The organism is Pseudomonas coleopterorum (genome assembly GCF_900105555.1).
In the GTDB taxonomy this organism is placed as follows: domain Bacteria; phylum Pseudomonadota; class Gammaproteobacteria; order Pseudomonadales; family Pseudomonadaceae; genus Aquipseudomonas; species Aquipseudomonas coleopterorum.
Window position 1 is genome coordinate 1 of the sequence record NZ_FNTZ01000002.1, and the last position, 55,443, is coordinate 55,443.

Annotated in this window: 62 protein-coding genes and 1 pseudogene (1 of these 63 only partly in view); 55 read left to right on the top strand and 8 right to left on the bottom strand. The window is 56.2% G+C overall.

Annotated elements, in window-relative coordinates:
- The first annotated feature begins 170 nt into the window (after nt 1-170).
- From BLV18_RS21810 to umuC, 36 genes are all read left to right on the top strand, one after another.
- Nucleotides 171-650 (top strand): lytic transglycosylase domain-containing protein, encoded by a 480-nt coding sequence (locus BLV18_RS21810; protein WP_090362529.1) that lies wholly within the window; start codon nt 171-173, stop codon nt 648-650.
- The gene (locus BLV18_RS21815) at nt 647-1,138 is read left to right on the top strand and encodes a lytic transglycosylase domain-containing protein (protein ID WP_090362532.1); all 492 of its coding nucleotides are present in this window, start codon (nt 647-649) and stop codon (nt 1,136-1,138) included. Before BLV18_RS21810 ends, BLV18_RS21815 begins: the two co-directional genes overlap by 4 nt.
- 37 nt (nt 1,139-1,175) lie before the next feature.
- Complete coding sequence (locus tag BLV18_RS21820; RefSeq protein WP_090362535.1) at nt 1,176-1,637, top strand: DotD/TraH family lipoprotein; 462 nt, start codon at nt 1,176-1,178, stop codon at nt 1,635-1,637.
- Nucleotides 1,634-2,437, top strand: coding sequence for a type IV secretion system DotC family protein (locus tag BLV18_RS21825; RefSeq protein ID WP_090362541.1), 804 nt, complete (start codon nt 1,634-1,636; stop codon nt 2,435-2,437). Before BLV18_RS21820 ends, BLV18_RS21825 begins: the two co-directional genes overlap by 4 nt.
- The gene (gene traJ / locus BLV18_RS21830) at nt 2,434-3,606 is read left to right on the top strand and encodes a plasmid transfer ATPase TraJ (protein WP_090362544.1); all 1,173 of its coding nucleotides are present in this window, start codon (nt 2,434-2,436) and stop codon (nt 3,604-3,606) included. Before BLV18_RS21825 ends, traJ begins: the two co-directional genes overlap by 4 nt.
- Nucleotides 3,603-4,142, top strand: coding sequence for a phospholipase D family nuclease (locus BLV18_RS21835; RefSeq protein WP_090362547.1), 540 nt, complete (start codon nt 3,603-3,605; stop codon nt 4,140-4,142). The genes traJ and BLV18_RS21835 overlap by 4 nt, the downstream gene beginning before the upstream one ends.
- A gap of 114 nt (nt 4,143-4,256) precedes the next feature.
- Nucleotides 4,257-4,406, top strand: coding sequence for a hypothetical protein (locus BLV18_RS22425; RefSeq protein WP_167375991.1), 150 nt, complete (start codon nt 4,257-4,259; stop codon nt 4,404-4,406).
- A 112-nt stretch (nt 4,407-4,518) separates the two neighbouring features.
- Nucleotides 4,519-4,806 carry an IcmT/TraK family protein gene (gene icmT, locus BLV18_RS21845; RefSeq protein WP_090362553.1) on the top strand — a complete coding sequence of 96 codons (288 nt, stop codon included), beginning with the start codon at nt 4,519-4,521 and terminating at the stop codon, nt 4,804-4,806.
- Between the two features lie 3 nt (nt 4,807-4,809).
- Nucleotides 4,810-9,105 carry an LPD7 domain-containing protein gene (locus tag BLV18_RS21850; protein ID WP_090362556.1) on the top strand — a complete coding sequence of 1,432 codons (4,296 nt, stop codon included), beginning with the start codon at nt 4,810-4,812 and terminating at the stop codon, nt 9,103-9,105.
- 24 nt (nt 9,106-9,129) lie between these two features.
- A complete protein-coding gene (locus BLV18_RS21855; RefSeq protein ID WP_244156985.1) occupies nt 9,130-9,474 on the top strand; it encodes a conjugal transfer protein in 345 nt (114 codons plus the stop codon).
- Nucleotides 9,475-9,481: 7 nt separating this feature from the next.
- A complete protein-coding gene (locus tag BLV18_RS21860; RefSeq protein WP_244156986.1) occupies nt 9,482-10,183 on the top strand; it encodes a DotI/IcmL/TraM family protein in 702 nt (233 codons plus the stop codon).
- 12 nt (nt 10,184-10,195) lie between these two features.
- Entirely contained in the window at nt 10,196-10,408 is a 213-nt protein-coding gene (locus tag BLV18_RS21865) for a hypothetical protein (RefSeq protein ID WP_090362558.1), read from the top strand.
- Nucleotides 10,392-10,958 (top strand): hypothetical protein, encoded by a 567-nt coding sequence (locus tag BLV18_RS21870; RefSeq protein WP_090362561.1) that lies wholly within the window; start codon nt 10,392-10,394, stop codon nt 10,956-10,958. The genes BLV18_RS21865 and BLV18_RS21870 overlap by 17 nt, the downstream gene beginning before the upstream one ends.
- A gap of 101 nt (nt 10,959-11,059) precedes the next feature.
- Nucleotides 11,060-12,013, top strand: a complete 954-nt coding sequence (locus tag BLV18_RS21875; protein ID WP_090362564.1) for a DotH/IcmK family type IV secretion protein — start codon at nt 11,060-11,062, stop codon at nt 12,011-12,013.
- Nucleotides 12,014-12,015: 2 nt separating this feature from the next.
- Complete coding sequence (traO, locus tag BLV18_RS21880; protein ID WP_090362567.1) at nt 12,016-13,386, top strand: conjugal transfer protein TraO; 1,371 nt, start codon at nt 12,016-12,018, stop codon at nt 13,384-13,386.
- Entirely contained in the window at nt 13,386-14,111 is a 726-nt protein-coding gene (traP, locus tag BLV18_RS21885) for a conjugal transfer protein TraP (protein ID WP_090362570.1), read from the top strand. Before traO ends, traP begins: the two co-directional genes overlap by 1 nt.
- Nucleotides 14,112-14,119: 8 nt before the next feature.
- Nucleotides 14,120-14,659 (top strand): conjugal transfer protein TraQ, encoded by a 540-nt coding sequence (traQ, locus tag BLV18_RS21890; RefSeq protein WP_090362574.1) that lies wholly within the window; start codon nt 14,120-14,122, stop codon nt 14,657-14,659.
- A 115-nt stretch (nt 14,660-14,774) separates the two neighbouring features.
- On the top strand, nt 14,775-15,164 hold the full coding sequence (locus BLV18_RS21895) for a DUF6750 family protein (RefSeq protein WP_090362579.1): 390 nt from the start codon (nt 14,775-14,777) through the stop codon (nt 15,162-15,164).
- Between the two features lie 53 nt (nt 15,165-15,217).
- Nucleotides 15,218-15,940, top strand: coding sequence for a conjugal transfer protein TraT (locus BLV18_RS21900; RefSeq protein WP_244156987.1), 723 nt, complete (start codon nt 15,218-15,220; stop codon nt 15,938-15,940).
- A complete protein-coding gene (locus tag BLV18_RS21905; protein ID WP_167375992.1) occupies nt 15,933-18,986 on the top strand; it encodes a putative type IV secretion/conjugal transfer ATPase in 3,054 nt (1,017 codons plus the stop codon). Before BLV18_RS21900 ends, BLV18_RS21905 begins: the two co-directional genes overlap by 8 nt.
- Nucleotides 18,987-19,009: 23 nt before the next feature.
- A complete protein-coding gene (gene traW, locus BLV18_RS21910) occupies nt 19,010-20,221 on the top strand; it encodes a conjugal transfer protein TraW (protein WP_090362581.1) in 1,212 nt (403 codons plus the stop codon).
- Nucleotides 20,211-20,801 (top strand): conjugal transfer protein TraX, encoded by a 591-nt coding sequence (gene traX / locus BLV18_RS21915; RefSeq protein WP_090362584.1) that lies wholly within the window; start codon nt 20,211-20,213, stop codon nt 20,799-20,801. Before traW ends, traX begins: the two co-directional genes overlap by 11 nt.
- Nucleotides 20,802-20,870: 69 nt before the next feature.
- A complete protein-coding gene (locus BLV18_RS21920; protein ID WP_090362586.1) occupies nt 20,871-23,012 on the top strand; it encodes a DotA/TraY family protein in 2,142 nt (713 codons plus the stop codon).
- Between the two features lie 88 nt (nt 23,013-23,100).
- The gene (locus tag BLV18_RS22555) at nt 23,101-23,328 is read left to right on the top strand and encodes a helix-turn-helix domain-containing protein (RefSeq protein WP_090362589.1); all 228 of its coding nucleotides are present in this window, start codon (nt 23,101-23,103) and stop codon (nt 23,326-23,328) included.
- A gap of 5 nt (nt 23,329-23,333) precedes the next feature.
- On the top strand, nt 23,334-23,981 hold the full coding sequence (gene excA, locus BLV18_RS21930) for a plasmid IncI1-type surface exclusion protein ExcA (protein ID WP_090362592.1): 648 nt from the start codon (nt 23,334-23,336) through the stop codon (nt 23,979-23,981).
- Between the two features lie 117 nt (nt 23,982-24,098).
- Nucleotides 24,099-25,283 carry a secretion/conjugation apparatus DotM-related subunit gene (locus BLV18_RS21935; protein WP_090362594.1) on the top strand — a complete coding sequence of 395 codons (1,185 nt, stop codon included), beginning with the start codon at nt 24,099-24,101 and terminating at the stop codon, nt 25,281-25,283.
- A 125-nt stretch (nt 25,284-25,408) separates the two neighbouring features.
- Nucleotides 25,409-26,524 (top strand): DsbC family protein, encoded by a 1,116-nt coding sequence (locus tag BLV18_RS21940; RefSeq protein WP_244156988.1) that lies wholly within the window; start codon nt 25,409-25,411, stop codon nt 26,522-26,524.
- Nucleotides 26,511-28,706, top strand: coding sequence for an F-type conjugative transfer protein TrbC (gene trbC, locus BLV18_RS21945; protein WP_090362597.1), 2,196 nt, complete (start codon nt 26,511-26,513; stop codon nt 28,704-28,706). Before BLV18_RS21940 ends, trbC begins: the two co-directional genes overlap by 14 nt.
- An 18-nt stretch (nt 28,707-28,724) precedes the next feature.
- On the top strand, nt 28,725-29,024 hold the full coding sequence (locus BLV18_RS22290; RefSeq protein ID WP_139211041.1) for a hypothetical protein: 300 nt from the start codon (nt 28,725-28,727) through the stop codon (nt 29,022-29,024).
- An 81-nt stretch (nt 29,025-29,105) separates the two neighbouring features.
- Nucleotides 29,106-29,642 carry a single-stranded DNA-binding protein gene (locus tag BLV18_RS21950; RefSeq protein WP_090362599.1) on the top strand — a complete coding sequence of 179 codons (537 nt, stop codon included), beginning with the start codon at nt 29,106-29,108 and terminating at the stop codon, nt 29,640-29,642.
- Between the two features lie 531 nt (nt 29,643-30,173).
- On the top strand, nt 30,174-30,929 hold the full coding sequence (locus BLV18_RS21955) for a hypothetical protein (protein WP_090362724.1): 756 nt from the start codon (nt 30,174-30,176) through the stop codon (nt 30,927-30,929).
- Between the two features lie 773 nt (nt 30,930-31,702).
- Nucleotides 31,703-33,076, top strand: a complete 1,374-nt coding sequence (locus BLV18_RS21960; protein WP_090362602.1) for an AAA family ATPase — start codon at nt 31,703-31,705, stop codon at nt 33,074-33,076.
- Nucleotides 33,077-33,086: 10 nt separating this feature from the next.
- Nucleotides 33,087-33,695: an HNH endonuclease gene (locus BLV18_RS21965; RefSeq protein WP_244156989.1), complete on the top strand. Its 609-nt coding sequence runs from the start codon at nt 33,087-33,089 to the stop codon at nt 33,693-33,695.
- 224 nt (nt 33,696-33,919) lie between these two features.
- Entirely contained in the window at nt 33,920-34,171 is a 252-nt protein-coding gene (locus BLV18_RS21970) for a DUF1654 domain-containing protein (RefSeq protein WP_090362608.1), read from the top strand.
- 62 nt (nt 34,172-34,233) lie between these two features.
- On the top strand, nt 34,234-34,665 hold the full coding sequence (locus tag BLV18_RS21975; RefSeq protein WP_090362611.1) for a LexA family protein: 432 nt from the start codon (nt 34,234-34,236) through the stop codon (nt 34,663-34,665).
- Nucleotides 34,652-35,932, top strand: coding sequence for a translesion error-prone DNA polymerase V subunit UmuC (gene umuC / locus BLV18_RS21980; RefSeq protein WP_090362614.1), 1,281 nt, complete (start codon nt 34,652-34,654; stop codon nt 35,930-35,932). The genes BLV18_RS21975 and umuC overlap by 14 nt, the downstream gene beginning before the upstream one ends.
- A gap of 16 nt (nt 35,933-35,948) precedes the next feature.
- Here umuC and BLV18_RS22295 read toward each other — a convergent pair whose 3' ends face one another.
- Nucleotides 35,949-36,173 (bottom strand): hypothetical protein, encoded by a 225-nt coding sequence (locus BLV18_RS22295; RefSeq protein WP_139211042.1) that lies wholly within the window; start codon nt 36,171-36,173, stop codon nt 35,949-35,951.
- A 203-nt stretch (nt 36,174-36,376) separates the two neighbouring features.
- On the opposite strand from BLV18_RS22295, the gene BLV18_RS21985 reads away from it, so the two are divergent.
- The 8 genes from BLV18_RS21985 to BLV18_RS22025 all read left to right on the top strand — a co-directional run bounded on the left by BLV18_RS21985 (nt 36,377) and on the right by BLV18_RS22025 (nt 40,841).
- Complete coding sequence (locus BLV18_RS21985; protein WP_090362617.1) at nt 36,377-36,559, top strand: type II toxin-antitoxin system HicA family toxin; 183 nt, start codon at nt 36,377-36,379, stop codon at nt 36,557-36,559.
- Between the two features lie 28 nt (nt 36,560-36,587).
- Complete coding sequence (locus tag BLV18_RS21990) at nt 36,588-37,016, top strand: type II toxin-antitoxin system HicB family antitoxin (protein ID WP_090362620.1); 429 nt, start codon at nt 36,588-36,590, stop codon at nt 37,014-37,016.
- A 45-nt stretch (nt 37,017-37,061) separates the two neighbouring features.
- Nucleotides 37,062-37,283, top strand: a complete 222-nt coding sequence (locus tag BLV18_RS21995; protein WP_090362623.1) for a hypothetical protein — start codon at nt 37,062-37,064, stop codon at nt 37,281-37,283.
- Nucleotides 37,284-37,329: 46 nt separating this feature from the next.
- Nucleotides 37,330-38,163, top strand: coding sequence for a hypothetical protein (locus tag BLV18_RS22000; RefSeq protein WP_090362626.1), 834 nt, complete (start codon nt 37,330-37,332; stop codon nt 38,161-38,163).
- 76 nt (nt 38,164-38,239) lie between these two features.
- The gene (locus BLV18_RS22005; protein WP_090362629.1) at nt 38,240-38,716 is read left to right on the top strand and encodes a GNAT family N-acetyltransferase; all 477 of its coding nucleotides are present in this window, start codon (nt 38,240-38,242) and stop codon (nt 38,714-38,716) included.
- Between the two features lie 688 nt (nt 38,717-39,404).
- Nucleotides 39,405-39,593: a hypothetical protein gene (locus BLV18_RS22015; protein WP_090362635.1), complete on the top strand. Its 189-nt coding sequence runs from the start codon at nt 39,405-39,407 to the stop codon at nt 39,591-39,593.
- A gap of 229 nt (nt 39,594-39,822) precedes the next feature.
- Nucleotides 39,823-40,515, top strand: coding sequence for a nucleotide-binding protein (locus BLV18_RS22020; RefSeq protein WP_090362638.1), 693 nt, complete (start codon nt 39,823-39,825; stop codon nt 40,513-40,515).
- On the top strand, nt 40,515-40,841 hold the full coding sequence (locus BLV18_RS22025; protein WP_090362641.1) for a stability/partitioning determinant: 327 nt from the start codon (nt 40,515-40,517) through the stop codon (nt 40,839-40,841). Before BLV18_RS22020 ends, BLV18_RS22025 begins: the two co-directional genes overlap by 1 nt.
- Nucleotides 40,842-41,244: 403 nt before the next feature.
- On the opposite strand, the gene BLV18_RS22030 is transcribed toward BLV18_RS22025, so the two are convergent.
- From BLV18_RS22030 to BLV18_RS22040, 3 genes are all read right to left on the bottom strand, one after another.
- Entirely contained in the window at nt 41,245-41,763 is a 519-nt protein-coding gene (locus BLV18_RS22030; RefSeq protein ID WP_090362644.1) for a GNAT family N-acetyltransferase, read from the bottom strand.
- A gap of 9 nt (nt 41,764-41,772) precedes the next feature.
- On the bottom strand, nt 41,773-42,174 hold the full coding sequence (locus tag BLV18_RS22035; protein ID WP_139211043.1) for a hypothetical protein: 402 nt from the start codon (nt 42,172-42,174) through the stop codon (nt 41,773-41,775).
- Between the two features lie 121 nt (nt 42,175-42,295).
- Nucleotides 42,296-42,916: a recombinase family protein gene (locus BLV18_RS22040; protein WP_090362727.1), complete on the bottom strand. Its 621-nt coding sequence runs from the start codon at nt 42,914-42,916 to the stop codon at nt 42,296-42,298.
- A 269-nt stretch (nt 42,917-43,185) separates the two neighbouring features.
- Here BLV18_RS22040 and BLV18_RS22045 point away from each other — a divergent pair, with 269 nt between their 5' ends.
- The 4 genes from BLV18_RS22045 to BLV18_RS22065 all read left to right on the top strand — a co-directional run bounded on the left by BLV18_RS22045 (nt 43,186) and on the right by BLV18_RS22065 (nt 45,590).
- Nucleotides 43,186-43,629, top strand: a complete 444-nt coding sequence (locus BLV18_RS22045) for a hypothetical protein (RefSeq protein ID WP_090362650.1) — start codon at nt 43,186-43,188, stop codon at nt 43,627-43,629.
- A 434-nt stretch (nt 43,630-44,063) separates the two neighbouring features.
- A complete protein-coding gene (locus BLV18_RS22055) occupies nt 44,064-44,441 on the top strand; it encodes a hypothetical protein (RefSeq protein ID WP_090362654.1) in 378 nt (125 codons plus the stop codon).
- A gap of 46 nt (nt 44,442-44,487) precedes the next feature.
- Nucleotides 44,488-45,324, top strand: coding sequence for a DUF932 domain-containing protein (locus BLV18_RS22060; RefSeq protein WP_090362656.1), 837 nt, complete (start codon nt 44,488-44,490; stop codon nt 45,322-45,324).
- A 65-nt stretch (nt 45,325-45,389) separates the two neighbouring features.
- Nucleotides 45,390-45,590, top strand: a complete 201-nt coding sequence (locus BLV18_RS22065) for a hypothetical protein (RefSeq protein WP_090362659.1) — start codon at nt 45,390-45,392, stop codon at nt 45,588-45,590.
- Between the two features lie 75 nt (nt 45,591-45,665).
- Here the strand turns inward: BLV18_RS22065 and BLV18_RS22070 are convergent, their stop codons facing one another.
- On the bottom strand, nt 45,666-45,944 hold the full coding sequence (locus BLV18_RS22070; protein WP_090362662.1) for a mobilization protein: 279 nt from the start codon (nt 45,942-45,944) through the stop codon (nt 45,666-45,668).
- A 427-nt stretch (nt 45,945-46,371) separates the two neighbouring features.
- On the opposite strand from BLV18_RS22070, the gene mobA reads away from it, so the two are divergent.
- The 3 genes from mobA (at nt 46,372) to BLV18_RS22085 (ending at nt 50,142) form a co-directional block, all read left to right on the top strand.
- Entirely contained in the window at nt 46,372-46,701 is a 330-nt protein-coding gene (gene mobA / locus BLV18_RS22075; RefSeq protein WP_090362665.1) for a plasmid mobilization protein MobA, read from the top strand.
- A gap of 10 nt (nt 46,702-46,711) precedes the next feature.
- Nucleotides 46,712-48,652: a TraI/MobA(P) family conjugative relaxase gene (gene traI, locus BLV18_RS22080; protein WP_090362667.1), complete on the top strand. Its 1,941-nt coding sequence runs from the start codon at nt 46,712-46,714 to the stop codon at nt 48,650-48,652.
- 350 nt (nt 48,653-49,002) lie between these two features.
- Entirely contained in the window at nt 49,003-50,142 is a 1,140-nt protein-coding gene (locus tag BLV18_RS22085) for a glutathione-independent formaldehyde dehydrogenase (RefSeq protein ID WP_090362670.1), read from the top strand.
- Nucleotides 50,143-50,744: 602 nt separating this feature from the next.
- On the opposite strand, the pseudogene BLV18_RS22090 reads toward BLV18_RS22085, so the two are convergent.
- The 3 genes and pseudogenes from BLV18_RS22090 to BLV18_RS22095 all read right to left on the bottom strand — a co-directional run bounded on the left by BLV18_RS22090 (nt 50,745) and on the right by BLV18_RS22095 (nt 52,512).
- Nucleotides 50,745-51,515: pseudogene (locus BLV18_RS22090) on the bottom strand (IS5 family transposase).
- A gap of 119 nt (nt 51,516-51,634) precedes the next feature.
- On the bottom strand, nt 51,635-52,096 hold the full coding sequence (locus BLV18_RS22300) for a DUF6392 family protein (protein WP_139211044.1): 462 nt from the start codon (nt 52,094-52,096) through the stop codon (nt 51,635-51,637).
- An 80-nt stretch (nt 52,097-52,176) separates the two neighbouring features.
- Nucleotides 52,177-52,512, bottom strand: coding sequence for a helix-turn-helix domain-containing protein (locus BLV18_RS22095; protein WP_090362673.1), 336 nt, complete (start codon nt 52,510-52,512; stop codon nt 52,177-52,179).
- A gap of 236 nt (nt 52,513-52,748) precedes the next feature.
- Here BLV18_RS22095 and BLV18_RS22100 point away from each other — a divergent pair, with 236 nt between their 5' ends.
- From BLV18_RS22100 to BLV18_RS22115, 4 genes are all read left to right on the top strand, one after another.
- Nucleotides 52,749-53,297, top strand: a complete 549-nt coding sequence (locus BLV18_RS22100) for a transcription termination/antitermination NusG family protein (protein WP_167375993.1) — start codon at nt 52,749-52,751, stop codon at nt 53,295-53,297.
- Between the two features lie 50 nt (nt 53,298-53,347).
- Entirely contained in the window at nt 53,348-53,563 is a 216-nt protein-coding gene (locus BLV18_RS22105; protein WP_090362678.1) for a hypothetical protein, read from the top strand.
- Between the two features lie 459 nt (nt 53,564-54,022).
- Nucleotides 54,023-54,637: a toxin co-regulated pilus biosynthesis Q family protein gene (locus BLV18_RS22110; RefSeq protein WP_167375994.1), complete on the top strand. Its 615-nt coding sequence runs from the start codon at nt 54,023-54,025 to the stop codon at nt 54,635-54,637.
- A gap of 233 nt (nt 54,638-54,870) precedes the next feature.
- Nucleotides 54,871-55,443, top strand: the beginning of a protein-coding gene (locus BLV18_RS22115; protein ID WP_167375995.1) for a secretin GspD/PilQ domain-containing protein. It continues 966 nt past the right edge of the window; only the first 573 of its 1,539 coding nucleotides appear in the window; its start codon is at nt 54,871-54,873; its stop codon lies off the right edge, out of view.

Genomic DNA, 55,443 nt, shown 5'->3' on the forward strand with positions numbered 1-55,443 from the left:
GCTGAAGGCGTGGAAACGCATGAGCAGATGAACAGCTTGCACGAGCTGGGCTGCGACGCCTGGCAAGGTTACTTGCTCTCCAAGGCGATATCGGCGGAGGAACTGACCGACTTCTGCAAGCTGACAGACATGGCCAACGACCGCTTTCTGGTCGTGCCGGACTCACAGTAATGGACCTGCTCACGCTGGTCCTGGTGTGTGCTCCCTTTGTTTCCAGCAACACGATGATGGCCGTCATGCAGCACGAGTCGGGCGGCAATGCCTGGGCGATCGGCGTGAATGGCAAGCATCGGTTCAAGAAGGCTGATAGTTACCAGGCAGCGGTCAGTGAGGCCCGCCGCCTGATCGCGGCCGGGGCAAGCATCGACATGGGATTGATGCAGATCAACTCCAAAACGATGGTGGGCCTGGGGCTCACGGTCGAACAGACGTTCGATCCCTGCACCAATGTCTATGCCGGCGGCGTTGTGCTGACACGCAATTACGTCAGGGCATCCGGACAGTTCAGCGACCCGCAAAGCGCATTGCTGGCTGCATTGTCGGCTTACAACACGGGCAACTTTCGTTCGGGCTTCAAGAACGGCTATGTGGGCTTTGTGCTGAATCAAGCGCAGCGCTTGCCGGCCAACCTGCAAGGAGGCGTCAAATGAGGCGATTGTGGCTCTGTCTGCTTCTGGCCCTGCCCGTTCATGGTTTTGCCTACTGCTTCCAAGCCGCCGGGCAGCGTCAAGCGGTGGATCCCTTGCTGCTTGAAGCGATCGCCATTCAGGAAAGCGGCCTCAGGCAGAACGCTATAAACCGCAATTACGATGACAGCGGCAAGCTGCGCAGCACCGACTACGGTGTCATGCAGATCAACACCGCCAATGCCAACAAGCTGGTCCAGATGGGGCTGATTCGGCAACCCGATGATCTGCTCAAGGATGCCTGTTTCAACGTTCAGGCCGGCGCCTGGGTATTGGCCCGCCATCTGCGGGTTTGCGGCAACACCTGGCGATGCCTGGGCTCCTACAACGCAGGGTTTCATCCCTCGGCCAAGCAGGAAGCCAGGCGGCTGCTGTACGCCCAATTGATTCGAAACATCTACGACCGCCTCAAGGCGCGTCGCGCACCGCCTGCTCACCTCGCCATTCGTTAATGACTGCATCCCGCGCAGGGGTGTAGGGAGACTTTCCATGAAGCATCTTCTATTCACTGCTCCTGCGGTGGCCTTGCTGCTGGCCGGCTGTCAGGCGTTTCAGCAAAAGCCCGCGGTAACTGCCGCACCTGATCCCGCTCTTGTGCGCCTGGTTGCCCAGCAACAGGTGCTGTGGCAGGAAGGTGCGCTCAACACCGTATCGCCGCTGCCGGCCGATGCCATTCTGGCCAACACCGACGTGGTGTCAGTCAACTGGTCTGGTGACGCCGTGGAGCTGCTGTCGCACGTTGCCAGGCAGCGCGGGGCACGCTTCAACTGGACCGGCGTACGCCTGCCGCTGCCGGTCAATATCCATGTTCAAGGTGTGACCTATCAGAACCTGCTGCACATGATCCAGATGCAGACCGCCTGGCGGGCCACGCTGCATCAGCTGCCCAGTCAGCTGACCTTGGCGTTCATGCAGGCGCAGCCCCCGGAGCAAACCCGAGGTCGTCCATGAAAAGAATGCTGCTGGCCCTTATCTGCGTGCAGGGCCTGGCAGGATGTGCTCAAACCCAGACAGCCACCCCGTCTGATGCGCCGCCTGCCATGGACCGCTACCTCAATGCGACCAAACCTGATCCTTCACAGGTTTCCGACACACGTCGCCAGTTACTCGAAGAAGCGGGCCGCACCATCGGCTTTCGCGGTGGCAAGGCTCAACGCTCGTGGGAGATTCGCCAAGTCCTGGACGTGCGCTTTGGCCGACTGGAAGTCATCTACGACTTCAAGACACTGATCAGCAAGCAGGGCTGGTTGCCGCCGGTGATCGATGAGGCGCTGGACGTGGCCCACATCACCCCCGGCCAGATCCGCACGTCCAATCATGTCTACGAAATCATCGCGCCGGAGCGGTTTGTCAGCAATCCGCCGTCCTGGCGGACGTGGCTGCTGGCAGGCCTTTCAACCACTGCCACGGATGGACCTGAATCAGCGGTCATGCCGGAGAACAGCGTGCAGAAGGCGTTGTGGCAGACCGCGATCAAAAAAGGCTGGGAGGAAGGGCGCATCAGTGCGGATCACACCCTGGAAGCCAACTTCAACCGATTGACCCGCGATTACCGGGGCATGTTGCTGTACTCCCAACTGCTGCGGCAAGGCTTCATCACCCGGCCTGTGGTGACCGATCAGCAACAGACGGTCACAGGCGATCGGCAGAAGCTGATGACGGGCGATCGGGTACGGACGATCAAGGAAAACGCAGGTTTTGTGCCTGATAAGACTCAATGGCAGCCGGTGATCCGGAAGGAAAAGCCATGATAGATGCAATCCAATTCAGCCCCTTCGACTTCGGCCACGGCGTCAACGACCTGTCGATGCGAGAGTTCTTCGTGTGGTGTGCTCGGCAAAACGTCAGCGACATCCACATCCAGGGTGGCAACAACCTGGTGGTTGATCAGTATGGCCGTAAACGTCGGGCCAGCGCCTTCGTCCTGGCGGACGATACCTTGGGCAAGATGATCGATGACATCTTCAGTCCCGAGGTCCGGTCAATGGTCAAAGGCGGCCGTCCGGTGGACCGGCCCTTGCAGCTGGACGGTGACATGCACAACCGCTACGGACTGGAGCGCGGCGAGCGGTTGCGCTTTCGCTGCAACTTCGTGCAGGCCACGGCAGGCCGACTCGACACCACCATCGCCGTGACCATGCGAATCATCCCCACCGATATCCCTGATATCACGCAGATGGGGATCGAGGCCGATCTGTTCGAAGCGCTCTTGCCTCCCAATGGCTTGGGCATCCTGGGTGGTATCACGGGATCGGGGAAAAGCACCCTGGCCGCAGCAGCCTATCGGTACTGCCAGACAACGGATCCCGACCGCAAGATCACCACGATCGAGGATCCCATCGAGTTTGTGCTGGGTCGCTCCGAGGACATCCTGCAGCCCACGCAGTTGCAGATCAGGCGCGATGTTGAAACGTATGCAGAGGCGATTCGCGCGGACCTTCGACGAGCGCCGTCGATCATTGGCATCGGTGAGATGCGCGACCTGGAAACCTTTCAGGCAGGCGTTCTGGCCGGCCAGCTGGGTCACTTCAATCTGACCACGATGCACATCCACTCACCCGGTGAGGCCATACCGCGTTGCCTGACCATGGTGCCGGCAGAAATGCGCGAGGCCACGGCCCGCGACCTGCTGGGCGTGCTGCAGTACATCGTGGTGCAAAAACTGCTGCGCACCACCGATGGAAAGCGTAAGGCCGTGCGCGAATACATCGTCTTCGACGACCCGCTGCGCACCAAGCTGGCAGAGCTGAGTTACACCCAGTGGGGGCAGCACATCGACAGCATTATTCGCCTGGAGCAGCGGCGCATTGCCGACCAGGCCTGGCGACTGTTTCAGCAAGACATCATCGAGCAGGCAGAGCTGCGCATGGCCATGACCGCTAATCAACAACGCGCGTTTGAACAAGGAGTAGCGGCATGATTCGAGCCACCCGTCGTTTTCTCATTCCGGCGCCCATTGGGGTGCTATTTCTAATTGCCAGCGCTGTGCAGGCTGCGCAGGTTGAAGTTGGTTTCTCCCCTGAAGGCAGTGCAGAGACACTGGTGGTCAATGTGATCCAGAAGGCAGAACACCAGGTGCTGCTGATGGGATACAGCTTCACCTCGCCAAGCGTGGTCAAGGCGCTAATTGCGGCCAAACGGCGCGGTGTGGATGTGCAGGTCGTGCTCGATGCGCGGGGCAACGAAGGCAAGAGCAGCCAGGCGGCGATGAACCTGATAGCCCATGCCGGCATCGCGGTGCGGACCAACGCGGCCTACAAGATCCAGCACGACAAGGTGATCATCACCGATGGCCGAAACGTTGAAACCGGATCGTTCAACTACTCGTCGGCCGCTGCGCATTCGAATAGCGAGAACGCCCTGGTGCTGTGGGATGTTCCGGATGTGGCCAAGGTATACACCCAGCACTGGCAGTCGCGATGGGACAAGGGGCAAGCCTACCAGGCGGGTTACTAGCCAGGCCTCTGGCTAACTAATTTAGACACGGTGATTCATGGAGGAATGTCTATGTGTGAAACGTATAGAGACCTGCCTGAAGAGGACCGAAAGGCCTTCCAGGATATCGTTGAGTTGATCACCACCATCACAATGGAAGAGGTCTTGGCGCTGTATCACTGTGCCTCCGGCCTGGTTCGTTGCGAGATTGAAAATGCTGTCCGGCAACTGATCCGGCAGGGTGATCGCGCGTTGTCAGCGCAATTCCCGGAATGGGCCTCTTAGCCTCTCATTGCCACACCCCTTCCCCTACCTCTTGCACCTTCAGACTCACGGACTCATTGGCGGCGGTATGCGCTGAGAAAGGCCTTGATCTGCGTTGCTATGGGAGCAACAAATGACTGTTGAAAAGTCGGATCGACCGTCGGGTTTCTGGCGCAATGCTTCGCGCCTGCTCAATCTGTATGGCATTCCCGCACCACTGTTCCTGCTCTACCTAGCCTGGTTTCGCTTTCCATCGTTCACGACGATTTATGTGGTGAGCGGACTTATTGCAGGGTTTCGCCTGCTCTCGCATTTCGGGTGGACGTACAAAGTGCTGATTGCGCGACTGGTGTACCTGGTGCGCGGCAACAAGCTGTCCGGCCGGCCCTGGTGGTACCGACGTTTCACCGAGGGGGGCTAGAAAATGGCACTATCCATTGAACAGGCTAAAGCACTCGTAATCGAGTTTTGCGCGACCTACCCGGTCGCCGCCAAAATCGGCTTTAAAATCAGAGAGACGCAGGAGGAATTATATGGACCACAAGCCACCCGAGAAGCCGCAGGAACCATCCTCGGTTCATTTCATCCAGGACGACAACGAGCCCTTTTCGCCACTTCCGGATTTCGCGACGAGGCACACTTTAGACGAGTTGTTAGGCACGAAATACTTGGCCACTTTGGAATTAATACGTTCCATCCAGAAGAAAAACGAGCGCTCCTAGAAGCGATCGTTGAGGCCCGCGATCAACCGGGCCTGCGAGACACATGGGCCATTGTAGATCGTGTCTATCCAGGTATCAGCGAGCTGCGCAAAGCCGAGGAGGTTTACGCCTTCTCCTGCGAAGACATCGAGCCCCACGTTCGCACCCTTGCATCACCTGGCGCTCAAGCGCTGCAGCAAGCCTGCATTGATCGCCGGCGGCCTTTGACCTTCGAAGATCTGATCAACCTCACCACCATGGTGGCCGAGGGGCTGCACGACCGTACCCGATCGCAGCAAATCTTTCCCGAATCCGATTCTGCCCAGTTCAAGCAGGACTCCCCCATGAAAACTTCCGAATACCCGGTGTGGCTCGCCGTGCAGCCTGACGATCGCGAAAAAATGCGCGCTGCAGCCGGACAACTGAGCAATGGTCGTTCGGCTGTTGGCTGGGACAAAGAAGAAAAGCTTTGGTACGCCCGGCCTGGCTGCGACCTCAATCGCATCCAGGAATGGTTGCCCGATCGCAGCATGCGGGCAGGAGGCGGTGATCCTGAAGCTCAGTTCCTGGACGCGTTGACTCAGGCAGGGCTGGTCATCAAAGGAATGCCCGTGATGAATGGTGTTCGTCAGCGGGTGCCCACCATTGACGACAAGGGCAGCAAGACCAGCGGTGTTTACTGCGGCTATCTGGATCGAAAGCCAGCGGGTTGGTTTATCAATTACCACCAGGCTCAATCTTCGAAGGACGTATCCAACTGGGTAGCGACAGGAGGCGAAGCCGACCCGGTAGCCCGCTTGCACATCCGGGCTGCGGCCAAGCAATCTCGGGAGGATGTTCTTCGCGAACGCGCAGCGTTGCATGCAGAAAAGACGCTAGAAGCGAAAACGCTTTACGACCAATTACCCGCTGCCGACCCCTCGCATCCTTACCTGGTGCGAAAGGGGATCCCCCCGACGCCCGAGATTCGTCAAACACGAAACGGCGCCCTGGTGGTGCCGTTTTTTTCTGCCCAAGGAACCTTCAAGACCCTGCAATACATCCCGGAAACGGGAGACAAGCTGTTGTTCAAGGATGCGCCGAAGCAGGGGAATTACCTGGTAGTCGGTGGGACGTTGGAGCCTGGCCAGCCGATCCTCTACGCCGAAGGCTATGCCACAGCGCGCAGCCTGAACTTGGCCACTGACCGCCCGGTTGTCATGACTATCGACGCCGGCAACATGGTGGTGGTCGCCCAGATCCTTCACCAGCAGTTTCCCGACACCTCTCATGTATTCCTGGCCGACTTCGACCACGCCAAAGCCGAGAACAAGGGTTTGATCATGGCCACGGAGGCTGCAGAGCTGGTCGGTGGCAGGGTGCTTTACCCCGCTTTCAACGAAAGCGAAATCGCCCAAGGCTTCACCGACTTCAACGACCTTCACCAATCACGTGGCCTGGATGCTGTGCGCGACCAGACCGCTCCACTATTCATGCACCCCGCCGAGGTGACCGCTGTGCAAGAACAACCCGACCTTGACCTCCAAGCCAATCCAGATGACATGCCATCGGTGGACCTGCAAAGCGAAGCGGCACAGATCGCAGCCTACGACCTGCAGCAGGCAGAACTGGAACGCCGAGGCTACTTGAGCAATGAGCAAAAACAGGCTGAAGATCTGGCCGCTAATGACCCTGCGAAACTGGCAGATCTGCGCATCCAGCATGATGCGCAAGTCGTTGAATGGAGCAACGCTCGGGCCGAAGCCATGGCCAATCCACTGCCGGAGCCTGTTGTTCCAGCGGCAGAGCAGCCAGTGACTGAGACTGCCCCCTTGGATCCTCGAAACGATGCGGGCCCAGCTGATGCCACCAACCTGCACGCTGACTCCGATCGCCGGGGCTACTTGAGCAATGAGCAAAAGCAGGCCGAGGATCTGGCCGTTGACGATCCTGCGAAGCTGGCAGATCTGCGGACCAAGCACGACGCTGAAGTCATCGAGTGGAGCAAGGCTCGTGGCGAAGCCATGGGCAACCAGCGAAAGCGAAAGCCATATGCCGATTTGCCCGATCCGCCTGAGTTCGTGGTAAAGAGTGTCACCTCTATTCCAGTGGATCGCGAGCCTGAAACTCCGATGGAAAGTACGCTGAACCAGCACGACGACCCGATTGAGGCGTCTCCACTGGCACCGTCTGTCAAAGCCGGCGACCCCTCTGCTGCCGAACCTGAGGCTCCTAAGGCAGTAGCTGAGGATCTGGTTGCTCTCATGCCGCGTCGGCCTGTTATCGATAAGCCCCCTGCTACAGAAGCCCTCGTGGATTTTATTGATGTTGGTCCACGGATCGGCAAGGACGAACCACCGCTGCAACCCAGCCAGATCGACAAGGACAGCTTGCTGACCCGCATCACAACCGAAGCGCAAAACGACAACTCGGTGATGTACAAGCTGGATAACGAGCCGGCGTTTGTTGATCGAGGCTCGCGTCTGGAGATGGTACCCGGCGCCGGGCAGAGTGATGAAAAGATCGTGGCAGCGCTGCTGACAGCGGCGCGATTCTACCGAGGCCAGATTGAGCTGACCGGCAGTGATGCCTTCAAGGCCAAAGCGATCGAGCTGATTGCCCAAAACCAGGTCAATGTCTCGATGAAGAATCCGGCCCAGCAGCTGATGCTCGATCAGGCTCGAAAGACCTTGAACCTACCCGTGGTCAAGGCCGATGCCATCCACGGCGATACGCCGGCACCGTTTGATCCTGCTCCACCTGCTCCACCTGCTCCACCTGCTCCACCTGCAGCGCCTGTAATGAATGTTGCGGCAACAGGGGCGACAGCCCCGCTGAGCCCGAGCGCACCAGAGCAACAGGCGACACCGCAGCCTGTCAGTACGGCCTACGCTGCGCTGGATGCTCATGTCCCAGTTCAGTCTGCGCCCATACCGGCGCAGTCCGGGCCGTTGGATGACGCACCGCTGTTAGGTGCTGAACAGCCATCGCAAGAGCCTAAACCTGTTGCCCAGGAGCATCAGCGCACCGTTAGCGCCGGGATTGATCCAGCCATCCACCAGCTCTCTGCGTCTGCAGCCGAAGGTGTTACTGGCAAAGTCCTCAGCTGCGGCAACGCACCGTTTCGCTTCGATCCGAACAATAGCGAAAGCGTGCACGTCAAGCTGCGGACCAAAACGGGCATACAGACGTTCTGGGGCATGGAGTTGGCTGGATTGCTGCGTGAGACGCGCATCGAGCCAGGTCGCATGGCGACCCTGCAGTATCTGGGCGAAATGCCTGTCACAGTGAGGGCTCCGGTCAAGGAAAATGGCGTGGTGGTGCGCTTCGAAGAACGCAAGACTCACCGCAATCAGTGGTCAATGACACTGCTCAATGGTCCAACGGTGCGCACTGGCGATGATCAGGGCGTGAAGATGGTCGCTTATGACGCTGCCCGCTTTGCCATGATCCAGAACTCAATCGTCGCGCAGCTGAACGTGCCTATCGACGCACCGCCTCGGCCGGCAGAAGGCTTGTTCTGGATGACGCCCAATGGGCAAGGCAGTGCAAAAGCAGGTGACCCGTTATCGGCGCCGCGTCCTCCGGTAGACAGCGAGAACGTGGGGAAACCGTTGATGAGCAGCTGGTCGCCCAACGGCCAGCTGGACATGGCGCTGTTTCGTGGCGATGGGCCGTACCTGCAGGGCGTGGTGCGACAAGGTGATAAGTACCAGCATGTGCTGGTGAGCCTGCCCGGTCATCCCGAAGCCCCGCCGATGGTCATCAACCAGATCACTGACCAGGGCCTGGTGCCGATCGGTGTCGGTAACGGCATCAACCGTTCCGGTGGCGAGCCGGTAGCGCGTGAGCATATCGCCTTCAAGCTTGAAGGCGATCCGGCGGTGCGTGTGGGCAAGCTGGATTTTCCGGCCGAGGTACCGCCGGCATTGCACGACAGGCTTGGCTTCGACCAACGCTGGAAGGACACCAACACCCTCCCAAAGTCGTCACCGGCAGCGGCACCCACGGCGCAGCCCAGCGCGCCGCGCCAGTCTTGAACCGTTAATCACAAGAGATAAACCATGATCAAGAAAAGCATGTGCTCGGCACTGCTGATGGTCTTGTGCTGCCTGCCGGTTATCAGCGACGCGGCCGTGTGTCGCTCGGGCGAAGCTGCCCAGGCAGGCAGCAAGGCGGGGTATGACCAGGCCCGCCAGGCCGACGAAGCTTGGGCCGAGCGCGAACGCATCATCTCCGAACGGCTGCAAAGCTGCCTGTCACGCATCCGAAAAACCCGCGTCATGCTGCCGTCATTTCCCAGCCTGCAGGACGTTCTAGATCAGGTGGCGGAGGAGATCTGCAAGGTGGTAGTGAAAGAAATCAACGATCAGCTGCCGACGAGTATCGATCCTTGGAAGAAACTATGAGGGCACGATGATGCAGACAACCAATGACACCATGGTGGTGCCAGAGCAAAGCGCGCTACAGGCGACTACGGCTCATGAGCAGGCGTTCGTGCATGCCCAAAATGCCCAGCGGCAACGCGAGCTGGGGGTAGCGTTTGCGCATCGCTGCCTGACCGCGCTGATCTGGGTGGGCAGCGCACTGGTTCTGGCGATCGTCGTGATCGGCATGCTGGCCTGGCAAGTGGCTCATCCGCCGGTGAAGTACTTCACTACGGAAAACGGCCGCGTAGTGCCGATCAAGCCAAAAAACGAGCCAGCGTTCAGCGACAGTGACGTATCAGCTTTCGGCGCTGACACGATCCGTCGAAGCTTCACGCTGGACTTCATTCACTACCAGGACCAGATCAACAACGTCAAAGACGATTACGACGACGTGGGTTACTCGGGCTACTTCACTGCGCTGAACAGCTCCAACATCCTGGCTTCGGTCAAGGGTCAGCGGATGAACCTATCCGTGGACGTGGGTCCGGGTCGCATCCGGGCCAAGGGGCTGCAGGGTGATGTCTACGCCTGGGAATACCAGTACCCGGTGACGTTGAAGCTCGATGGCCAGGTAACCGGCAGTCCTGCGCAGCGTTTCATCTTTACCCAGCGCATACAGCGCGCGGATGTCCAGGTAAAGAGCAAGGGCCTTGAGGTCGTACAGCTCATTACCAGCGGCGCCAATTAAGGAGTAGTGACCATGACCGTGGACGACGAAATCCGCGCCGCGTTGGAGTGTCCGGCCAGCAGCTATTGGCTGCGCGATGCCTTGAGGGCAGCGCTGAACCGCGACAGTGTGGACGCTGCCAACGACGCCGAGAAATTGCATGACCTGTTGTCGCGTCGCTGCGACTGGATATGGCGATCCTTGCCGGTGGCCATCGAAAGTGACGCTCATGAACCCGGCCTTTGAAGAGGCTCTGCAGGCCCGCTTGTTGTGGATGCAGGTGCGCAGCTGTGGCTCTCTAGGTCTTCACCACCTGGCGGGCCTGGCTGCGCATGAGGCGTATTGGCGGGTTGAGCGACTGGCTGTGAAGCAGGCGCATGGTGACCTCCCGTACGGAGCCAAATGTCCGCCATTGCTGATCGATGTGCCACGACTGGCGACGCTTTATGAACAGGCCTATCACGATGAAGCGCTGGTAGTGGAGGAGGAGCGGAAGGAGGCAGCGCAGCTGCAAAGACAACGTGACAAAGAGCGGCATGCGAAGGCCTGTATCGAGCGCAACGACTGGGAAGCACTGGATCTGCCGACGCCTGAACATCTGTCGGCTGAGCTGTACGCAGGTAAAGGCGAGCGTATTGATGGGCACTTCCTGCACTACGACTCCGACGACGGCATTGTCTGGGTGGACAATCCCTACGGCGTTGAAGGGTGTCTGGGTGAAGAACCCACCGTTGCGTTGTGTCGTCGGTTTCTTAGCCGGATTGCCAAAGGCGGCATGTACGGACCTGAACCGTAGCCGCTTGCCTCAGGCCTCTATCCGCTTTGCAGTCACTTCAATGAAATGCCAAGCCGCGCAGGGTTGATTACTGCGTCGGCTCATCTTGCAAGGAAACCCCTATGAAAATCTCAATGGCACTGGCCGTCTGGCTCGTGACGGGCAGTTATGCCTGGGCGGCAGAGCCGGATACAGCCCAAACCCCTGCCAGTGCGCCTTCCAACGAATGGCAATCCACTGCGGGCAAGGGCAAGGCCCCATCAGGCAATGATCCGCTGCCGCCGCCGCAATCGGAGTTGTACAACCGGGCGGTGGAAAGCGAAACGCCGCTGTCTCCGGGTGAGGTTCGGCAGTTGCTGGACAGAAAGAACGAGGTAGAACAGGCGATCAGCGCGCCGCAGATGGCTGTGGTGCCCAAGATCAGCGCGCTGACGGTCGACCTCGCACCAGGTGCGAGCCTGCCGTTGATCCGCACCGCTGTGAACTACCCCAGCTCAATCTCTTTCATCGACAGCACAGGCGCGCCCTGGAAACTGGGCGCACCGCCTATTACCGGCAACCCCAACGGCTTCACTTCCTACTGGTTGCCCAACAGTCCAGTGCTGGTGGTGTATGCCAACAAGCCGTACCAGAGCGGCAACGTGACCGTGTACCTGGAAGGACTGGCCGTGCCGATCATTCTTACGGTCAGCAGTGGCGAATCCGATACGCCGGCCAAGACCTGGGCAGTGGATAGCCGTCTGGATCTGCGCATTCCCCGCCGTGGGCCTAACGCTGTGGCAAATGCGGCACCTGAAAGCCGTATCGGGCTGCACGACAGCACGCTGCAGGCGTTTCTTGACGGCATACCGCCCAAGGAGGCGCGTCGGTTGAAAACCAGCGGTGATGTGCCCGACACCACGGTCTGGCAAATGGGCGATGACCTGTACATCCGCTCGCGCGCAGACATTCGCGACGAGTTCGAGGCCACGCTTTCATCAGCCGATGGCACACACCTGTGGAAGCTGCCGGTGACGCCGTATGTGTCGTTTTCGGTGCTCGGACGTACCTCGGCCCTCACTGTGGCACTGGAGTAGATATGGCAAGTGAACAGGATGCAGGACGGGTTCAAAAGGTAACTTGGGCGTCCATTTTGTTAGTGATAGGGGGCATCCTTGCCGCAGGCTATGCCTTGATATCCTGGCTGAATAAGCCGCCTGAGCAAGTCTCCCAGGTCAACCTGGATCGGGTTAGCGGTGCCGTTCCAGGCAAGATCAGTGAAACCGCGGCTTATCGCGAGCAGCTGGATGAGTCGAACCGAAAAGGCGCAATGCAGGCCCAGGCGGAAAACAAGACGTACATTGCAAGCCTCCAGCTTGAGCAGCAGCCCATCGTGCCGGCGGCCACCAAAAAAACGCCGGACAACCCCACTGCCGGCAATGAGTCGCGTCAAGGTGAGCAGTCTGACAACGCCGGCGGCAATGGCAACGACAACAACCAGAATGATCGCCGCAATCAGGCACTGGACAAGTTCCTGGCCCGGCTCAACCCTCAAGGAATAGAGCCGCGCATCACGGGCCTACAAACAGCACGGGTGCTGGGCAGTGAAGGTTCCGGAGCTGGTCAGGGCGGCGCAGGTGCGGTTGATGGCAACTATCAACAGTGGAGCCAGAGTCTGGGCGGTGGCGTGCGCACGGTGTCCACCAACGGTGCTACATCTGGTTCAAGGTCAGGCTCGGCGCCGGTGGTGCCGATCGAGGTCATCCCGCCGTACTGGCGAGGGCCTGGCTACATCGACATCGGCGTGGACTCGGACAACAGCACGACGCCGGTGCTTGGCAAGATCGCCACGGGCACCTATGCAGGGGCCGTACTCAAGGCCTCCGACGGCGCCAAGCTGACCGGCGAAGGCGTGGTGATTCACTTCACTGAAATGGCCTACAAGGGCATCAACTACAACGTCGATGCCTACGCCCTGCAGGAAGACAGCCTGCTGGCCAACGTTGCCACCGATGTGAACCATCGCTACATGTCGCGCATCGTGCTGCCGGCCCTGCTGGGCGGTATCGGTGGCATTGGTGAGATGTACTCGCAAGCCAATACTCAGCTGGTCAGCAACGGTTTCAACAGTCAGGTGGTGCGTCCCGGCCTGCCAGACGGTGCAGCCGTGATAGGCGCGATGGCCGGAGGTGCAGCAGGCCAGGCTGCGAAGGTACTGACTGAAGACGCCCAGCGCGTGCCGGCAACTCAAGTCACCGTCACAAAAGGCCAGGTAGTCGCGATTCAGTTCATGCGTGGGGTGTATTCAGGTGATGCCATCGCACCTGGTCAAGGTGGTGACACGGTGAAAGCCGCTGTGCCGGTACGTTCAGCTAGCCAATCAGTTCAGCAACCCCGAACCGATGATCAATGGAACGCGGCTGCACGTCAGCAAATCCAGGCCCAACAACAGCGACAGGAGCTTAATTGATGAGTGAATTCTCTCCCCAGGCGGCTCCCATACCGCCACCGGCGCACACACCGCCTGCCAACACCGATCAGCACTGGCTCAAGCGTCCGATCGTAGCGGGCCAGTCCATTCCGTGGCTGGCATTGTATGCCGTGGTATTCATGGTTGCCGGATGGTACTTCTTTGCGCCTGAATCTCAGTCGAGCCCCAACCAGTTGGCCTTCGGCAACCAGCAGTTGCAGTCAACTGCAGAGCCCAGCTCGATGAGCTTTGATAGCCCGACGCAATCCAGCGCGCCGTTACCAGCGTTTCAAGGTGCTGATCTTTCACAGATGCAGGATCAGGTCGCGGCCATGGTTGCAGGTGTGCGCACCTACAGCGAGGGCAACCGCGAGGCCATCACCAAGCTGACCGCTTCGTTAAAAACAGTCATCGAGAATCAAAACGTGCTGCAGCAGCAGATCCAGGAGCTGCAAGCCAAGCTTGCGCTGTCATCTGCTCCGGCCGCAGCGACGCAAGCAAGGCCTGTGGTCAGGGCTGTGGCTAGACAACCTGCCCGCACTACAACAGCCCCTGGACCGCTTGCGAGCATGCACTTGAGCGCAGTGCAGACCGGAATGGCCTGGGTGCTCTGGCAGGACAAGACCTGGGCGGTTCAGGTCGGGGATACCTTGGGGCCGGTCACGGTGACCGGCATTGACGCGCCGTCGCGTCAGGTGCACACCAGTGCCGGCACCTTGCAGTGAGGTAGGTCATGTCTGGCTCCAAAGACGCTATTCAGATCCTGGTCAGCTTTGCCAATGGGCTGCTGGGTGCATTCGTCAACCTGATGTTCACCCTTGGCGCTTTGTTCGCGGTGGTCGGTGCGGCTACTTACCTGGCTCACCAGGCCAACATGCGCAAGGCGCCAGGGCAAAACCAGAGCATGGGCAAAACCATCGCCATGCTGCTGATTTGCGGTGGTCTGGCTGGACTGGATCAGGTCATCGGCGCAGGCGCTCGGCAGCTTGGCTGGCAGGGAGCTTCGTTCGACGCCATCAGCTATGTGGACGTGGGTACCTTCGGCGTGGCAGCCAATGCGGCTAACGCGGTGTTGACCCTGGTACGCATGCTGGGTGTGATGTTTGCCCTGCAGGGCGTCATGAGCTGGAAACGATCCCTCAAGGACGGCCATACCGGACTGTCTGCCGGGGAGGATGTCTCCAAAGGCACGCTCAAATTCATCATCGGCGTGCTGTGTGTCTGTAACCCCTACTTGCTTGATGCAGCGCAGAAGTCTCTAGGCCTGCTCTGATCAGGCTGCATCCTTTGCGCTGACGCGCTCCTCTGCTGTACCGCTTTTTGCTCCACCCGCTTCATTCGCTCCATCACTCGCTACTCAATCACTCAATCGAAACAAGGAACTGAACATGTCCCGTCACATGCTGCTGTCTGTCTGCGTGCGCGTAACTCTGCTCAAAGACAAGCTGACCCAACACTTCGCCAAGGGCCTGGTCGCCGTCGCTGCGGCCTCTCCCGTCCTTTCTCATGCCGATGGCAGTGACATTGCCGGCATGGTGACCAGCACTGCCACCGGCGGTACCACCATCACTAAAGGCGCTCTGAGCCTGGCCCAGATGGTCGGAGTGATCTTCGTCATCGGCGCCTTGATCGCCGCGAAGAACAAAAACGACAACCCACAAATCAAGGTCTCGCACATTGCCGGCGCCCTGATTTTCGGCGTCTGCCTGATCGCGGTACCGGAAATCATCAAACGCTCGCAAAGCCAGGTCGGCTTGACGCCCATCAACGTGGGCTGATCAAAAGCAGCCGTGCGGTGGCTCTGCCGCCGCTCGGCATTGAGGATACGGATATGCAAAGTGACGCCATCGTCATGCACGACGAAGAGAAAGGTCAGGGAAATGCTGCAGGGGTCGGGCGGCACTCTGGACCAGAAAGCGGAGCCCAGCTGTTGAGCGAACCTCTGGTAGACATTGATCTGCTGACCGGATTGCCACCGTCGACGCCTCTTGAGCTGGATATCAGCGGCGATACTGACCTGCCGGTACCGATAGCTGCATCAGGCGATCACTGTGATTGCTGTGCACTGACTACAAACAAATTGTGGCAGGGAGCCAGGGCGGGCCTGGAAGAGGCTCACGCCGTCTGCACCCTGTGTTATTTGACCGGCCATCTGGATAGTCCTACTGCGGCTCATGGTCGCCTGGCCTATCTGCCGGGTCTGGACACCACAGATGCCCTGCACCTGCAGCGCCGTGCCCTACTGGCCATCCTGGGCGGCGATGAAGCCCAGCAAGCTCATGGACAGAGGGTATGGACGTGGATGGACAACCATTCGCGCGAGGTCGAGGCCGCCTGGGGCACCGCGCGGGCTGGTGAGTTTGCTCAGGCCATGAAGCGCCTTCCGCCCTACAAGCGCAGCCAGCTACAAGCCCGACTCTCAGGCTGCGTACTTATGCTGCCCGCTGACATGTTCGATGACCTGAACCTATTGCTGCCCTCGGGCAATACCGTGCAAGCGGCTTTGTCTTCACAGCATTGGGACGCCTATATCCGGAGTGATCTGTATGTCTAAAGTGGTTCGCTGGGTGGAAAGCCTGATCACCACCGTTTCACGCTTTGCCATCTCTCGGGATTTGCCCGATTACTGCGATCTGGAAACAGTGATCCGTCTGACCGATGACGATCGCGTACGCCATCCGCAGCTCAAGGCCCCATATATCGCGGTCACCGATGCCGGCGACTACTGCACGGTGTACGCCGTGGCCGGCAGTTTCTGCGATACCGACGAAAGCGCTGCAATAGAAGCACCTTATTCATGGGCAGGGCGTCTGTCGCGCATGACCCAGAACCTGACGGCCTCCTACCGTCGTCATGGGCACAAGATCAGCCTGGTGTTTGATTCAGAACCCGAAGGCGGGGGAGCCGAGGTGGCCGCGCGTCTGGCCCCGCAATACCGCTCGATCGCCCGTACCAAGATAGACATGGCGCAGATACTGGACGAAACGCAGGAAAAGCTTGCCCCGTGGGTTTCGCGCGAGCGCTGCTACCTGGTGTGTTACACCGGTCGCCAGTCGCTGTCCTCGCACGAGCTGGTTGATGAGAACAAGCGCCTGAGTGCGCTGATCGAGCAGAGCCCGCAAGCGCGCTTCGGACAAAACCCGGTGCTGGCCGAGCTGACCGGCCTCAAGATCCGGCACGACAGCTTTCTGGACGTGGTGGAACGTGCCATGGGTGATAACGGCCAGGGCGTGATGCTTGAGCGCATGGACATTCATGCGGCGGGCCGCGCACTGCGTGAGCAGGTCGACCGACTGGGCACATCGCCGCTGTGGCAGCCGCTGCTGCCCGACGATCCAATCACCCCGCATGGCATCCGCAATGAAGAGGACCACACGCCGTTTCTGGCCCCGTGGCTCAAATTTCAGCTGATGAACCAGGACATCGAAACCCGAGGCAACAAGATCTGCGTCAATGGGTTGTGGCACGGCTCCTTGTCGGTCGAGCTGGCCCCGCAGTCCCCGGAAAGCTTTGCCAAGCTCAAGGCCCTGGTGCCGCGAGAAGTGCCATGGCGGGTGCGCATGGATCTGATGCCCGGCGGCATGGCAGCGCTGAGAACCAAGAAAGGTCTGCTCGATGTCATGGCATTTGTGCCGGCGCTCAAACCCATCTGGGCCTCGATCGAAACCCTGAGCTACATCGAGCAAGAAGAGCCGGTGTGCGTCATGACCATCATGGCGTCGACGTGGGGCCGCAGTCCGGAGGCAGTCACCCGCAACCTGACCCTACTCAAGCAGGCGTTCGAGGCGTGGGGCATCTGTGGGGTAACGCTGACCTTCGGTGACCCGGTACGGGCCTGGGCAGCGACTCTACTGGCTTCCAGCAAAGGCAGTGGCGTGCATCCGCTGTATCCGCCGCTTTCAGAGGCCTTGCACCTGCTGCCGCTAACCCGACCGGCCTCGGCGTGGGAGGAAGACGGCAATGCGTTGTTTCCGACCCTGGACGGCAAGCTCTACCCGGTAGGCTTGGCAACCAGCAAGCAGAACAAACTGACCAATGTCATCTGCGGCTCACCAGGTCTGGGCAAATCGGTACTGCTCAACCGGCTGGGCAACACGCAGATCACCAGTGCCCAGCAGAATTTGCCGTTTTTCGCAGGTGTCGACAAAGGCTTCTCGATGCAGGGGCAGATCATGCTGTTGCGCGACGGGTTGCCGGAAGAACGCAAGGATGAAGTGATCGGGATCGTGCTGCAGAACAGCCCAAAGCACTGCCGCAACCTCTTCGATATCCAGCTGGGCGCGCAGTATCCCATCAGTCCGGAGCGCAACTGGATATCGAACATGCTGACGGCCATGTGCATCGATCCGTCGACCGGCGAGCCGCCTAATGCAAAAGACACGGCACAGATCTTCAAGCGTGTGATCGACCTGGCCTACACCACCAATGCCGAAACCAGCCCACGTGGCTACGTTCAGGGCTTGTTGCCGGCGGCTGACAAGGCGTTGCTGGCCAGTGGGCTGATTGAGCGTCATTCGCCTCATTGGTGGAGCACGGCGACCTGGTATGAAGTGCGCGATCTGCTGTTCGAAGCTGGCTACGTCAGTGAAGCGCAGCAAGCCCAGTTCCAGGCGGTACCGGAATTGGCTGACATGACCACGTGTTTGAACCACGAGAACATCAAAACGGCTTTTGCGACAGTGCAGCGCGATGGCAGCAATGAAAAGCTGCTGGACTACCTGAGCCGCTGCATGACTGAGGCCTGTAGCGAATACCGGATGCTGGCCGGGCGCACCGAGTTTGTGATCAGCCCGCGCACGCGGGTCATTGCGATCGACCTGAACAACGTCATGGGCGATGGCAGTGCGGCAGGGCATCTGAAAACCGGATTGATGTTCCTTTTTGCCGGCGAAGTCGCCGGCGGACATTTCGTACTGCCGCAATACCGTGACGAACTGCTGGAGGCGGTTCTACCGCTCTACCACGATCTTCACAACGAGCGCCTGGAGCAGTTGGACCAGGAGGTCAAAACCAAGGTGTACGACGAACTGCACAACGTGGCCAAGGTGAATTTCATCTTTCCCATGCTGGAAACCCAGGACCGGGAGCAGCGCAAGTTCGGCGTGCGCACCGTGTTGTCATCCCAGTACGTGCGCGACTTTCCCAAGGCTATTCTGCAGTCGGCCAACTCGCTGTTCATGATGGAGGTCGATCCGCAAGACGAGGCCATGCTGACCGAGCACTTCAAGGTGCCACTGGTCACCATCCGCAACCTGCAGCGCCAGGGCTCGGGTGCTGCGCAGGACGGGAGCGGCGTGCCATTTCTGGGCGTGTTCCGTATCAAGGGCGGTAATACGCTGGCCCGCATCCTGAAAAACGCCATGGGTCCCCTGGAGCTGTGGGCCTTGAACTCATCGGCCAGCGACAGTGCGCTGCGCAAGATCCTCTATGAGGAAGTGGGTGGCACTACGGCGCGCTCGATCCTGGCCACTGAATTTCCGCAAGGCTCTGCATCCAAGGTCATCGAGCTGCGACAACGCCAGGCCCAAGAGGCTGATGCCGGCAACGTTACCCGCACCCTGGCCCGCGAGCTGATCACCAAGCGCGGCTACAACCTCTAAAAGACATCCAACAGGACTCACAAATGATCCAGAACCGTTTGTTCATGGCGGTTGCGCTTGCCGTGGCGAGCCAGCCCAGCTTTGCCGAGGTTGTGCCGGTCTATGAGACAGGGAGCCTGCCTATCACCACCCAGGTGATGCCGGCCATGGCGACCATCACCTCAACCCTGGCGGCCATTCTCAAGACTGACATGCAGATCGGTACGGCGATCGTCCAGGCCAGCGACAAGCAGGCCAGCATTGCTGCAGAAGTCGGCCGGGCGCAGCGCGAAGCTGACATCTTCGGACGCCAAACAGAGCGCTTGGAAAAGGCTCGTGCTGGGTACTCCGTACCCGACAGCATCTGCAGCGAATCGGCCTCGGGAGTGGTGTCTACCGTCAACAAAGGCAGCCGGGCCAGTGCTTCTGTCCTGGGCAGCGGTCAGGGTGTGAGAAGTGCTGCCGTTCAGAAGACCATCGCATCATTGCCGGTCGACCCTCAGCAAGGCGGCTACCGCAGCGCCGCTGTGCATGCGGCCTACTGCACGCAAGCCGAAGCGGCTCAATACGGCGGCACGGATCTGTGCCCGGCCGTGTCCAGCATGCCAGGTGGGGACACTGAAATGCGTTCACTGCTCGACGGCGCAGGCGCCGTGGGCAAGGCGCCGGAGCTGACCTTCAACCAGGACCAGATCGATGCTGCCATGGCCTATATGAAGAACTCGGCCAAACCGGACGTGGGTAGGACACCGGGTAAGGGCGAGATCCAGACGGCCACCGGCCAGGAGTATCAAGGGCTACTGACACAACTGCAGGCCATTCTGAGTGCAGCCATGCAGCCGCAGTTGGACCTGATCGCGGCAAGCAAAGCCAACCCGGCCACCCAGCAGGCTCTAGACGAAGCGCGAAAGACACCTTCAGCCAATAAATACTTCATCGCCACGGCCAGCAAGGAAGCGCAGCGCACCGGGCAGATGAGCGAGCGTGAGCTTGAAGCGTTTGAAGTTGGGCGTCGCTATGCCAATACCGACTATGGGACTGACCTGCAGCAAATGGACGGTGAAAACCTGATGCGGGAGCTGATCCGTGTACAGAACCTAGGTAACTGGCTGCTGATGGGCAACAAGAACGAGCAGCGCCAGGGCAACGTGATCGCCGGTCAGCAGCTGGCCATTGCGGCAGATGGCAAATACAAACAACAGATGCAGGTCCTTTCCGCAAAAATGGCACCGGGAGTAAGCACCCATGCAAAATGATACTCAGCAAGCCGCCTCCGAGTCGGTAGCAAACGACAGCGCGGAGCGTGCAAAGCCTAGTACGGCACGGCGCGTCGGGCAGATCAGCTTGGCGATTATCAATCCGTTTTCCGATCTGGCGGTGATCTACCGAACCGGCATCAAGCCTATTGGGACCAAGCTGCAGATCTTGCGTACCCAGTTCGAACGTCATCAAAGCCCAAAGGAGTCATTGACTTGGGCCCAGGCGGTGGCCTGCACCGGCCAATCTGTAGAGCAACTGCAGTCAGGCTTCAGGCGGCTACGAAGGATCTGGTGGCTGCTCATGGTCGGGATCAGCCCTGTGGCCATCTTCCTGCTGCTCAATATCTTCTATACCGCTTCAAGCCTGCCCATGCAGACGGTGCTGCGCGCAATTGCGGTTGACGCAGCGCTTGTGACCCTGGTCATGCTCAGCGTGGCCAAGGTGATGAATAACGACTACCGCCTCTGGCAGCTGACCACCCGGCGAGTGAGCCTCGACGAGAAAGGCACCTTTCAGGACTACGCAGCCGAGCAACGTATCTGGCGGCAAGTGGTGTCGCCTTTCACCGCATATTAAGCAGACCAAATCGCGCAGCCGTAGTCCTCGCAGCCTTTTCCCTTCGCTTTACCCATCCCGGATCCCTATATGAACCTCATCAAACGCATTTGGTGGGTTGGCTTGCTGCTGGTTTTTTCCATGCCGGCACTGGCTGACAGCGTGACTTACAAAACCCTCGCTGAGGCTGCTCAGAAGAACCATGACCTGTCCCGCCAGGCCATGGTGATGATCTTCGGCGACGTGGTGCTCCACCCTTTCAGCGGCTCCGACCCTACGCTGATCGGGGCGTTGTTCGGCATCCTCAATGGCGTTCTGGCGGCCGTGGCGTTCTTCTGGTTTTTTTCGATCACGCTCAAGGGCTTCGTCAAAGCAGGCCATGAAGGGCGAGTGTTCAATGGAGGTCGCACCGCCGTTTTCCCCATCATGACGCTGGCAGGCTTCATGACGATCGTCCCCACCAAGTCGGGCTGGTCGGTGGCTCAGCTGATCATGCTCTGGGCGACCTCGACGATGGGCGTGGGGGGAGCCAACCTGCTGACAGACAAGGCCGTGGACATGATCAACAGCGGCTACTCGATGGTCACGCAACCCACGGCGCCGTCTACGCGCTCGGCGGCGCGCGGCATCTTCGAGATGAACCTGTGCAAGTACGCGACCAATAGCGAGCTGCAGATGTTGTACCAGGACGGCAAAGCCCGCACGGCGATGATGAGCACCAAAGGTAGCAACGGTGACTACACGATCGGCAACGGCAGCGCGGTGTGTGGTTCGGCAAAGACGCCGGACACCGGTCGTACCGGCACCTGGAACCTGCTGTTCGACAGCAAGGTTGAGACAGCTTCAATCGTGACGGCGCAGCGCAAGGCGCTTGATACGATGCAGGCCTCCCTGGATCGTGCGGCCAGTGCCTTTGTAGCCACCTATCTGAGTCGACGTGACCATGACACAGGCACGTTTGAGGACGCCGAGACACAGATTCAGAAGGCTGCAGCGGCATATGAGAACACGGTCAGCCAAGCCATCAACCAGATCGATTTCAAAGGCTCGCTGCAGGAACAGCTGTCTACTCAGATCAAGAGCTATGGCTGGCTTGCCCTGGGCAGTTGGTACCACACCTTCGCCACGGCCAACAGCAAGACCAACAGCGTGGCCAGTGCCACACCCGTGATTAGCGGTATGAGTCACCTGGGCGAGACCGGCACAGGCGACCTGTATGGTCAGGTGATGGCGGCCTATCGCTCGCAACAGCAGAACAGTGACTACACAGCCCCGCTGGGATCGCAGCCTGCAGCTGACGACGCAGCGGCCAATACCGCGGTTGAGCCAGGCTCGGTTTTTGTAAGTGTTTTCAAGAGTCCAATGCAGTCGCTAACAAACAAATTCGCAACAGTGAAATTGGGTACCGAAGCTGATTTCTCAAATCAGGTAAACCCACTCATCAAGATGCAGGAGATTGGCGATTTTACTTTAGGCGCGACTGAAACGGCGCTGACCGTATACACAGTTGCAATCGGCGCGGCTTCGGCAACAAGCAATTCGATTCTCGGGAAGGTCGGAGGTGTGATAGGGATTAACGGCGGAGAAGTGGCAAAAGACGTACTAGGAGCGTTGGCACCGCTATTTTACTTTGTTGTACTAGCACTGCTCAGCATCGGCTTTTCGTTGGCAGTTTTCCTTCCTGCCGTACCGTTTCTGAACTGGATGATCGGTGTGTTCAACTGGCTGGTAAGCATCCTGATTGGTTGCGCGGCGGGCTCGATGTGGGCCGCTACGCATGTGGGAGCTGAAGAGGACAAGGGCAGCCGCAGCGCGTACGGCTACGTTTTTCTTATCGACATGATGCTGCGCCCTTCGCTGATGGTATTGGGTTTTTTCTTTGCGGCAGTAACCGCTACTGCAGGCGGGACGATTCTCAACATGCTTTTTGCTTCAGCCCTGGCCAATGCTAATGCAGACTCAATAGTAGGATTGGTGAAAATGATTGGCTGGTTGATGATCTATGCGCGAATTGCGACGTTTGGCGTAACCCGTCTTTTTGGGCTGCAGGCAACGCTGGCTGACTACGTGATTTCCTTCCTAGGTGGCCGCGATGGTGCGAATTTGATGGGCGGTATGGTAGACAATATGAAAGGAATGTTTGGTGCCTTCGGCTCAAATACCCAGCGCGTACCTGGGGTGAAGATGCAGTCAAGACAGGGCGCTGAGCCTGGGGGGGATGGCATCCAGTAGTCATCGCTGCACATTCCGCTGAATGGCTATGGCGGGTAACACTGTTACCCGCTATGATCAAGTCAGAAATGCAAAAACAGCGTGCAAAATGAAGCCCGATGCCCAATTTCACAATCCAGATCCTGTTTACCTCAGAAGCCTGGTTGACCAAGCTGGGGTGAGCAGACGAGAAGCGGCACGACTTCTAGGATTATCGTGGCCTGGATTTCGTAATTACTTGCGTGATCGCTCAGAGCCTTTGTATAGATGTGCTGATTACCGTGTGCAATTTGCGTTGGAATGCCTAGCTGCCGACGCTTCGAATCCAAAGGAGTAGTGAGAATGCAACCAGTACAAAGGTTGATGAATGCAAAGGAAGGATGGTTCCATATAGCCAAAACACTCTATCTGGTCTTAGGAGTACCCTTCTTCCTGATCACTGGGTTACTTTCACTCGTTGCGCTTTCTGGTTCCTCACCAGGACAAGATACTCGGGATTCATGGAGTTTGGTCGCCATGTTTTGGGCGCCTTTAGTGATTCCTCTCATTCTGTTTGTTAAGACATCCAGGACGCGAGGTAAACTCGTCAAAGGTATTTTGCATTCGTTGAAGTCGAGTGAAATGTTTTGGCCGTCGGAGGACTGCGAATTCCTTATCTGGAACAGCGGTAAGTACCTCGGCATCGACAGTCAAAATGGCACCATTCTCTACGTCAATAGGATCCGCAAAGGGCAAGTTGATGTAGTCGGTTTAACGATGGGCGATTGGACCAGACGCGAACTGGAAGGGAAAAAGCTGCGGATCTACACTAAGTTGCCACAGCTTCCTTGCATTGAGATTAGTACCCCTTGGGCTCAACGCTGGTACGACATCCTGGGCGCTATGGAGTACCAGCGATACACGACGCCTAAGCCTTTCGGCCAATACGTTAGTGAGCACGTCGAAGCGCTGGAAAGTGAGAACAACATTCACATCCCCAAGCTGGCCTAAACCTACCATGTAGCTCCAGGCTGACTGCGTTCGCACCGCCTCATTTTTCCGAAGCCCTACCCTCCCCCCAAGCACACCGGCCCCTCAGGCCGGTGTGCTTTTATGTGGACGATACCTATGCAAAACCGACCCCCGCAAAGCTCCTGGGAGAGCCAGCAGGCGCAACTGCTACTAATCGTTGCTGCAGGCTTTGGCCTGTGCTGGTTGTTTTTCGATTACTTCGTGTACTGGAGCAGCTGGGTGCTCTATTGGCTGTGGCTGATGGTCGACTTCTCCTATACGCATGTGCTGGTGGCCAGCAAAGCCAACCTGTTGGTCAAGCTGGCCAACAACCCCAAAGCAGTCACCTTCGACCAGTGGCTGGCTGTCATGAACCAGACTTCTACCATCCTGTTCGTCTTTTTGATCCCCATCATTCTGCTCAGTAGCTGGAGCCTGGCCTTGCATCCGATGCTGCCCTTTCGCAGCAAGCGGCTCATCAGTGCCAAGACGCTGCCCAAGCTGGTCAGCGGGTTTGCTCCCTCGATCATCCCGATCGTTGCAGCCTACGGACCCAACGGCTTGAAGGATGACACCTCAGCGGCCAATGCCTGGGCCTTGAAGCCTGAAGAGTTCGCCGAACAGCACAACCTGGTTGTGCGCAAAGTGCTCGACCGGCCAGCCGCACAGGCGGCACTCGAAGCGCAGATCGGACCGGCTCACACAGATTTCGAAAGCTGGCTGCCGCATGAGCGGGCTCTGCTGGCTGTATTTGGCCTGCAGGTGTTCCTGAACGATCGCAAAGCTGCCACCAAGCTGCTCGATGACCTCAATCGCTCCTGCCTGATCAAGGGCCTGACGCGACGCCCGACGTACCTGCCGTTGTATTCGCTAGCCGACAAGGCCTTTGCAAGAGTCGTGGCCACGCCGGCTATGACCGAGCTACTGGCCATTCATGGTTTCAAACGCACAGCCCTGGCTGGCCTGTACGGCCGGGATCTGCGCTTGCCGTCTGCACGCTTTCGCTGGCTCAAAGGTGTTGACCGCACCTTGTGGTATGCCCTGCACTCGGCTGATACCGCGAAGGTCTATATCGAAGGAGCAGGCGTGCTTGCTCGATCGCGAGCGGAAGCCAAAGCCAAACAACTCGGTTTGCCGTGCGGGTTGCGAGTCGAAAAGGCCATCGATGGCCTGAATGCCGAGATGGAGGGTATTGGCTTGATCCATGAGCATGAGGACATGCCTGAAGCTGCCGTCCAGGTAGAAAAGATGCCACTAATGCAGGCCATTTACGGCGCCGAAGCGTTGCCTGCTGAACAGTAGACCCCGCAGCTCGATCTGCAACCCTCGCTCCACCTACACCCCATTTTGAACGGTTCGAACGTGACGTCATTGGCCGCCGCTGCGAAGCCGTGCGCGTCGTTTGTACCCCGTACCCAAGGATTCCCATGCAAACCATCACCCTGCCGTTTCAAGTCACCATCGCTCAAGAGCTGATGACCATCACTTATCTGGGCAATGGCCATGCACAGGTACTGGGCCTCATCGATGTGAGCCAGCGCTGTCACTTTTCGCTCGACGGCCAAAACGTGATCTGCATTGGCGAGCTGGGCCAGTTAGTTATCCAGGCGCCCGAGCACACCGATGCGGCTGTATTGCTGGACTGCATCGTTTCGGTCGTGACCAGCCATAAAAAGAGCGAACAGCGCCGCGTGGTGAAAGAAACCCGCCGCAAGACCCGTCGGGCCTATATCGCAATGGCTGGGCTGACATTGGCCATGGGCGCCCTTGCCGTTGCAGTGAAATCTGAGTTTTCAGGCTCTCGCGTCTATACCGGTTTGGGAAACGCGAGCTACCAGGGCTCCACCGCAATGCCGGCGCCAAGCATTGCCCAGGCCCTGCCTCCAACGTTGAAGACCACGCCCCCTGCAGCGCCCTTAGCCCTTACACCACCGCTGCCGCAGGAGCGGCCTGATGTGCCAGACGAGCTGGCTGATTCACCTACAGACGGCTGGACACTGCCGGATGCGGCACGCAAAGATCTGTCAGCCAACCTGCGCATGGCGGCAGAGCGCAAGCTGTTCACGGTCGAGTACTCCAGTGGCCATGCACGCACCTTGTATGTGTTTGCAGATCCGGAATGCCCCAACTGTCAGCGCATGGAGCCGGCCCTGGAAGCGGCAGCCAAGGACTTCAACGTGATTGTGTTCCCGGTCGCCGTGATCGGTGGTGAGAGGTCGATCGCCTCGATCACTCCCGTCTTGTGCCTTCCCCCTGAGCAGCGCAAAGCGGCCTGGAGCGAGCTGTTCGATGTCGGGCACGGCGTGATGGATCTGGGCAAGCCCAAGGAAAGCAAGGAAAGCGCTGCAGTGGAACCAGGTGATTGCGATATCGCCGGCAAAGCGCTGGGCGTCAACGAAGTGGCCTACCAGACTTACCGCATTCCAGGGACACCGTGGGCCATTGCCGATGACGGCCGTCACGTGACTCAGGCTGTGCTGCAGAATCCTAGGAGCCTGCAGACGTTCATGAGCGCAGCCGAGGTGAGCCATGCAGCCCAATAACTATGCTGTGGACCGCGCACGCATCAACCGGCGTGTCTATCACTCAGCTCTGACGGCCTGGATGATGGGGCCAGGCAGTTTGGCCTTGGGCATGCTTGCCGCCGTCGTGGGTGGATTTGTCTACCCCGTCAGTCTCTGGCTCAGCTTCCCCGTGCTGATGTTCTGGGCGCCGGTGCTACTGTTTGCTGACTGGCAGATGCCCATGCGCATGCCCACGGACATGGGCGTGCTCGATCCGTCGACCAGGCGCCAGGTGCCTGGAAAGCTCTGGGGTTTTGTGCCGATCGCCGTCGCACGCACGACGATGGATAAAGCCGCGGGCATTTTGTACATGGGCTATCTGCGTGGGCAGGATGCAGGCCGCGAGCTGTGGCTGAGCATGGACGATATGTGCCGGCACATCCTGATGTTCGGCACCACCGGCGCGGGTAAGACCGAAGCGCTTCTAGGGTACGTCCTGGGCCAGCTCGGTTATGGCAAGGGTTTGATCTATACGGACGCCAAAGCCCAGAACGACGTGCCAACGGCCATTGCCTCCCTGGCCCGCTACTACGGCCGGGAAGACGATCTGCGGCACATGAACTTCATCAATGGCGGTCGCTCCCGTGCCCAGGAGCTGCTGGATGATGACAAGAGCCGTCCCGAGACCAACACCATTAACGCCTTTGGTATCGCCCAGGAGTCCTACATCACCAACCTGATGGACTCGATGCTGCCGCCTGCAGGTAGCGATACCAGCTGGCAGGACAAGGCCAAGGCGATGATACAAGCCTTGGTCTTTTCTCTGGTCTATAAGTGCCGCCGCGAAGGCAAGGTCATGTCGCAGCGCACGATTCAGGAACACATGCCTCTGCGCGCCATTGCCAAGCTTTACATCCAATCGGTAGAAGAGGAATGGCACGAAGAAGCCCGGTTACCCATCGAGAACTACCTGAACATGCTGGCAGGTTTCGATCTGACCAAGGTGGATTCGCCTTCTGAATGGGCTGCTGAAAGCGTGAATCAGCACGGCTACCTGATCCAGCAATTCAGCCGCATGCTGTCGATGTTCAACGACATGTACGGGCATGTGTTCGCGCTCGATGCCGGCGACATCGACCTCAAGGACACGATCCACAACGATCGCATCCTCATGGTGCTGATCCCGGCGCTGGAATTGTCGTCCAGCGAGGCTTCAACGTTGGGCCGGCTGTATGTGTCGCAGACGGCCATGATCCTCAGCCAGGATCTGGGTGAGAAAATCGAAGGCAAGGCCGAAGACATCCTGGTGGTGCGCAAGTACAAGGACCGCTTCCCGTTCCTTTGGATCAACGACGAGGTGGGGGCCGTCTACACCGAAAAGCTGGGTGAGCTGGCTACGCAGGTGCGCTCACTGGGCATCAGCCTGCTACTCGCCGGCCAGGAAGCGCAGCGCTTGAAGTCCGCCGCCGGCGACAAGATCTGGACGCTGATTGCCAACATGGGCACGCGCATCACCGGCAAAATCATGGATCCCAAGGACACCTTGGAGATCCTGCAGCTGATGGCCGGCAAGGAAATGGTCTCCGAGGTCAGTGGCATGGTGCGGCAGCCGGGTACGTTTGGCAGCAGCTGGGAGGACTCGGATTCGTTGAGCCTGCGTGAGCACAACAAGGTCAGCGTCGAGGAGGTGCAGAAGCTGCAGGAAGGCGAAAACATCACCCTGTTCAAAGGCGAGGTGATCCGTGGCAGCTCGCTGTACATCCCCGACGTGGATAAGCTGTCCAAGGAGGCCATCCGTATCAACCGCTTCATCGAGGTGGCCCCGCCGTCCCTGGACGAGCTGCTGGCCACCGCACCTGAGAAGGTCCGCCGCAGCTACCCGCGCGTAGGGAAGATCCAGCAGATCCTCTTTCATCTCAAGACCGAGCCAGGCCGCGCTGACCTGCAGAACCTGGTGCTGATCGATCCGGCGCTGGCCACGCTGAACGAGCTGGAAGAAGAGTGGCAGCACATCTGGCGTCGCACACCTGGCGCAGCCGTGCGTAGCACCCTGCTCTGGCATACGGCGCTGGGCAAGATACCGACCAGGGGCCGAGGCTATCGATCGCAGGTCGATGAAGCACAATCACTGACCGTGGGCCTCACACGCCTTGAAACGTATGGCGGGCAGCATGTGCAGGCGGTCAAGCATGAAGAGAAACAGCATGGGCATCACCACTGACAGCGAGGCAGATGGGCTATGAGCAACCTTTCATCCTTGATGCACTGTGTCGCAGAGTTACCGCCGTCGCGCGGCGCTCGCAGAGCCCACAGCTGCGTTCCTGCCGACCATGCCGGTCCCTGTGATCTGCAGTACGAATTACACGGACGCATGCAGGCCGCAGGCTTCGAGAACTATCAGCAGGCGCTCACGGCCGCGACCCTGGCCATCTTTTCTGAGGTGCATGAGTTCGACCGTGTGTTGATCCGCGCCGGCACTGAGCAGTCCCTTGCACAGGCCTTCTCAAGCGCAATCACCTGGCGTCAGGCGCAGGCCTGATCTAACCCCAAAGCAACCTCTTTCACGCTGCCCGACCCCAGGCGGCGCGAATACGTTCATCCCCGAAACGGAGCACTTCCCATGGCACGAGGCGTTAACAAAGTCATCCTGGTAGGCACCTGTGGTCAGGATCCGGAAACCCGCTACATGCCCAACGGCAATGCGGTCACCAATCTCAGCCTGGCCACCAGTGAGCAGTGGACCGACAAACAATCAGGTCAGAAGGTGGAGCGCACCGAATGGCACCGCGTCTCACTGTTCGGCAAGGTGGCTGAGATAGCGGGGGAATACCTGCGCAAGGGCTCCCAGGTCTACATCGAGGGCAAGCTGCAGACGCGGGAGTGGGAGAAGGACGGTATCAAGCGCTACACCACGGAAATCATCGTGGACATGCAGGGGACGCTGCAGCTGCTGGGTGGTCGACCTCAAGGTGATCAGGCGCAGCGGCCTGCAGGTGGCCACCAGAACCCAGCACCACGGGCGCAATCGCAATCGCAGCCTCAGCGTGAATCACGACCGGCACAGCAGCCGGCGTCGCAACAAACACCCGATGACGATTTTTACGACGACAACATTCCCTTCATGGATCCCTACCGATTCAACTGGCAGCTGGTCTAGCTCGCCGCTTGCAGCCCGAAAGCATCCAGGCTGCATCTACACCCTTTCCGCGCAGCGCAGCCGTCAGCAACCTTCAGGTTGACGATCAGGCTGTGCTGGCAATCTGTTGATTTACACAGTGATTTTTACGATGACTTGGAACTTTCCCGTGATACTATCCGGCGAAGATTTATGCGCGAGAGCAGCACGATGTAGAAACACAAACAGCAGAAACCAAAAAGCCCCGGTTGGCGCCGGGGCTTTTTGGAAAATCTTGAACAGGCCGTTTGCATGCGGGTTACCTGTTCAACTCTCTAACAAGTGAGCCGATTATGGCGTTCACCGAGGCTTCTTGCAAGCCACAAAAGGTGATCGAATAAGGCTCACCGCTAAACGGCGGACTTTGGAAATGATTTCCTCTCCTTTTTTTGCTGCACACTGTGCAGCGCTTGCTGGTCCCAGCCTCATTGGTGACCAGCTGTGAGCCGGCTTAAAGCCGTACGGCTCTCCCCTTCTGATCCTCATTCGGCGCTGCGCCGCACGGCTCGGGCTCTGCCTGACCAGTACGCTGCACCGCGTCACCTCACCGAGCAGCAGCTCAAAAACCCCCTGATCCGCAAAGCCTACGACCGCCTGGGTAACCTGGTGAGCTTTCGTGGCCAGTACCTGCGTCGTCTCGATGGCGTTAACGGCGATCGCCGTACGCGCCGTGAGAAGTTCGTGGCCATCGAGCGCGTGGCCGAGCAGCTGTTGGTACGCCTGGATCTGGCCACCAGTGTCTTGGGCTACCTTGATCCTGCCAGCGGCCGGTACGTCCTCAATACCCAGTGCAATATCGCCAAGGACGCCGGCATTTCGGCTCCGGTGCTGTGTCGTCTGTTCAAGACCCTGGATGACGCCGGGTATGTCTATCGCCGCATCGAGCGCGTGCGTCTGGATGAAAAGGACGACAATGGTCTGCACCTGGTGCGCACACGCGTGTTGATCCGCTTCACGAAGCTGTTCTGGAATGACCTGGGACTGGGCTATGTCTTTGACCGCGTGCAGAAGGCCGCCAAGAAGCGCCGAGAGTCCCAACTGATCGATATCGGCCAGCGCCGGTTGTCTGAGATGGAACGTCATTCCCTGGAATTGAAGCGACGCCAGATGTCCCGTCAGCGATGGGAAGCGAAGGAAGCGCGCGAAGCCGAGGGCAATGGTGGTAGTACCCCGCGCCGTTCCAGTGGCGCGCCCGTGCGTAAGACTGGCAGCGATGTCCTAGGTGCACTGGAGAGGCTGGGGGCCTCGTTCGCCAAAAAAGCTCAGTAACACCCAGCACCCTTCTTTTTCTGCATCCGCTCACGCGGAGGCCTTGTCACGCCTGCGATTTATGGCCCTTTCACAATCCTATGAGGCAATCAAAAAAAGCGCCTGGAGCGGCTCTTTTTTTGCCCCAATCAAGCGCGGAAACTGCCCGGTCCAGGCGGATAGTCAATGCCTTGGGAATTACTGGAATTTTATACCCCAACCAGTTCCTCCCCTTCGGGAAAATAGGGTTTTACGAGGGGTAAACCCCTCATAAAGCAGTACAGCCTGCGCACTTCGTACCTGCGGTACGGCGCAGCAGCGTGACCTGACGATCTGGGTCAAACCCCGTCTAAGCGGCCCAGGGCGATAGAGCCGCCCTGCCCTGGCCTACGGCCACCCTACGGGCGCTAAGACCCGGATTCTGAGTCCCCAGGCGGCTTCGCCACCTGCCGACTCAACCGGGCGCGTTGCGCGCGGGGTTAGGGATTTTTGCAGCGACCATGCCGTCGCCTTGTGCCTTCAATGAAGGCATGCGTTTTGGCAATTATCAGCGTTTAACCTGAAGTGCTGATAAGTAGCCGTGCTACTGAAATTGGCATGTGTCAGTACCTGAGGAGACAAGTTTTACTCTTTCAGCCTTTTCTGTGACGTGCAATACGACGCCTTTATGCTATATTGCTTTTGAGTGAGCAAAAGTCTAAGCTATTTTAACTTAATAGTTAGAATGTGTTTGTTGATTTAAACACCTAGCTCCAGTAGTGGTTCACCATACTAGCGTAGCCAAAGGAATGTAAATGCATAGATTAATTGGTTTCGGTACAGATAAAGGATTTGTTCCTCTGGCCATCGAGGGTGATGCACCTGAGTCACAAAATATATTCACTGTTATAGTTGGCAAAAATGGCGTAGGTAAAAGTCGCTTACTATCATCAATAGCAAAAGATTTTGCCCGAAATTATCACTCTTCGCCCTCTGTTCCTGAATTTAGAAATTTAGATAGACTACCGAAACTGATTGCTTTATCGACCAGTCCTTTTGATAAGTTTCCATCAAACCGAAGGCCCTATAATCACTACGATATAGAAACAAACTACAGGTATGTCGGGATGCGCGGTGAGGGTCCATTTGGAGCTTCAAACGCTGTATCGCTCTTGTCTTCTGCTGCCAAGGGGTGGCTTGAAAAACTATCAACCTTTGGTGAGACTGCCAATCTCATTGACGTCTTTAATTCACTGAACTTTGAGCCGTATGCCGAGTTTGTTTTTAAACCAGGCTACATAGGTAAATCAGTCAATCAGGAGCAAGCGGGACTTTTTGGAACCCCTATATCGCATGAGCTAGAAAGACTTTTCCAAGTAAATAATATTAGCTTTGATGAAAAATATATAAATCAGCTGTCGAGCTATAATGAGGATGAGCGCCATGAGATTTATAGCGCCATGATTGAACTGCAGCGCGTTGAAACTTCGCGGAAAGCCCTAATTCTAGCTGTAGATTTCAAAAGCGGCATTTTTTTCCATACCGGAGAAAATCCAAGAAGTGGTTTTCTTGCAAAAGCTATTCTTACACTGCTGAGCGCAGGTCTAATGAGATTAATGGATGTTCGTCTGATCAAAAAAAATTACGGGCCGATGTCACTTAAACGTGCTAGCTCAGGCGAACAGTGTTTACTTGTAATAATGCTTGGTATTGCAGGTCATATCACTGATTATTCAACAATCTTAATTGATGAGCCCGAAATCAGCCTTCATCCAAGGTGGCAAGAAGAATTCATAATAATGCTCACTAGTGCGTTCTCGTCGTACAGGGGGTGCCAATTTATTATAGCTACTCATTCTCCTCAAATTATATCCAGACTTAAAGATGAAGGTTGCTACATAACATCGCTTACGGATAATAGAATATTCAGAGCGTCTGAATTTAGTAATCGCTCCGCTGATTATCAATTAGCTGAGCTTTTCGATGCCCCTGGGATTATGAATGAATATATTGCGAGGCTCGCATTTAGCCTCCTATCCAAAATCAAAGCCAGCAAATGTGTGTCACCGGATAATTTACGTGAACTAAATCAATTACAGACCTTGGCTGAGAATGTTGATCGAGATGATCCAACTATGGATCTAGTTCAATCTGTTATTCTGGTATGTGATATCTATGCCAATAATTAATGAAAGCATAATGTTCACTAACGCATCTCTTGCTGTCATAGCACAGAAAAAAGACGACCCTGAATTTGACCACACAAAGTGGTCACAAGAAGATCTCAAGGGTTTACGTGCAGAAATCCGAAACTACTATAGAAGCATACAAAGGCTTGTGTGTGTTTACTGTAAGGAGATCGTCAGCGTTAGAGCCGCTCACGCGGCACCAGTTGAACATATAGTTCCGAAATCTCAATACATAGAGTTTATTTTCGAGCCCAAAAATCTTTGTGTGACCTGTGCCGATTGTAATGAGTACAAAGGAAAAAATGAAGTTATGTTTGAGCCTGTTATTCCTGGGCGACGACGCAAAAGATACCCTACTGCATCTTCTGCATTTCAGATAGTGCACCCACACTTTGACGAATATGAACAACACATAATTAAGGCAAATCGCGTGTACGTCGATTTGACACCTAAAGGTCATTACACAATTGGAATCTGTAAGCTAAATAGATTTTTTCATTATTTTGGTACCTGCGATGAGTTCATAAACGATGCAGCTCTTGTTGAAGCTAACGATTTGTTTTTCTCGACTGGTGTTGTTCAAATAAATGCACTGGTAAAAACAGACGTAGAACAATAAGAAATGTCTATTATAAAACGAATCCTCTACACAGCGGCTTCACACAATAGCCCAATTGGCTGGGTTTGATAACGGTGTCAATCCGTTTCGGCAAGGATACTCTGCCGATACGTACTCTCGACAAGAGCATCAGTTTTGACCACTTAGCAGCTTCATGGCTGAAAAGGGTTGATCGATTGGCACCTTTTGAAATACTGTGCATCCATACAGTATTAAGAGCCGCCATGGCCAAAAAAGCCCCAGCGGCCCCTGCATCGCCCAAGACTTATGAGGTGCTCGCCATGCGGCTACAGCGCGCAATCAACACGCCTGCAGCGCAGAAATCAAAATCTGCACTGCTGGAGCGCTTGCCCGGTGATCGCGATGAGGACTGGACACGGATCCTGGAAGAAATCGATGGAACCGACAACGTGACCCTGGCCCACCGCGACGATGGCAAGGTCCAGCTGTTCTGGACAGTGCCTCAACAAGACTGAACCACCGATTTCTCATCCCCGCCTGGTGCGGGATTTTTTTACCAACACATTGCGGTGCCATCATGCCCACGACCGTTCTAGCCCGAATCGACATCTCCCAGATCACATTGCCTCTCTACTCGCATCGCGTGTCGGCAGGGTTCCCATCACCTGCGGCCGATCACTTGGAGAAGCACATTTCCCTGGACGAGCTGTTCGATATCCGGGCACCGCACGTGTACCTGGTGAAGATCGAAGGCGAAAGCATGATGGGCGCCGGGATCTATGACGGCGACCTGGTGATTGTCGATCGCAGCCGTGAGCCGCAGCATGGTGACATCGTGATCGCAGGCCTGAACGGTGAGCCCGTGTGCAAACGGCTGCACCGTCGCGATCGCCAAGTCATCCTGCAGTCGGAAAACAAGGCCTATCCGGCGCGTCACATTCTGGAGGGTGATGAAATGGTGGTGTGGGGAGTCGTGCGCTACAGCGTGCGTGATCATGCCTACGCCTAAGCAAGTGTTCGCCCTGGTGGACTGCAACTCGTTCTACGCCTCCTGCGAGCGTGTTTTTCGCCCGGATCTGGCCAAGACCCCGATCGTCGTCCTTTCGAACAACGATGGCTGTGTGATCGCACGCAGCTACGATGCCAAACCCTTCGTCAAAATGGGCGCGCCCTACTTCCAGATCAAAGACATGCTGCGCCGAGAAGGGATTGTGGCGTTCAGCAGCAATTACGCGCTGTATGGCCAAATCTCCGAGCGAGTGATGACCATCATCGAAAGCATGGTGGCTGGCTCTGAGGTATACAGCATCGACGAAGTGTTTTGTGATCTGACTGGCCGTCGTGAGGATCTGACAACGCTGGGCCGCTCGATCCGAGACAGGGTACTGCGCTGCACTGGAATTCCGGTCGGTGTGGGCATAGCGCATACCAAGACACTGGCCAAGCTGGCCAACCACACCGCCAAGCGGTTGCAGGCCCAGACGGGCGGTGTGGTGGACATTTGCGACCCGTACAAGCGTGACTGGGTGTTGCGTAATACTGCAGTGGGAGAGGTATGGGGTGTTGGTCGACGGCTAAATGCACACCTGGAGGCCATGGGCATCCAGTCGGCCATGGACCTGGCCAAGGCTGACAAGACGATGATCGGGCGGAAATTCAGTGTGGTCCTGGAGCGAACAGCGCGCGAGCTCGCCGGCGTGTCGTGTATGGAGCTGGATGAGCCTGACCCGCCCAAGCAGGAGATCTGCTGCAGTCGGATGTTTGGTAAGCGTATGAGTGAGGTAGGGCCGATCAAGGAGGCGGTGGCCACCTACACAGCGCGGGCTGCGGAGAAGCTGCGAGCTCAAGGCTCAGTGTGCAAGAAGATGCGCGTGAGCGTGCGTACGGGCATGTTCAATCCGGACGAGGCGAAGTATGCCAACGGCGTCGTGATCGAGCTGCCCTACCCTACTAATGACACCCGCCTGATGACCAATGCTGCTACCCAGGCGGTAGATCACATCTTCCGTTCAGGCTATCGATACAGCAAAGCTGAGGTCATGCTGCTCGATCTGCGTCAGCCTGGTGAATATACGAGTGATCTTTTTGCCGTGACCCAACCGCAAACGTCCGATCAACTGATGTCGGTCATGGACTCGATCAACAGTCGATGGGGACGCGGGACGTTGCGCACAGCAACCGTGCCGACCACACCGGAATGGGCCATGCGGCGCGATTTGATGAGCCAGAGCTATACCACGCGGATTGATCAGCTATGGGTTGCGAGGGCTCACTAACGAGCATTAGCGCTCGTTATAACTGGTTAATTACTACGTCATAGGTGACATCCACCCATGCGTATAAATTGCCAATCGTTTCGGATGGCAATGCTTTGACCGTCTCTATTCCAAGCACAAAACCGTAAGCACGCTCAGCTGCTATCTCAGCAGCTGAGACAGTGCGTGCTCTACGCATCGTAAGGTCGAAACCTTCGAGCATTATGCGAACAGGATCTGGAAGTGCAGGCAGCGGTAACACGATGAGGCTCCTGGTTGTTCGGCATGCAGAACCAATCTGCGACTCATCGGCAAGGATGTAAACCAATGCATGGCTTTACTGACCAGGAACCAGAAATATCGCGATTGAATACATGAACGCGTCACTTTTTATGCAGCACAAGTGTTGCCAGTGCAGCACAAGTGTTGCATAATGCTCCTACCGAAACAGCTAGGGAATTTCCCATGAAGTGTAGTGAGTTTCGGCGGTGGATGAAGGCCCGTGGAGTCGAGTTTCAAAGCACCAAGGGCAGTCATTTCAAGGTTTCCCTGAATGGCAAATCCACCATCTTTCCGGACCATGGCGCTAAGGAAATCGCCGAAGGTCTACGAAAGACCATCATCAAGCAGCTGGGCCTCAAGGATTGAGGCTTGGCTTTTACACAAAGAGGTGGCCATGAACGACTACACGCTTGAGATCCATCACGATGAGAAGGCTGGGGTTTGGCTCTCTTGTGTTGAAATTCCGGAAATGCACGCTTCAGGTGACACCCTTGCCGATGCCTTGCGTGACACTGGAGACGCTATGGATGCTGCGCTGTCGATCTACGTCGACCAGCGTCGAGCGATCCCAGCTGGTCGATGGCAGAGTGATGCAGCGACCCGCCTGCACCTTTCTGCTCTGACTGCTGCAAAAGTGGCGTTGTGGAATGCGATGATCGAGGCCGGGGTCGGTCGCGGTGAATTAGCAGATCGTTTAGGGTGCACTCGGCAGGTGGTAGATCGGCTTGTCGATATTCTCCACACTTCGAAGATCGACCAGGTGGAACGTGGCTTGGCGGTCCTGGGAAAACGTATCAATGTGAGTGTTGAAGCAGCTGCGTGATGCTCGAGCTGCCCAAATCTTCAGCCAATGAAAGGAGTCAACTTGATGAAGTCGGAAGACTATGAAGATCAGGACTATGAAGATCAGCCCAGCTTGGGGCTGTATGTGCTGTGTATTGCGGCCATCCTGGCGGTGCTGTATTTCGCCAAAGATCCCGCAGAGTCGAAGCAAGCTGCAGAACAGTTCTTGGAGAAGTGCGCGCAGCCAGTGGAAAGCCCATTCAAAGAGAACCTTGCGTGTGTGAGCGCGCGGGCCAATCGCAAATGAAAAACAAAATACCCGACGAGCGATGCATAGGTGAAAGGAACCCCACATGAGCGACCCTCTGGGAGAGCTAACCGTCGAGCATGCAGAGGCGGCTTACCGCGAGGAGTTGATCAAGTACGAAGAAGTTCTAGACGCCACAATGGCCCTATCGCTCAATCAGCATGAAATCCAAACCGATGGCCGCGGACTTCGTGCGATGAGAATCTTCACAAGGCAGACTTTGGTTGCTATTAGCTTGTCTAGGCTCTTGCCATTTTTTCGGAGAACCAACGATCCTGAAGGTGGATTCTGGGATGTTTGCTCGGTAGCGTCCTTAACCCGCAATCTAATGGAGGGCTACGTCGCGCTCTTTTACTCAGGAACCGAAGTCATCACCGCTGAAGAAGCCGAGCTACGCTTCTTTCTAGGCCAGTACCATCGCAACCGCGAATGGCAGTACGTCCGAAAGCGACAGAGGCCGGACGATCCTGAGATAGCGCGGGTTGAAGAAGGGCTTGAGAGTGAAATGAGGCGACTGAAAGAACATTCATTTCTGCCCCACTTATCGCCAGCCCAGCGAAATAAGGCGCTTAAGGGCGACGAAATGTATCTCACTAAAGCTGATGTAGAAGAACGATCTCCAGTCGTAAGTAACTACCGTCTTCACTATCAACTGCTTTCAAATCTGGCCCACCCACTTCCATTGTCTATAGAGAGAATTGACAACGATCGAGGAAGGGGCAATCGGGTCGTGGCTGACATTGCCTACGTGCACATCTGCCTATCCCTGGCAGTCAGATTTCTTGCGGCATCAGTACTGGCGACCTACGACCACTTTCCTGAGCTTGAGAGTCGCCTGACTGAACCACCAGAAAATCTTCGTCGTTTTGTCGCCGATTAGGCCGTCGCCGTCGCGCGGGCTAAGTCCGTAGGAGAGGGACGCTTTTCGCTCCCCAAGATCGAGTAGAGAACTCAATATGGCAATGACTGACCCACTTCAAGCACTCGTGAGCCTTCAAGCAGAGATTCGCAAGGGGATGCTCACCCATCCTACCGAAAAATACCCTTCAGTGCGGGTCGTGCTCGATACAAAAAACGGGCACGTCAGGTACACCTTTGCCCGGATCGAGCATGGTCGGGTGAAAGCATTGGCAATGTTCGTAAGCGTGGACCAGATCGACGGTATCAGGTGCTTTCAGGTTGGCTACGCCGTTCCAGAAGCTTATCGGGGTAAAGGCTGGGCGATTGAGATCCTTGAGCAAGGATTAGAGGAGCTCAGCAATGGCTTGTCACAGCATGGCGTAAAGAAGTTCTATGTAGAGGCGGTAATAGGTACGTCTAACCTGGCTTCTATAGGAGTTGCAAAGCGGGTCCTCTCTATGACACCAGTCTCGACTACAGATAGCTTTTCTGGCGAACCCGCATTTGCTTTTACCCGACTCGTAGAGTGTTGAAGAAAAACTCCTATGTAGGTCCGAGCACAGCCATCGAGCTGGGCGGCGGTGGACACCATTCCGGCGTCTCAACCCTCAGCCGACAAGCACCGCTCATAGAAAGGAGCCCCTACGATGTCGACGATTGAATCCACCGAATTGGAAGCCCTGGTACAAATCAGCGATCAGGCACACCAATAATTGATCTGGGGCAGTGAGGCCTGGCTCGAAATTCAGGTGGCTGTTTCGTATGCCTGCTGACCTGGCGGAATAGGTCGCCGAGGTGATTGCCAAGGAGGCTGTCATCAATACCCGAGTTACGCAAAACTACGCGATGGAGGCAGTCGTGGCAGCGCTGCGCAACGCAATCATCAAGGCCGAGCACGGCGCTCAATGCAGGAAAAAAACATGAACAGTGACAAGAACGATAACCAAATCACTTTGCTCCCCGGCTCTCGATTTCGTCGACAGGCAGGTCCGTACAACTTGGATACAGGGCGGCCGCGGTACGCATTCCAAGTAAGTGCGCGAGACGAGCAGGCGCGGCTTCAAGTCGAAGATAATTCGCAGATCATGGGTGCCCCTGGCGGCTACTTTTACGTGTGGGACATTACGAACGGTTCTACCTGGCCTGTATTCTTGACCCTTACCGTGGATGGAATGATGGTAGGCCTGAATAGCGACTGATGAAAACGTCGAGGGAATCTCTATGAAACATGACAAGGCTGAAGCGCAAATTGCCCGCTATGAGCGAATCATTAAAGCCGCCACGGTCATGACTGAGACAGAAAAGATCGCGCTGGCCGAATGGGAAAAAAAACATGTGATAGGCGATGGTGAATATGGGACAACCGACTGGCCGGGCTGGGAGCCAATCATTTCTCGTATCTCTCATTGATAGGAATTGGGGATCTACCGCCTAGGTCGACCAAAAGCCCAACTGGCCCGAATGCTCGCTATCATCAGATACCTATAGATATCACCGGATATCTTCATGCGACGTCCAGTGAAAAGATATCCTTGGTTATCTCGTGGTAGCTATTGATACTTCTAGGTAACTGGCTATACTTGAAAAAACGCTATCAATAGATAGCTATGGATAACCGTAGATACCTGGAGATACCTCGATGCCATCAATCCCCTTCATCAGCCCCAAAGGTGGGGTAGGTAAAACCACCTCCTGCTTGGCGTTGGCTACCCAATTAGCTGCCAGAGGCGTGGGTGTTACAGTCATCGATGCAGACCCGAACTATCCGATTGCCAAATGGGCTGCCGGTGGGCACTGTCCTTCCAATATGACTGTTATCTCTGACGTCACTGAAAACAACATAGCGAGCAAAATTCGCGAAGCTGCCAACGTCGATCCGTTTGTGATCATCGACCTGGAAGGTACTGCGGCCAAAATCGTCGTCCTAGCACTACAGGAGGCAGATTTCGTCGTCGTTCCAATGCAGGGGTCCCTACTCGATGCAGAGCAGGCTGGGAGAGCGGTCTCTCTGATTCACGATCAAGAATTGGCTATGAGAAGGCATTTGCCTGCTTATAAGTTGCCATTTTCAATCCTGTTGACACGCACACCCCCAGCCTATCAGACGCGAACAATGGCCAACCTGCGCAGGAGTCTGGTGGATAAGCAGATTCCTTTGTTTGACACGGTGATGACTGAGCGTGAAGCATTCAGAGCGATGTTCTCTTTTCAGCAGCCATTGGGGGCCTTAAACCCTTCAGAGGTACCAGGTACACAGAAAGCTATTGCAAACGCTGATGCATTCGCCGCAGAACTTGTGTCGAAGCTACAACCCGCTGGAGGGGCCGATTGATGAATGACAAACGGATCGATCCTTTCGCAAACCTAAGCAGCTTCAAGCCCAAAGCAGAGGACCGGAAACACGTAGATAACGAAGTTATCGAAAAGATATCTAAAGATAACAACTTTCCGTCTCGCGAAGCTCCCCAGGTGACGCCTGCGAAGCGTGCGCGATTCAATTCGGGCGCCCCAAAAAAACAGTTGAATATCAAGGTCACAGAGGCGTGTCATGACCGTTTCTATGATTTAGCCGAAAAGCGAGGGATCAGAGTCTTGGGTGATCTTGTGACCTTGGCACTGGATGCACTCGAGGAAAAGGACTCAGAGGGTAAGCAGTAATGTGTAGGCTATTCGCGGCTAGGTTCGTATGGGTGTAAAAACCTGATCCAGCGTGAAGCGAGGATGACCTTTTAGACCTGCAGATCGATAGAGCGGGCTTGAAGGCTAGCAGATCGGCGCATTGAGGCCGCAGGTGAAGGGTAATGATAGCGGCAAGATTTAACCAGCTCGACATCAATTTGGCATTGGTTCAGTCAACCAGCTGCTCAACTTCGACAAAAAAAACCGCCAAAATTGGCGGTTTTTTTTTGGTGGTCGGGTTCGCGGCCTTCCCACCGTCTTGCAGGAAGCATCGACGTGGGCTTAGTTTACGTCTGTATACAAGGGACCTCAAGATCAGGCGAAAGGGCCTGACGTTGTGAAATGCAATCGGTTTGATCGCTACACACAGCTCAAGGACTGATCATTTTCTGGATGCTTTTTGGGCTAGCCCCTGGATGAGCGTTGCCGTTGGCAAGAACAGGCGGAGCGGGTTGACAGGAGAAGGGGTGAACCCTAGCTTGTCGCGGTAAAAAGCCGCCGCAACGTCATCTTTGGCGTCCACAGCAATAAACGCGACTCCCGAGTGCTTGGAGATTGCATACACCCGGCGAAAGAAGTCGGCCATTAAGCGCTTACCAAGACCTTGAAACTGAACTGACTTATCGACAGCCAGACGACTTAGTAGCACAGCCGGCATCGGATATCGCGGCATCTTCTTTTTCAGCTCATCGGTAAGCTCATCAAGGGCTACAGAGGCGTTCGCCAACGTGTAATAGCCGAGAAGCAGACCGTCGTCAACGAACATAAAAGTGCGCGAGGTGTTTCGTTTTTCATCTTGCCCAGCATGCTGGGCAATGTATGTATTGAGGGCAGGGTGGGTTTTGCAATCGAATACAGAGCGGTCAATCGACTGATCAAAGTCGACGGTGATGAAGTCCATTGCGAGCCCTTAGTGCAGCGCAAGAATATTGCGAAGCGTATCAGTCGGCTCTGGGGGATTGTCGAGTAGTTGATACGCAGTTTTGGCATCGAGCACAAGGATACCCTGTTCGTCAAAAGAATGCTCGGACCGCTCCTGAGCGACTGATCGAATAGCTAAAGCCTCTACAACTTTTCTGAGCTCGTTGAGCTGCCGCTCGACAGTCGACAGCTGAGGAGCACGACCACTCCGGATCTTCGCATCCAAGCTTTGGCTCAGGGCGGAGCCGGCAACCCCTTTGGTTGCCGCTCGCTCAACAATGTTATCAGCCCTCAAAGCGCGGGTTGAGATGCTGCGATCACCTTTGCGGTCTAAGAGCGATTCTTTCTTACCTGTCGGGCGAACCGGTTTGGATTGAGCTTGCTTGATCATCATGTGTACCTATGTGTGGCCTAATTCTATCACACTCTCATTAACGGTCAGACATGAGCGCCTAAAGGTCGTTTAGATGTACCACGAGGACCTAAAGAGACCCTTTTTGCTCACATACTTATCAGATCGCTGCCAACTCGTCGCGTACCTTCATAACCGTTGTCGTTGAGCACTGCGCATGCCTAGCCACTGCACGGATCCCGAGTCCTGCAGCGAGCAGCTCGCGTACCCGCTTGCGCAGCTCTAGATCGGCAGGCCTGCCCTTGTACACGCCGCTATGCTTAGCCTTGGCAATGCCCTGCTCCTGGCGCAGCCGTCTCTGTTGATAGTCCTTCCTGGCGATCGCAGCCATCATGTCGATCATCATGTAATTGATTGCGGCCAGCATGCGATCAGTGAATTCATCACCCGATTGAGCTGTGATGCCCTGGTGACTGGTTGGCAGGTCCACGGCGACGATTCGAATGCCGCGGCTGTCGATCGCTGCCTTGAGAGACTGCCAGGCCTGATCATCCATTCTTGAGAGCCGGTCGATACTTTCCACCAGTAGAACGTCTCCTCGACGAGCATCCTTGAGTAATCGGATCAGCTCTGGCCGATCGGCATGACTGCCGCTTGCGTTCTCCATGTAGCTGGAAGCAATGGTCTTGCCATGGCCGGCGACAAATTCTTCCAGGTACTCACGAGCTCGACCTGCATCCTGGTCGTCTGTCGAAGCTCGAAGGTAAGCGCGGATGAACATAGCGGTTTGTCCCATTTTGAGTGTATTACTTGAATCGTATCATTTTGGGTGTATGCGATGTGCACACCATTTGCGACAAATGATCAGACCTTCTGTGTCATCTAGGGTATACCCTAATCTGACGGCAATAAGTAGTTACAAGTGGTGACGAATTAGAATCAGAGTCGCAAAGATCCACAAGTAGCAACATGTGGTGACCGAACTCAGTTTAAAATGTTCGTGATGCGTAAATTCAATCGATGACCCAAAATTTGCCCTGGAACGACTCGATGACAACTTCTGACGATGTGGTTTTGGCGACCGCAACACAGATCCAGCAAACCTTTAGTTCAGCCCAGGTTGCCCAGCTCATTCGTTTGATCAGCCCTGCAGCGCAGTGCGCATTGATGAGTCCATATGCGTTCGAGCGAGTGATCGCCTTCATGTCGTGCCGCAGTGGGCATCGAGCCTACTCAGCAAAATCCCTGCATGCTGCCAGGCTTGTATTGGTGATGGGTGCCAGCGTAGCCGAAGCAGCTGCTGATGCGGGATTGAGCAGGCAGGTTGTACATAGGCTCATGGCACGCATTCAGACGCGACTGGATGCTTCTCCTGAGCATTTGAACGGCATTGAGGATTCAGCGTGTATTGCAGCTGCAGCTGCAGCCACGGGGCCAATTGAATCCATTGAGCCAGATCAAGCACTAGGGGAGGGGAGGGCTCTGGCCACTTGAGGTCACATCCAGCGTACTTCCTGGTTCACTCTGACGTGCGTTCCCCTCGCTGCGCTCAGGGTCGGGCTTTCGTGCTGCGCATCGAGCCAGGCCATGAAGCCGGCCTGTCTCGACCCTTCGGGCTTCAATCCCCGCCGGCAAGCCGGCTCTAACGCCTCCGGCCTTTCGGCCTGCGCGCTCCGCTTGCCGTTGCTGCCTCTTCATTCGTGTCACCTGCAGGCTTTGCTGTGCGCCTTTCGCCGTGCGCTTGACGGTAGATCGAGCGCGGCACCTGACAAGGGTTCGGCTGCGCCCGCGGTACTCCCCCGTTCAGACTCGCTTCGCTCCCTTAGCTGCGGCCTCGCACCGCGCCCTTGTCAGGCACCTATGCGCCCGATCGACCTAAGCGCATCGGCGAAAGCCACCCAGCAAAGCCAGCACAGAGGTGAGACGAAATGAACAGACAAGCAAAGCAACAGCTGATGAAGCGCTTCACAAGCGGTCAGGTTGAGATCTGTAAAAAACTGCTGAAACTGAGCCGCCAGGTCCACCGGTTCAATGCTCGTGTCGAGTTCCTGGTACTGACCTTCAAGCATGACCTAGTACACGCCGTTGTCGGGTACGAGCTTTGGGACAACGGCTTCGAAGGGCTCGGCGAACGCCAGTTCGATAACTGCTTCGAGATGGGCGACTCATCCGAGGTGATCGCCGAGCTGATCACCACGGCGCGCCGTGAGGGCTTCGTAGAAAAAGTGCAGATCTGGTGTGGCAAGGAATCGTTTGCCCGCTGGTGTAGCTATGCCGACCGCCAAGGCGATCTTTTCGCCGCCTAACCCCGCTTGCGCCCGGCAGGCCGGGCGCTACATCAGGAGAAACACCATGCGTCTTTCCAGCAACTTTCGTAACCCTTGCATGATCCGTAGTGACCTCGCACTGAGCAATGATCAGATCGCGCGCTACGTCCCGTCGATCTTCGCCGAGGAAGCGCACGACAGCCGTTCAGAACGTTATCTGTATATCCCCACTGTACAGGTGCTCGATGCTCTGCGCGCGGAAGGCTTTCAACCGTTCATGGCCTGTCAGACCCGCGTACGCGACCAGGGCAAGCGCGAGCACACCAAGCACATGCTGCGCTTGCGCCATGCCAGCCAGATCCTGGACCAGGAAGCCAACGAAATCATCCTGCTCAATAGCCATGACGGCAGCAGCAGCTATCAAATGATCGGCGGCAAATTCCGCTTCGTGTGTGCGAACGGTCTGGTCCTGGGCGACGTGGCCGCAGACCAAAAAGTCCGACACAGTGGCCGTGGGGATGTGGTGAGCGATGTGATCGAAGGCGCGTTCGAAGTGTTAAAGCATTTCGAACAGATCGACCACATCACCGCTGATATGAAGCATCAGCAATTGCACCAGGACGAGCAAGAAGCGTTCGCCATGGCGGCTCTGGCCTATCGCTACGATCCTGCCGAGGGACCGGCGCCTGTGACGCCTTCCCAGTTGTTAATGCCGCGTCGCCGCGAAGATCGAAGCAGCGACCTTTGGACCACTTTCAACCGCGTCCAGGAAAACACCATCAAGGGCGGTTTGAGCGGCCGAAACAAGCAAGGCCGACGCACTACGACCCGAGCGGTCAACGGCATTGACCAGGACGTGAAACTGAATCGCGCACTGTGGGTACTTGCTCAGGCCATGGGCCAACACCGAAAAGCCGCTTGATAATCCACCGCTGGGCGCCATGGCGCCCAGCCCTGACAAATCTGAATCAGCGCAAGGAAGAAAACATGAGCGGCTATGTGGTGACCTGGACCATTGAAATCGAATCCGAAGAGGGGCACGAAGGTGCCGCCCGAGAGGTTGCCGAGCTATATTTTCAGCCTCGTATAGCTGAGGGTGATCCCTACAGCGCTTGCGTATTCGTCGTCACTGATATGGCTGGCCGATCCGAGCAAATCGATCTGGCCGAACAGCCAGAGGTCGAATAAGGCCAACCCCTTAAAAACGTAAAAGCCCCACGATGTGGGGCTTTTTTGTGTGTCCTTATTTTCGCGCTAACGTCATCAAGCTTCTTGAGACTTTGCCCTAGGTCCGGAGCGTTTACGCGTTGTCGTGAGTTCGGTGATGTCTCTTGCCGAAACGTTCATGCCGACATCAGCAAGCGCTTGCTTGACCTCTGCCACGGTGTAGCCCTTGGCTGAACACAGATCAACAATTTGTTCCTTCAAGGACTGGAGCACGTCCGCCTGGCTCATTTTGTCTTTGCTCAGGTCCGGAAGTTCGGCCAGCTTCTGCCGGGCGTTTTCAAGTTCTTGCTGAGTGAATGTTTTCTGCTTGGCCATTGGAATTCCGTCGTTCATTGATATTGATCATCCGCCCCATGATCTACGCTGGGCGAACATACCGCAGGCGAGCCTAGCAGGTGGCCTGTTCCCTGGATAGCACACTGGTAGTGATTTGTAGGCCTGAGCGCGCTTGAAGGCCTCACCGTTATGAATGCGATTATCCCTCAGAACCGACAAAAGTGCGCTAGTCGAGTCCCTGGAGCCCGTCAGCCTTCTGCGGAACCCCCCCCACCACTCCCGAAGCCGCCTCTTTGCCCTGGACCCTAGCCGGCCCCCGCCTGGAATGCTAAGCTTGGCCCCAGATCCGGTTTAAATAGGTTGACCGGAAATGTTTTGTGGCCACCGCCCGCACGCGGTCAGTGTCCCCAAAACCCGGATCAGGGCTACGCCCCGACACCCCAGCATCGTCAGTTAGAGTTGAGTTATGTCAAAAAGCGAGTCGCGGCAGAGAGACCAGATGATCAAAGTCCGCTGCACGTTGGAGGAGAAAGCCTTGCTGAATGAGAAGGCTAAGGCAGCTGCGATCACTGTCTCCGACCTGATGCGGAGTGCCGCACTTTCTCGCAAGATCAAAACGCCAACTGACAAGAAGCTGATGGGGGAACTACTGCAGTTGGGCGGTCTGCAGAAGCATCTTTACAGTCAGATGCAAAGCGGCATGACCACTGAACTGAGCAAGCAATTTGCTGATGTTTTGGTGGCCATCAAGAAGGCTGTGAACGCTATCGATTTATCGCAGACCAACCTCAAGTGATACCTATTCCATGAACGTCATCATTCCACCTAAACGCGGCGATAAGGGCTCTAGCTTTAACCGGCTGGTGAGCTACATCAGCGATCGGATGGACAAACCCAATGATGATGACGAGATTTCTTCTACCGCTCGTGCCAGCGCTTCGCGTAGCAAAAAGGCGATGTTCGATCGGCTCGTTGACTACGTTGAACGCAACGAAGGCGATGACCGTGCTGTAGTGATCACAGATGTGTTTCCAGATGGCCGGCAGCGCCTGATCAGTGGTGGTATTTCCTGCGAGACCAATTGCTTTTCCTGGGAAACCGCAGCTGCAGAAATGAACATGGTGGCCGCACAGAGCACCCGGTGTCAGGATCCGGTCTACCACTTCATCCTATCCTGGCGCGAGAACGAGGCGCCTACCGATGCGCAGATCTTCGAGTGTGCCGAGTACAGCATTCGTCAGCTGGGCATGGAGGGCCATCAGTACGTTACTGCCGTTCACCAGGACACCGATAATACCCACTGTCATGTTGCGGTGAACCGCGTAAACCCAGTGACGTACAAGGCAGCAAACCTGTGGAATGACGCAGACACCTTGCAGAAAGCCTGCCGTGTCCTGGAACGCAAATACGGGTTCATCCAGGACAACGGTAGCTGGGAATGGGGTGTGAATGATCAGCTGAAGCGTGCCCCGCTGCGGTTCACCCGTGCACCGCGTGATGCAGTGCCATTGCAGGTCTATTCCAACACAGAAAGCCTTTACCACTATGCCGTTGAGAACGTCAGAGACGGCATTTCCAAAATGTTGGAAGATAACTCGTTGACCTGGGAGAAGACCCATCGTGTCCTGCACGATCGTGGGCTAGGATTGCGTGAGCAAGGCGATGGACTGGTGGTCTATGACTACTTGCGTCCAGAGAGTCCCACGGTGGTCAAAGCGTCATCGGTGCATGTGGCTTTGACCAAGGGCAAGCTTGAGCGTCACATCGGCAAATATGAAGGTCGACCATCCTTTGCCACTGAGGCCTTCGACGATAGCCAGAGCTATGTCCTGATGCGTTCCAACTATCAGCCACAGTTCGAGCTGCGCGATAAAGACGCGCGCTTCGAACGCCGGCAGGCGAGGGCAGAGGCGCGTCTGGATCTAAAGCTGCGCTACCAGCGCTACCGTGATGGCTTCAAGCGGCCAGAGTTGAATGTACTGGGCAGACAGCGAGAAATCGCTGATCACTTCCGTGCGATGAAAGCGACCGTGCGTGATAAGCATCGCGATCCAGTCATGCGCAAGCTGATGTACCGCGTGGCTGAGTTCGAGCGAATGAAGGCCATGGCCGAGCTACGCATCCAGGTGAGGAAAGAGCGTCAGGATCTGGCTGATAAAGGGTTGGGTCGACCGATGGGTTACAGGGCTTGGGTTGAGCAGGAAGCACTGGCAGGTGACGTGGCAGCGGTCAGTCAATTGCGTGGCATGGCGTATCGCGAGAAGCGCCAGGCCAAGCGTAATGAGCGCGATGTTGATCGAGTGATCTTGTGCGGCGTAGCTGATGATTCGCCCGTGCATGATTGGAAAACTCATGCAACTCAAGTGCGCCGCAACGGTGTTGTGGAATACGTGCGCGATGGGGTTGTGGGTGTCAGGGATGAGGGCACCCTGGTCCACATTAATCCCGGTTACTTCGGAGGTGAGGATCGCTCGAACTTTGCCCTGGCCATGGCTATCACCAGCCACAAAAGCGGCGATAGGGTTGCCTTCCAAGGTGAGATACCGTTCATGCAGGATGCACTGCGATCCTTGCAGGACTTCAACCGTGAGTATGGGCTGAGTCGCTTTGAGCCGACACGCGAGGATCAGCAACGCTACCTGGACTACCTGGAAGAGGTCGACCGATCACAACCTCAGGTCGATCGCCAGGCTGCTACTGCTCACGTACCACCGGACCCTGCTCCAATCCAATATCCCAGACCATAGGCGAGTGTTGGCCGCTGGCGTCCACTACACACTGGATGGTTTCCCTCAGAAGAAGCTTGGTCTTCGGACGTGATAGTTCGAAATCGCGGGCTGCGGTCGATGTCCGCTGGGTATGGAGGCGTACTGGATAAAGCAGGGTGCTAAGCAATGCAACTCAATAGACTCAATTTCTACTGACTGTAGACGTGATGTAAACAATAACTCCTGACACAGAATTATTTACCTGCAGCAGCTGCACAACTTTTTACCGTTCGTCGGTCCTGACGCAAGAAGGAGGGAACGGTAGGTATCAATGTCGGGTCAGACAGTCAAAGCGATACGTATCGCACCTTCACTGTCCGGAGAACGAAATGAAAGCAATCGTATATAACGGCCCTCATGACGTCAGTGTTCGAAACGTTCCCGATGCCAAGATCGAGAAACCTACGGACGTTTTGGTCCGGATCACGACCACCAACATCTGTGGTTCGGATCTGCATATGTATGAAGGTCGTACGAGTTTCGAGACTGGTCGAATCCTGGGCCATGAAAACCTCGGAGAGGTCATTGAGGTTGGTGCTGGTGTTGATCGAGTCAAAGTGGGCGACGTGGTTTGCTTGCCGTTCAACATTGGCTGCGGCTTCTGTGAAAACTGCGAGAAAGGCCTGACGGGTTACTGTCTGACCGTCAATCCAGGGAGTGCTGGTGGCGCTTACGGTTTTGCCGAAATGGGGCCCTATGAGGGCGGCCAGGCGGAGCTGCTCCGAGTCCCTTATGGGGATTTCAACTGTCTGGTGTTGCCTGAAGACGCCCGAGAAAAGGAAGACGACTACGTCATGTTATCGGATATCTTCCCCACGGGTTGGCACGCCACCGAACTGTCAGGCCTGTTGCCTGGGGAAAGCATTGCGATCTATGGCGCTGGTCCTGTCGGACTGATGGCGGCGCACTCGGCGATCATCAAGGGAGCCTCAGAGGTGTTCGTCGTCGATAGTCATCCTGATCGCTTGGCGCTGGCTGCCAAGCTGGGTGCCACGCCAATCAATGCCGTCGAAAAAGAAGCAGTCGAACAAATCCTTCACCTGACCGACGGCAAGGGCACCGATCGCGGTTGCGAGTGCGTCGGCTATCAATGCTGCGACAAGCATGGCCATGAAGTCAATCACCTGACCATGAACAACCTGGTCGCCTCGACCAAACCTACCGGCGGAATTGGGGTCGTCGGCGTATTTGTTCCCCAGGACCCAGGTGCTGAAAACGAATTGGCCAAGGAAGGTAAAATGGCCTTCGATTTCGGTTCCTTCTGGTTCAAGGGCCAGCAGATCCGTACCGGGCAGGCCAACGTCAAGGCTTATAACCGCCGACTGGCCAAATTGATCCAGCACGATCGCGCTAAACCCTCGCAGATCATCTCCCATAGCTTGAAGTTGTCCGAAGGACCTGACGCTTACAAGCATTTCGATGCCCGCGATGATGGCTGGACCAAGGTTGTGCTCAAGCCGGGCGCCTAAGACTCGGTGTCTATTGATCTGGGCCTCAGATCCAGTCTTGATCGGCCGGAAATAGTCTGAAGGTCAAACTGATGCGCGGGCCTATCACTTTTGCGGCTCTCATCACTGCATGGAGCCAATCGTACTGGGTATCACCGCGCATCACGATTAAGTGGTTGCGCTGAAGTTACAAGGCACGACGGGTGCCTGATACCTTATGCTTGAATGCACATTTTCGGTTGCCCCTGCGCATAGTGCTGCTATTACACTATGCGCACTTCTCGCTTCGGGATCGCGATGCAAATCCATGCCTTCGCTGCCGTTGTAGTAAAGATTGACTACAGGGCTATTGAAGGTGGCGCCGGTGAGGTGTCCACCCCTGGTTTGATGAGTTCAAGAATAGGTACCTTTCAGGGCTGCGCTTCGAAATTGGAATAGCGGAACGCCGGTTAGCGCTTCGCTTAGGCATTTCGCTTCCGCAGCCTTAATTAGCGGCCACGCCGGGCCTGATCCTGAAGTTGCCCCTGTGTGGAGTTATGTCGTGGTAGCCAACGTCCAGAAACTGAACACTCATCCTAGCGTCCATGTTCAGTTTCTGGACATGGACGCCAAGGCCTGAGCAGCTAGGGTTTGTCTGAAAAGTCAGCCCGCAAGCATCTTTCGATGCAGGCCAGTGTGACCATGGCTTTGAAGCTGCTGGCCAGTTTGTCGTAACGCGTACAGATCCGACGTTTTTCCTTGAGCTAGCTGAACACCCGCTCAATAACGTTGCGTTTTTTGTACTGAGGCCTGTCAAACAGCCGAGGCAAGCCGGGTCGAGGCTTGCGATGCATCTTGCGCAGCGGAATCACCGGCTGCATGCCGTAGCGGTCGCAGTACTGACGTATAACCTGGCTGTCATAACCCTTGTCGGCAAGCACATAACGGCAACGCTTGCGCGGGCGACCCCTGCTGCCAGGAAGACTGAGCTGATCCAGCAACGGCATGAAGTAGCGCGAGTCAGCCTGCTCGCCGGGCGACAGCATAATGGCCAACGGGATGTCATGACTGTCGCAGGCAGTGGTGTTGCGGTTCCTGCGGGCCCCTTTTTTTCCAGCACCGCTGGCAGCCCGGGTGGCCCGGATTGACGTGGAATCGACCATCCAGGTATCCAGATCGATGAACCCGTCCTCTCGCAAACGAAGATGAAGGTGGCGCAGAACCTGCTCGAACGTGCCGTTGTCACGCCATTGCCTGAAACGCTGGTAAACGGTCTTCCAAGGCCCAAAACGCTCTGGAAGATCCCGCCATTTGGCGCCAGAGCACAAAATCCAGAAGATTCCATCAAGCATCTGACGATCATCGCGCCTTGGCCGCCCCATGTGTTGAGGAGGGGAGATAATGGCTTCAATGATCGCCCAACGCTCAGATTAAATTTCATAACGGTCTGTCATGACGGCTCTCCTGGCAACTAGAGGGCATCATTCTAGCGAAAGCGACTTTTCAGACAAACCCTAGGCCGTGGTAGGTGTCGTTAGTCGCGATCCATCAAGGTTATCAGTAGATATTTAACATTCATTTGAGCATCGTACTGTACATCTAGAAACGAGCTTGGGTGCAGATGTTCAGGTAACTGGTATGTATCCCATCCAAACAAATCGCTATCAAGCAAATCCAAATCGCTTGCACTATGTATGGGCTGTCCCAAATTGCTGGCCACATCGGATTTTGACTTTAAAAGCGATAGCGGGCTTGGAAGGTTTGCTTGATAGTTGAATCGACCACTGCTCTTTACATCCAGTACAATGTATATAACTTCGAATCGCATTCTTTCTGAAAATACTAATTCAAATCCTTGCTCTAGTTCCACCTCTAGTGTGTCGCTGTCACCATAAAGTTTCGATAGCTTGCAATCAGGAATTATTTGATTTTGCAAAAGTGAGTCGTGTGTGTACCCAAGGTTTCTTATTATTTTATTTAAGGTGTTCTGGTCCATTTAGGCTTCACTTAATAAGTTTGACAGGCAAACACATTTTCTTTCGGCTTGCCACAGTAATTCCGTAAGTGCGTTGATGGCTATTTTCTATTGCTTATAGCAAAGTTTAGGATCTTTCGAATCTCATCGGTATCGTCCATTGAAAAGATCATATCGATCAATTGCGTCCTTAGGTCTATCAACTCTTGCCTTTGTAAATCTGCCGATCCGGGTAGAAATTCACCAGGGGTAATCTTGAACAGAGCGGCCAGTTGGACGAGCTGAGCGCCGTCTGGAGCGTTCACCCCGCGTTCATAGCGGCTAAGCGTAGCATTGTCACAATTTATTGCCTCGGCAACCTCTTCTTGGGACAAACCGCTGCGCTTTCGCAGAATCCGAATGCGGGCCCCGATTACCTTGCGAATGGACGAGGACATGGTAGCACCCAAAAACCTACCATTTTCAGGGGTTTAGTCAGTAAAAACAGGGAATAAATGCAGGATTCTCAAAAACCGATGACAACATTGTTGCGATCGTATAGTATTGCGTAGTGGCTATGTGCGATTGCAATCCTCATAGCTGGATGTATAATCAGTGGTTCGTGGGGGTTTCCTCTACAAAATCGTTTCCTATTAGGATGAATTTTTGCAGGTTCATTGCGGAGCCGTGTGCGATGGAAAGTGAACACAAGCCAGGATGGTATCTGATCACCATCAATTACCAATCGCACCAGAAGGTCAGTGATGGTATGCACCTCCTAAGCGCGGAGACCTTCTCACCCCTGCTGGAGTCTGTAACAAAACACAGCGCTACAGGCATACGACGCTCCAGCAGGGTGCAGTTGTTCCCTGGCTACATGTTCGTCAGGATCAATCCTGAAGTCATCCATCCCTCAGTCATTGCAACGATGTCTGGGGTGAAAGAGTTTGTAAAGTTTGGCGGTGAGATATGCGTTATATCAGATCGGACAATTGATGCTCTCAGAGCTTCTATGGTTGTCCGGCCAAATCGCAATGTGACTAGAATAGAGTTGTCTGGTCTTTCACCGTCAATCGTGGAGTCGATAAACAATATCCTCTGTCTTAAAGACAAGCTATCCCGCCAAGTTGCTCTAATGGAACTGATTCAGAAGGACACAGCTATTCAAAAAGCAACTGCCAACAAACATACGGTTTTGGCTACCGTATTAGAGCATCCTTCTATCAACGACAAGATAAACTGATATCTTGTCTGTTTGCACCATCCTAAACTTTACCCGCTTCGGGAGGCTTTATGCATGCAAAACCCCATCCGGTTGGAAATCGAGGTAAAACTCGAGTTATTCACATCGGGCAAGAACGATTTGAAACGTTGTCTGACCTGGCTATAAACATCAGCTACGAAGGGAAAAGACAGATCACAGCATCTCAATTGGCTCAATATGTGCTTGATAACTTTCTTGAACAAGCTCGCCTCAAGCTTCTTTCAGAAATTCCGCAGCTAAGTTAAAAATGATCACCACCAGCGCCTTCATGGTACTGGCTCTGCAATGCCCTTCCTCGACACTCCCCGCTCCGCTCGACTTGATCGTCCCCAACCGAATTATCCTCAAAGCACCATGCCATTGGCGTGATCGGCATAGCTTTGCCTCGGCAAATGCAAAACCGGCACGAGTTACCCAGGGCGGTTTAAAAAGCCGGTGAAGGAAAGTGCCAATTCTGGCGGGCGAGGTCTTGGTCGGAGTCATCATTGTCGAGTTCTGGCCCCTACCAGGCCAGGTTTTCGCTTGATCGACTTCGTTTGGAGTTGATCAAGAAAGTTCTGAACACTTACCTCCCGCCTATGAATGTTCATACCGGCGCCGATGAGAGGCACCTCATGCGAAACCCCCTGCTAGTCGCGGCAGCCGTTGCGATCGTCTCAGGCTGTCAAACTGCTCCCCCTACCGACCAGGTACCTGCAGCGCAGATGGTCGATGATCAAATTGCCGTCAGTGCATCCACAATCAGCCAGGCGCAGATGCGCTTGCACCGAACAGCGGCGCCGGTCACAACCTCACCTGCTGCCTACAAGCCTGCTGGGGCACCGACGGTGGTGTTGCCGGCTCCAGTCCCCCCGCCCAGGATCGTCCAGGTAGTCCAGGTCGTGCAGCCTGCTGACAAGCCCAGCGTGGCTGCCCAAGTGGTAGCCGACGCGCTGAAGCCGTCTTCCTCGGCAAAGGTGCTGACACCTGCTACCGCCGTACCGCAAAAAAACGTCCCTCCTGCTCCTGTGCCAGCCGTGGTGTTCGCCAAGGTCACCCCAGCTCCCAAGCCTGCTCCTGAAAAGTGGATGCTTAACACCTCTGACGTGACGCTGCGTCGCGCACTGAGCAAATGGGCTGCAAAGGCTGGCTGGCAGCTGGTATGGGACGCTTCGGTGGATGTGCCGATCAACGTCACCGCAACGTTTGAAGGCGACTTTCGCTCTGCTGTGAAACGCCTGTTTCAGTCCCTGTCTGCTGCCGATGTCAACCTGACCGGCATGCTGTATGCGGGCAACCGCGTTCTTCGCGTCACCGAGTCCGGTAGCCGCGCTCAATAATCCCCTGGAGTAACCCTATGACTTCGTACGTGAAACGAAGCCTTGCCGTGGCCGTTGCATTGGCCCTGTCCGGGTGCGGCGCGCTGAATGAACGTGACGGCATCCGCAGTGCCTCGGTTGAAGGCAACCAGAAAGTGCAGGACAGCCTGGCTCAGCTGCGTCAGGAAGATCTGCTGCGCAGCGCTGCCGTACGTGAATTCGACGGTGTATGGCTGGGTGGCAAGACGGTCAAGGTGTCACGCGACGCCGAACTGCCTGCCGTATTCAGCCAGCCGATCCGCTTCTCGTTTCCTGACAAGCCGGCGCTGAATGTGTTTGCCGATCGAATCAGCAAGATCACAAATCTGTCTGTTCGGGTCAGCCCCGACGCCTTGGTACCGATCCAGGTGTTCACTGCCCAGCGCATGGGCTCAGCTGGAGGAGGCGCTGCGCTACAGGCTCCATCGCCGGTGACCATGAGCGTCCCCATGAGCGGAACGCTTGGCCAATCAGTGCCAAGCCTGGCCTCCATGTCCGGCATGGGCGGTGGCGGCTATACCGCTGTGCCGCAGGGCGAAGCTGTTGGGCGCTCTTTTTTCATCGATCAGGCCAGCCCTGCCGGTGCCACCCTGAGCGAACTGCTCGATCAGAAAACAGCTGAGTATGGGGTCGGCTGGGATTTTAAGGACGGCATCATCCAGATTTCGCGTCTGGTGACCCGCACCTACCAGATCGCAACGATTACGGACATCAACGATGTCACCAGTACGATCGCCAAGACCTCGACCACTGGCGGCAACGACAGCGGCGGGGATTCGGTGGCGAAG

What these genes read in the sequence shown, in the direction of transcription:
- BLV18_RS21810 (WP_090362529.1), top strand. Translation starts at nt 171, where the DNA reads ATGGACCTGCTCACGCTGGTCCTGGTGTGTGCTCCCTTTGTTTCCAGC.
- BLV18_RS21815 (WP_090362532.1), top strand. Translation starts at nt 647, where the DNA reads ATGAGGCGATTGTGGCTCTGTCTGCTTCTGGCCCTGCCCGTTCATGGT.
- BLV18_RS21820 (WP_090362535.1), top strand. Translation starts at nt 1,176, where the DNA reads ATGAAGCATCTTCTATTCACTGCTCCTGCGGTGGCCTTGCTGCTGGCC.
- BLV18_RS21825 (WP_090362541.1), top strand. Translation starts at nt 1,634, where the DNA reads ATGAAAAGAATGCTGCTGGCCCTTATCTGCGTGCAGGGCCTGGCAGGA.
- traJ (WP_090362544.1), top strand. Translation starts at nt 2,434, where the DNA reads ATGATAGATGCAATCCAATTCAGCCCCTTCGACTTCGGCCACGGCGTC.
- BLV18_RS21835 (WP_090362547.1), top strand. Translation starts at nt 3,603, where the DNA reads ATGATTCGAGCCACCCGTCGTTTTCTCATTCCGGCGCCCATTGGGGTG.
- icmT (WP_090362553.1), top strand. Translation starts at nt 4,519, where the DNA reads ATGACTGTTGAAAAGTCGGATCGACCGTCGGGTTTCTGGCGCAATGCT.
- BLV18_RS21850 (WP_090362556.1), top strand. Translation starts at nt 4,810, where the DNA reads ATGGCACTATCCATTGAACAGGCTAAAGCACTCGTAATCGAGTTTTGC.
- BLV18_RS21855 (WP_244156985.1), top strand. Translation starts at nt 9,130, where the DNA reads ATGATCAAGAAAAGCATGTGCTCGGCACTGCTGATGGTCTTGTGCTGC.
- BLV18_RS21860 (WP_244156986.1), top strand. Translation starts at nt 9,482, where the DNA reads ATGATGCAGACAACCAATGACACCATGGTGGTGCCAGAGCAAAGCGCG.
- BLV18_RS21865 (WP_090362558.1), top strand. Translation starts at nt 10,196, where the DNA reads ATGACCGTGGACGACGAAATCCGCGCCGCGTTGGAGTGTCCGGCCAGC.
- BLV18_RS21870 (WP_090362561.1), top strand. Translation starts at nt 10,392, where the DNA reads ATGAACCCGGCCTTTGAAGAGGCTCTGCAGGCCCGCTTGTTGTGGATG.
- BLV18_RS21875 (WP_090362564.1), top strand. Translation starts at nt 11,060, where the DNA reads ATGAAAATCTCAATGGCACTGGCCGTCTGGCTCGTGACGGGCAGTTAT.
- traO (WP_090362567.1), top strand. Translation starts at nt 12,016, where the DNA reads ATGGCAAGTGAACAGGATGCAGGACGGGTTCAAAAGGTAACTTGGGCG.
- traP (WP_090362570.1), top strand. Translation starts at nt 13,386, where the DNA reads ATGAGTGAATTCTCTCCCCAGGCGGCTCCCATACCGCCACCGGCGCAC.
- traQ (WP_090362574.1), top strand. Translation starts at nt 14,120, where the DNA reads ATGTCTGGCTCCAAAGACGCTATTCAGATCCTGGTCAGCTTTGCCAAT.
- BLV18_RS21895 (WP_090362579.1), top strand. Translation starts at nt 14,775, where the DNA reads ATGTCCCGTCACATGCTGCTGTCTGTCTGCGTGCGCGTAACTCTGCTC.
- BLV18_RS21900 (WP_244156987.1), top strand. Translation starts at nt 15,218, where the DNA reads ATGCAAAGTGACGCCATCGTCATGCACGACGAAGAGAAAGGTCAGGGA.
- BLV18_RS21905 (WP_167375992.1), top strand. Translation starts at nt 15,933, where the DNA reads ATGTCTAAAGTGGTTCGCTGGGTGGAAAGCCTGATCACCACCGTTTCA.
- traW (WP_090362581.1), top strand. Translation starts at nt 19,010, where the DNA reads ATGATCCAGAACCGTTTGTTCATGGCGGTTGCGCTTGCCGTGGCGAGC.
- traX (WP_090362584.1), top strand. Translation starts at nt 20,211, where the DNA reads ATGCAAAATGATACTCAGCAAGCCGCCTCCGAGTCGGTAGCAAACGAC.
- BLV18_RS21920 (WP_090362586.1), top strand. Translation starts at nt 20,871, where the DNA reads ATGAACCTCATCAAACGCATTTGGTGGGTTGGCTTGCTGCTGGTTTTT.
- BLV18_RS22555 (WP_090362589.1), top strand. Translation starts at nt 23,101, where the DNA reads ATGAAGCCCGATGCCCAATTTCACAATCCAGATCCTGTTTACCTCAGA.
- excA (WP_090362592.1), top strand. Translation starts at nt 23,334, where the DNA reads ATGCAACCAGTACAAAGGTTGATGAATGCAAAGGAAGGATGGTTCCAT.
- BLV18_RS21935 (WP_090362594.1), top strand. Translation starts at nt 24,099, where the DNA reads ATGCAAAACCGACCCCCGCAAAGCTCCTGGGAGAGCCAGCAGGCGCAA.
- BLV18_RS21940 (WP_244156988.1), top strand. Translation starts at nt 25,409, where the DNA reads ATGCAAACCATCACCCTGCCGTTTCAAGTCACCATCGCTCAAGAGCTG.
- trbC (WP_090362597.1), top strand. Translation starts at nt 26,511, where the DNA reads ATGCAGCCCAATAACTATGCTGTGGACCGCGCACGCATCAACCGGCGT.
- BLV18_RS22290 (WP_139211041.1), top strand. Translation starts at nt 28,725, where the DNA reads ATGAGCAACCTTTCATCCTTGATGCACTGTGTCGCAGAGTTACCGCCG.
- BLV18_RS21950 (WP_090362599.1), top strand. Translation starts at nt 29,106, where the DNA reads ATGGCACGAGGCGTTAACAAAGTCATCCTGGTAGGCACCTGTGGTCAG.
- BLV18_RS21960 (WP_090362602.1), top strand. Translation starts at nt 31,703, where the DNA reads ATGCATAGATTAATTGGTTTCGGTACAGATAAAGGATTTGTTCCTCTG.
- BLV18_RS21965 (WP_244156989.1), top strand. Translation starts at nt 33,087, where the DNA reads ATGTTCACTAACGCATCTCTTGCTGTCATAGCACAGAAAAAAGACGAC.
- BLV18_RS21970 (WP_090362608.1), top strand. Translation starts at nt 33,920, where the DNA reads ATGGCCAAAAAAGCCCCAGCGGCCCCTGCATCGCCCAAGACTTATGAG.
- BLV18_RS21975 (WP_090362611.1), top strand. Translation starts at nt 34,234, where the DNA reads ATGCCCACGACCGTTCTAGCCCGAATCGACATCTCCCAGATCACATTG.
- umuC (WP_090362614.1), top strand. Translation starts at nt 34,652, where the DNA reads ATGCCTACGCCTAAGCAAGTGTTCGCCCTGGTGGACTGCAACTCGTTC.
- BLV18_RS21985 (WP_090362617.1), top strand. Translation starts at nt 36,377, where the DNA reads ATGAAGTGTAGTGAGTTTCGGCGGTGGATGAAGGCCCGTGGAGTCGAG.
- BLV18_RS21990 (WP_090362620.1), top strand. Translation starts at nt 36,588, where the DNA reads ATGAACGACTACACGCTTGAGATCCATCACGATGAGAAGGCTGGGGTT.
- BLV18_RS21995 (WP_090362623.1), top strand. Translation starts at nt 37,062, where the DNA reads ATGAAGTCGGAAGACTATGAAGATCAGGACTATGAAGATCAGCCCAGC.
- BLV18_RS22000 (WP_090362626.1), top strand. Translation starts at nt 37,330, where the DNA reads ATGAGCGACCCTCTGGGAGAGCTAACCGTCGAGCATGCAGAGGCGGCT.
- BLV18_RS22005 (WP_090362629.1), top strand. Translation starts at nt 38,240, where the DNA reads ATGGCAATGACTGACCCACTTCAAGCACTCGTGAGCCTTCAAGCAGAG.
- BLV18_RS22015 (WP_090362635.1), top strand. Translation starts at nt 39,405, where the DNA reads ATGAAACATGACAAGGCTGAAGCGCAAATTGCCCGCTATGAGCGAATC.
- BLV18_RS22020 (WP_090362638.1), top strand. Translation starts at nt 39,823, where the DNA reads ATGCCATCAATCCCCTTCATCAGCCCCAAAGGTGGGGTAGGTAAAACC.
- BLV18_RS22025 (WP_090362641.1), top strand. Translation starts at nt 40,515, where the DNA reads ATGAATGACAAACGGATCGATCCTTTCGCAAACCTAAGCAGCTTCAAG.
- BLV18_RS22030 (WP_090362644.1), bottom strand. Translation starts at nt 41,763, where the DNA reads ATGGACTTCATCACCGTCGACTTTGATCAGTCGATTGACCGCTCTGTA.
- BLV18_RS22035 (WP_139211043.1), bottom strand. Translation starts at nt 42,174, where the DNA reads ATGATCAAGCAAGCTCAATCCAAACCGGTTCGCCCGACAGGTAAGAAA.
- BLV18_RS22040 (WP_090362727.1), bottom strand. Translation starts at nt 42,916, where the DNA reads ATGTTCATCCGCGCTTACCTTCGAGCTTCGACAGACGACCAGGATGCA.
- BLV18_RS22045 (WP_090362650.1), top strand. Translation starts at nt 43,186, where the DNA reads ATGACAACTTCTGACGATGTGGTTTTGGCGACCGCAACACAGATCCAG.
- BLV18_RS22055 (WP_090362654.1), top strand. Translation starts at nt 44,064, where the DNA reads ATGAACAGACAAGCAAAGCAACAGCTGATGAAGCGCTTCACAAGCGGT.
- BLV18_RS22060 (WP_090362656.1), top strand. Translation starts at nt 44,488, where the DNA reads ATGCGTCTTTCCAGCAACTTTCGTAACCCTTGCATGATCCGTAGTGAC.
- BLV18_RS22065 (WP_090362659.1), top strand. Translation starts at nt 45,390, where the DNA reads ATGAGCGGCTATGTGGTGACCTGGACCATTGAAATCGAATCCGAAGAG.
- BLV18_RS22070 (WP_090362662.1), bottom strand. Translation starts at nt 45,944, where the DNA reads ATGGCCAAGCAGAAAACATTCACTCAGCAAGAACTTGAAAACGCCCGG.
- mobA (WP_090362665.1), top strand. Translation starts at nt 46,372, where the DNA reads ATGTCAAAAAGCGAGTCGCGGCAGAGAGACCAGATGATCAAAGTCCGC.
- traI (WP_090362667.1), top strand. Translation starts at nt 46,712, where the DNA reads ATGAACGTCATCATTCCACCTAAACGCGGCGATAAGGGCTCTAGCTTT.
- BLV18_RS22085 (WP_090362670.1), top strand. Translation starts at nt 49,003, where the DNA reads ATGAAAGCAATCGTATATAACGGCCCTCATGACGTCAGTGTTCGAAAC.
- BLV18_RS22300 (WP_139211044.1), bottom strand. Translation starts at nt 52,096, where the DNA reads ATGGACCAGAACACCTTAAATAAAATAATAAGAAACCTTGGGTACACA.
- BLV18_RS22095 (WP_090362673.1), bottom strand. Translation starts at nt 52,512, where the DNA reads ATGTCCTCGTCCATTCGCAAGGTAATCGGGGCCCGCATTCGGATTCTG.
- BLV18_RS22100 (WP_167375993.1), top strand. Translation starts at nt 52,749, where the DNA reads ATGGAAAGTGAACACAAGCCAGGATGGTATCTGATCACCATCAATTAC.
- BLV18_RS22105 (WP_090362678.1), top strand. Translation starts at nt 53,348, where the DNA reads ATGCATGCAAAACCCCATCCGGTTGGAAATCGAGGTAAAACTCGAGTT.
- BLV18_RS22110 (WP_167375994.1), top strand. Translation starts at nt 54,023, where the DNA reads ATGGTCGATGATCAAATTGCCGTCAGTGCATCCACAATCAGCCAGGCG.